This window comes from Coprococcus sp. AF19-8AC (assembly GCF_003603115.1).
GTDB classification, from domain to species: Bacteria; Bacillota; Clostridia; order Lachnospirales; family Lachnospiraceae; genus Coprococcus; species Coprococcus aceti.
This window is the reverse complement of record NZ_QTMI01000002.1, coordinates 60,172-115,575: the sequence shown is the minus strand read 5'-3', so window position 1 is coordinate 115,575 and position 55,404 is coordinate 60,172. Positions and strand designations below refer to the sequence as shown.

The window sequence follows — 55,404 nt, the reverse complement described above, 5'->3', positions numbered from 1 at the left end:
ATTCCTATTATAAAAATAGATGATTTAAAAGGAATTGAATCTATATTTAAGTAAAAATGATGAAAGCTATTTTGATATAGTTCTGAATTCGGAAAGGAGAATGGTACTATAGCAAAGAGAAAGACGCTGCCGAAGGATTTTGAGCAATTGGTAGAGGCTGGAAATGAGCAGGAAATCAAAAGTGTATTCGAAAAATGCGACATCAATGCATACGGAGGATACAATAAAGGAAATAGGTGATGATATGGAGTTAGAGAATAACGATGATAAGTTTAATATTGAAAAAACAGATACCATTGATGGCTTGGCATATGAACAAGACACCTCCAGCTTGTTACTTCTTCTTACAGACGGAATGGACTGGTCAGATATGAATCGACATTTATTGCTGTTGCAAGATAAACTCAATACCTATATCTGGTACATAGATTCAGGACAATATAAAGAAAAGTACCCAAATGTTAAAAGCGTAGAACTGCGTGTTAGTTTTTTGTTTGAGGAACCAGAGATATGCCGTAAGCTTTTAGAAAGAGCAAAGCAGGTGTTTGTCGATGTATTTGAGAATGTTGAGATGATTGTGGAGCATGGAACAAAATAGATAAACGGTGCTAAATCAGAAAAACATATGAAGGAAAATGTTGCTGTCATATCAGGAGTGTTTGGAAAAATATGGAACGGATTATAAAATTAAAAAATGTGTTCAAGAAGGGGAACTGTATGTAAAAGAAAAAGGCATCTATTCTGATAAGAGATGTGTGCCGGAGCTGGAGATTATTTCTAAGAAATATCCCGATGCAATTATAACTCTGAATAGTGCCTTTTATTACTATGGATTGACGGATACCATACCAAATTTTTATTATGTTGCGACACCGAAAAATACAAGAAAAATCAGCGATGAAAGAGTGAAGCATTTTTATGAAAACAGCGAAGCATTTGATATGGGCAAAACTACAATGAATTATGATGGTGTGGATATTGTAATTTATGATAAAGAGCGTCTTCTTGTGGAACTGATACGGAATAAAAGAAAATTTTCTTTTGATTTGTACAAAGAATTAATTGCAAGTTATAGAAAGATTGTTCATGAACTGGATATGACTTTAGTTGCAGAATATGCGTATGAATTACCAAAGTCAAACATGGTAATGGAGACACTTAGATTGGAGGTTTTATGATGATAAATATACAGAAGCTTATTGAAGAAGCAAATGAAAATGGTTATCAGGGAGATAAGGCGTCAGCGAAAGTGTGTCAGGATATTGTGTTAAAAGCGTTATCGATTGGCCCATTGAGTAGAAATGTTACGATTAGGGCCGATTAGGTTAAGAATAGACTAGAACGTCGAGAAACTTTGAAGAAGAGAGGAAAGTAGAGGGGACTTCAATGAAAAATAAAGTAAAATTTGTATCTATTTTGGGTGATTCTATAAGTACATATTCAGGATATAATCCGATTGGATATAAGGTGTTTTATGATGAGTACAACTCTTTAAGAAATGACATGACATCGGTATATGATACATGGTGGGCAAAGGTAAACCAGTTCATTAACGCCTACATTTGTGTTAATAATTCTTATTCTGGAAGTAAGGTTGCAGGTGAAAAATTCCCTAGTGGAAATTGTGATCAGCGTACATCAAATTTGCATACAGAGCAGTACACACCTGATATGATTCTAATATATTTAGGGTTTAATGATTTTGGAAACGGTGTTCATATTACAAATGATAAGTTGGGAAGCCCTTCATTTTTCTCGTCCTATTATAATATGTTGCAAAAGATAAAGATGAATTATCCGAAAAGTAGAATTATATGTGGGACATTGATGGAAAGTTATATGAAAGGCGATAATAGTTGGAAATTTCCACATAAATGGGCTGGTGTATCGATATATGAATACAATGCGGCAATAAAAATTGCTGCAGAAATTGCGGGAATTGAAGTTGCAGATCTGGCATCACAGAATTTACGTTATGAAACATTAGACGGATCACACCCTACAAAAGAGGGGCATATAACTTTGGCAAAAGCATGGATTAATTGTTTGAAAAAAACAGTATAACAGATGGAGATAAGGAGGAAAACAAATGCTGCTTATAGGATCCAGGATTCAGGAGTACCGGAAGAAAGCCGGGCTGAATCAGGAGGAATTTGCGGAAAAGATGGGAGTCAGCAGACAGGCTGTGTCCAAGTGGGAGAGGGATAAGGCGTATCCTGATTTGGACAGGCTTGTGTGTATATGTGAGATTCTGGATGTACAGGTTGGAGAACTTATATATGGAAAGGGTGATGAGCCGGAGGCGCCGGAAGAGGTGTCCGGGGATGGGACTTCAGCGAATAATGCTGTCCATCTGAAGAATCTCAGGGGAAAAGGCAGGCTTGCCAGATTGAAAATATTATTTTGCGTGATGGCAGCCATATGCGTTTTCTGTGTAATTGTGGTGGCGGTGCTGTTTGTGAGGAACGAGTGGACCAGCCATTCAGATAAGAACGGAAATGTGCGCGTGGAGAAGGTGTATCAGCAGTATACAAAAGCTGATCTGGCATATTTGGATGACAATGGCCGAAAGATCATGGATACTGTGTGGCTTGATGTACCGGGGGTACGAGATGGAGATTACATACAGTTGTACACAGGGGCGGACGGTAATGGACTGTTTCTGAATTACAAGACATCAACCATAGTTGCCGCAGCATTTGTCATGCTGGTGTTTATTATTCTTCTGACCCTCATTGGGCTTGAGATAAGAAGGATGAAGAAAGAAGATACACTTCAGATCATACTTGAGGATAAGACAGCCGATGAAAAAATGTAAAAAAATTGTCTGCGCGATCGTAATAGCATGCATACTGGCGGGAGCTGCATTTGTCGCTCTTGAGTTTATGGGCGTTATTGATCTGAACAGTGCGCAGAAGACGGAAGAAAAAAGTGAAACTGAACAGGATGGAAATAAAATAGCTGACGATGAGACAGAGCCTTGGCATATAGTGTTCAAGGGATATGCCTTCTCTGTGAATCCGGTAGGACAGGCAATCATACATGAGAGTGGCTGCCTTAATATAAGAAGCTGTGATGATTATCTGATACAGATCGATGTGGAGGATAAGACGATGGCGGATTTCTGGGACAACAGAGAGCAGCGCAAGAAAAATATTGAGGACGCAGGTTATGTGATGGAGCTGGAGCCTGAGAAGTTCGAGATACAGGGGAAGGAATATATCAGATACATAGCGAGTCTTGCAAATGAACGAGGTGCGAAGTTCGACAGATCATATTTTTATCAGCTTATATGTGATGCCGGGGAAGGGCAGCGTTTCTTTACTTCGATAAGATTTGATGAGATAGATATAGATGCGCTGAGCGGGTCGGAGAGAGCTGAGGTATATGAGAAGGCTGCCGATGAAGCTGTGGCTATTGTTGCGGGGGCCGTTCCCACAGATGAGGCAAATGATATGACAGGCTCATACTGGCAGGAGGACGAAGCTATGGAGACGGGAGTAGTGGACAGTGTCGTGAATGGAGATACTACCGTGTCATATGAAATCCCTGAAAAATACAGCCTTCAGAATGAGGATTTGTCAGGTAAGACATACTATTCAGACGGTGATAAGATCACGGTTGTGACTTCGATCGTACCGTATAGTTGGATGACAGCATCTGATATGGCAGACAGAAAGACCGGGGCCGGAATATCAAAGGTAACAGAGGAAGGTCAGTGTGAGGTAAATGGTGTGACATTTTATTACTACACATATTCGACCTTATATATAAAGGACGGCAAGAGAAATATCACATACTATTTTAATGCATATGCTGATCTGAAGGATGGGAACATATATACAGTCAGCGGATTTGCTGATGATAATCCGGATGCCATGGACAGAGACACTTATTATAGTTTCATGAACATTACGGAGAAATAAACACTATAGATTACAAAAAAGTGACGAAAACACCTATGATTTCGGTTCGCTACCCATAGTTGCCCCGTTGCAACCGATTACGGCTTGATAAAATATAGTGACATTCTTAATAATAAAGCCACTAGGTTTTAAGGAGGATTATTATATGAGGAACAAGAAAATGCTGATTGCAGGACTTATCACGGTGGTGATGGGAATTTCTATAGTTGGATGTGGAAATGATGGCAAATCCACCAGAGAGACGGAGTCAACAGAGCAGGTAACCGAAACAGAAGTGGCAACGGAGGAGGAATCTGAGGCTGAGGATACAGGTGATACTGAATCTGATGATTCATATGCAGATGAAACCGATTACAGTGATGACAGTGAGAAATCCACAGAATTTACGATGCCTGTATATGAGGATTTCACATTGGCATCGGGACTCAGCGAGAATTACGCAGATCTTGACAATAGGTCATTTGTATATAATGGAAAGAAATTCACTTTAGGTGAGTCCACCTTGAAGGATCTTATAGACGGTGGAATACCATTTGAGCAGAATTCTCTCAATAACAGTGGCAACAATGTAAATAAAAATTACGAAACTGACAGATACACAGCAGAAATCAATGACTACGTAACGATGCAGTTTATGTTTGGCAACTTTACTGACAGTGAGCGGAAGGCAGAGGATTGCGTTCTCTCATATGTAAGGTATTCACACCTTTTTGTGCCAAACCCGGATTATGATGCCAGCATGAATGCAGAGATCAGTGAGATGATGCTTGACGGCGCAAAGCAGGTGAACTTCTCATTCCCTACAACTATCACCAAGGATCAGTTGCTTGAAAAGTGCGGTGAGAATGCAGAAGTAGATGGCAAGATAGTCAAGTACAGTGTAGATTCTGAGGTTTATATGGGAAGCAGCGGCTATACATTTGAGTTTGACGATACAACAGGACAGCTCAAAGAGGTCAGAATAAGCTGGCTTCCGTAACTAAAAAGTAATCAGAATAAGAGCCAGAAGAAAAGCCGGATATCTCTATAAAATAGGGATACCCGGCTTTTGTAAACCAAATGTATGCTGTGGACAGCAGAATGAAATCCAAAGGTATTCTCAGTAATTTCTCTCTACTTACATATTATGCAGAAATGTGTGATATGGATAAAACACATATCTCACCTTACTAATAAAATATGACAAAAAAGTACATTAAGTGGTACTTGGAGTTGACAATTACCCGATTCACAATTACTATAAACCCTGTGATTTCATAGTGAAAATCTGCTCGGATGCCGTCCTGAAAAGCATCCGATCAGGGGGAAATTCGGTGAGATTCCGGTGCAACCGCCATTACTGTGTTAAGACTTGTGTCTTTCAGTCAGAATGCCCGCAGATTTTATGAGATTTCCGGCCGCGTGACGGCGTCTGACAGACACAGACAGCCGGGATATGCGGAGTACCCGGATGCGGATGACACGACAGTTCATCTGTTAGCTTTTGGGCGTGGGAAAAGCAGAATACATATTCCCTGCTTTATAACCTACAATTAAATAAAGAAAGGAAAATAGGAGATGAAACGAATCAGGACATTGATGCTTTCATTCTTATTGGCATGCGCAGTTTTAGTGGCACCATTTGCTTCAAATGCAAGCTGGGGCTATGTTCAGGCTGCCGCCGCAGAGAGTGATGGCGAAGTTGATTACAGCACTGAGTACGTTGTGCTGTCTCTTGAGGGATTTACTCTTGGTCAGGGCTTCTATATCGAGCCGGAGAGAATGTCCTACAAAGAGATCGGTGAAGTCTGGAAAGAGGAAGGCATAGACATCGACCTGTCTAAGCTTACCGTATCACAGGCTACTTACGCGTTTTTCAAGAAAGAGGGACTTGAAACAGAACCTTCAGGAACAGACAAATACAATAGTTCCGATTATTATCTTGCCAACATAAAGGGCATTGATAAGGGAGCTGCAAATGTTCCACAGGAGCTTAAGGATGCTTATCAGAAGAAGAATGGAAAGGCACTTGAGCTTAAGGACAAGACAGGAAAAGATCTTGGCCAGTTTGATTATTTCAGCATGTCTGGCTGGATGAACACAGTTGACAATATACTGGGAAATGTCGGCGCAGGAGAATATCAGGTAGATTCTGCAGCCGGAGTAGACAATACACACGTTATCCGTTGGCAGTTCACGCTCGCAGATTATGGCGCAGATCTGGGATATGGCTACAATCCGGATAAGAATACATTTGACTCTGAGTATGCATACTATGAGACTCAGGACAAGACAGAGCTCTATGTGCTCTATGCAGAGCATGCAGATGAGATAGCTAAGGACGAGGCTCTACGTGAAGAGGTTCAGGCGGTCATGACAGATCTCACTGCAACTGCAGATGAGGTTCAGGCAGTTGAGAAGAAGATCAGGGGTGACAAGAGAAATACAGTATCTGTAACCATGAATTATTCTGCTCCTTACATGACTCTGGCTGATTCAGAGGGCAATGAGATTGAAGTTGGAGAGCCTGATGGCAGCAAGTATACCCTTGAGCTTGAGCCGGGTACATACCGTCTGTCAGCATATCAGAAGAGCGGTGACGAGAAGACAGATATGGGATCTATAGATCTCGTAGTCACAGACGATCCACAGCAGTCATACAGCATATACAGCATCACAGATATAGCATGTACAGGTTATGACACTGTAGATGGCAACAAAAAATATTGGAAGGAAGACGTTGATTATACCGTCACAGGTAAGGTTATGTCTCCTGACAATGTGGACAGACATGCAGAGTTTGTAAAGACCAGGGAGGGGTCAGATGACTCCTGGGCAAAGTATGCAGGACTGTTCTACTATGCTGATATGGTGTCAGTGACATATGATCCGGTTGGAGATAGAGCAGATGACTATATCTCTAAGACTGTGTCAAACACACTTACATCCAACAGAAGCTACGGTTATTCAGTAGCTCTTGCAGCGGCAAAGACAGTAGAGTTCACAGTTCCAGAGGGAACTGAGCTCAGAGTTGGTACACTTTCAACATACTATATATATAAGGATGAGGCTGGCATCAAGATAGACAGCAAGGATGCCGGATATGACACATACAAGTATAAGCTTGGAAGTGGTATCACATATTACTACCGTGTAACTGGTGGAGAGGGAGTTACATACTGGAACTGGTTCTCCACAACCACAGATGCTGAGTACAAGGTAACAGCCGAGGATATGTACATCGGCGACAGCACATATGGCCCTGGCACAGTTGTACATGACATGTCAGCCAACAGCTCAGATGTCGCAGATATCTACATGACATCCAATGAGAAGGGCTATGTGTCAATGCAGAAGGGTGACAAGTATCACCTTGAGTGCTTCCGTAACTGGCAGGCTATAGAGGGTATCATGAATGCAAAATCAGCAGAGCCTGATTATCACTACACAGTTATCGATGAGAATGGTAACCCATCAAGTGATGTGATCAGCGTTGTACCTGGCGAGCATTCAGAGATAGCAGAGATCGAGGCAAAGTCAGAGGGAACAGCGATACTTCTCGTAACCTATGATGCAGAGATCAACAAGCCTGGTATGGGCGGTTCATTCTTCAGTGCGATCTGGCCTGAAAACACAGGTGTAGTCGTATTCACTGTAGGAAATGACGGCTCAGACATTCAGACAAATATGACATTAAATGCAGGACGCAACACAGAGACTGCTAAGACTGCTGTAGACAATCTGGATGCACAGATCGATGTTCTGTATTATCTTGAGGGAGCAGCCGGTGCAGAGTACACATTTACACCGGAGGATGGAGTGGCAGTATCAGTTCTTCATCCACAGATCACGGGAAACAAGCTTACATACAGTGGATTTACAACAGCAGATGTCAAGAAGAATGATGATGGAAGCTACACTGTAAGCGGTCTCACAGAGGGATCAAACATAATAAAGGTGACAAAGGACGGAGTTAGCACATATCAGGTAGTACGTGCAAAGGAAGTCCCGGTATCATACACATATAAGAACGCTGATGGTGACGAGATCTCAGCAGATGAACTCAGAGCCGGTGATACCATAGAGGTTTCATATGGTAAGCGTACAGAGGATGGCAAGAAGGCATACGACGGTCTGTATATTCCGGCCAACAAGCTTGCAGGAATTTACAACATGGCCGGAACTATAAAACTGTCAGATGGTGAGGGAAATGAATTCTCAGGAGCAAGCAACCAGTATGCATTTGCATCATATCCTGCTGCCCAGACAGTTACAGTCAAGATACCTCAGTATTTTGCAGGTGACGAGTACACGCTGAGCGGAGTTCTGTATGAGGGCGGATTTGGTTCGCCATACGGTTCACACAGAGAGGTCCGCCATGCAACAGGAAAGCCTGTACAGATGGCAGCAAGCGTACGTGTGGCATACCTTGGAAGTCTCCCGGATATGTCATTTAAGCTGGCAAAGACAGACTTTGTCCAGGTAAAGCTTGATGTAGTGGATGGTGCTACAAACGAAGCAGTAGAAGGATATAAGGTAAGCATAAAGGATACTGAAGGAAATGCCGTAACAGTAAAGGACGGCAGCTTCAATGGTCTTGCAGGCAGACAGTACAATTACACTATGAAGTGTGCCGGATACATGTATGCCGAGGGAACATTTGAGATCCCGGAGGATACTTCCGGCGAGATGTCACAGACCATCAGCCTCACAGCGTCAAGTGCAACTGCTTGGGATGGCGAGAGCAAGACCGAGCCCGAACAGGTTGACGGAGTATACCAGATCAGCACAGGTGCAGAGCTGTACTGGTTTGAAAATGAGGTAAATGTCAATAAGAAGGTCGACATAAATGCAGTGCTCACAGCGGATATCAACCTTGCAGGATATAGCTGGACACCAATAGGTACATCGGGTGCCATATACATGGGTTCATTTGACGGCCAGGGACATACTATCAGCAATCTGTATCAGAATGATATAGGCTACTCAGGAATATTTGGACAGGCGGGTGCAAGGATCAGCGGCCTCACAGTAGAGGGAACTATCATCATGAGCACCAAGACTGCAGCAGGAGCGGTTGTGGGATACCTGTATCAGGGAACCACAGATGCACCGGCAAGAGTAGCAGGTTGTACATCTAAAGTAAATATCACTTACACAGGCACAAATACATCAGCTTCGATAGGTGGTCTGGTAGGATACTGTAACACGAACAAAATAAGCAACACAGTGATTGAGAACTGTGTAAATCATGGAACTATTAAGGCAGAAAACGGTGGTACCGTCGGCGGAATCATAGGATCTATGAGCAGCCGAAATATCTGCGTACAGAATTCGACAAACTATGGTGACATCACAGCCAAGACAAATGTTGGTGGAATACTCGGAAGCCACAATGAATACTATCCACAGGATCCTGGATGCAAGATCATTTCATGCTACAATGCAGGAACGATCACAGGACAGACAAATACAGGCGGTATTGCAGGTGTTTTCAAGGGTAATACGTCAAATGACGCAGGCGTGGAGATCACAGACTGCTACAGCGCAGGAACTGTAAATGGCAGCGACACAGCCACAACAGGCGTATTTGCAGGCTATTCAGAGGATCTGACAATATCAGGATCTGCATATTCATGCACAGCCGCAGCAGATGAGAGCATCACAGAGGATCAGGCTTCATATGTATCGGCTGCTAATATAGAGGCAGTCAAGAAGCTCACAGTTGACACAGTTACCAAGATCAATGACGGAGAGGCCATCTTGAACGTGGCACCTGCAGCAGAGATCATGGCAAATGTTCCTCTGACAGCAGAAGATGGAGAATTTGTAGAGACATACAAGAAGGTAAGAACTGTAATTGACGGAGTTACTATCTTCAACATAGGTGTATATGACTACACAGCAAGTGCAGCCGGAATAAATGGTGCATCAAAGGATGGAGTTATCCTTGAGAACACAAAGGTTGAGGCAGCTTCAGCGGTTGACGCTGTAAAGCGTGCACTGGATAATGCCGGAATAGCCTACGATATTCAAGAGTCAGCTTATGGCCCATATATCGTATCTGTAAACGGACTTGCATCAGTTGCTGACTACTCAATGTCAGGATGGATGCTGTCATACAACGGAGACGACTTTGACAACGGTGGGCTTGGTTCACTGGATGCAAAGGATAACGACACTATCGAGCTTCACTATGAGCTCACAGGAGCAGATGTAGCAGCATCATTCTCAGGACTTCCTACATTTGAGTCCATGACAATAGATGGAACAGAGATAACATTTACCACAGAGACAGAATACGATGAGAATTGGAATTCTATCTACACATACAAGGCAAATGGAGAGGTTCTGAATGGAACAGGAACAAAGGCTGATCCATTTGAGGTCGGTGTTGTATTGCCGGAGAGCGCAGATCTTGTAAAGCTTGACATGACATACAAGACAACTGCGGATGGCCATTATGTTGTGGTTGACGGACTTTCAGCCAAGATCAACCTGACAAATGATGTTGTGTGCAGGATCACATCAAGAGGTGGAAGAACTGCATGGTACAAGATCATGGCAGTGACAGCACTCACTGAAGACAATACAAAGCTTGAGATAGCAGACGCAGAGTACACTGGAGAGGAGCTCACACCGGAAGTTACCGTATATGTAAATGACAAGAAGCTTGATCCAAGCAGCTATGAGGTTACATACAGTGATAACGTAAATGCCGGAAAGGGTACTTGTACGGTAAAGGGAACTGGTAAGTTCTCTGGTACAATTCAGGGCGAGTTCGAGATAAAGAAGTCTACAAAGACGATAACTACAGAAAAGACTGAGATCGAGGTTCTTGAAAATGCAGAGCCATTTGATCTCAAGGTTACAGGACAGGGTACACTTACATTTGCATCATCTGCACCAGAGGTGGCAGAGGTAGATCCTGAGACAGGACGTGTGACAGTCAAGGCTGTCGGTGAGACTGAGATCACAGTTTCATCTGAGGGAACAGAGAACTACGAGGCTGGACAGATCGTTATCAAGATAAAAGTCAAGGAGGTTCCTGTAGAGCCAGAGGAGCCGGATACAAAGGTTACACTCACAAAGGACAACACAGTTATAGAAGTTGCAGATGTGACATATACAGGCAAGGCACAGAAGCCTGAGGTTACAGTAACAGTTGACGGTAAGAAACTTGAGGCGGCTGATTATACAGCATCGTATGCAAATAACGTGAACGCCGGAACAGCCAAGGTAACTATAACAGGTAAGAACGATTATACAGGCAGTGTTGAGCAGACCTTCAAGATCAATAAGGCAGACCAGACAGTGACAGGCAACACATTATATGTATACAACAGATATATAACCGTTAAGGCTGCCGGTAAGGGAACTGTAACTTACTCATCAACAAACAAGAATATTGCGATAGTGAACAGCAAGTCAGGTCTTGTGAGAACCAAGAAGCCGGGCAGAGTACAGATAAAGATCACTGTCTCAGGAAACAGCAATTACAACAAGGCAAGCGGAATAGTAACTCTGATAGTTACCCCTGCAAAGTCATCAATAACAAAGCTTGCATCAAACAGCAGCAGAAGTCTTAAGGTGACCTACAAGAAGGTAAGCGGTGCTACCGGATATCAGATAACATATGCTACAAACAAGAACTTTAAGTCTGCAAAGACAAAGTATGTGAGCGCAAAGTATGGCAGTGCAACTATCAAGAATCTAGCAAAGAACAAGAGATACTATGTGAGAGTAAGAGCTTACAAGACAATAAATGGCAAGAGATACATGGGACTTGGCAGCTCAGTGAAGTCTGTCAAAGTAAAATAATTCTCAGGCCATAGAAACGCAGAGATGATCCGGAGGAAAGAGGTATGGAGAACAAGAGAGCTGGCTATACACGTGAAGAATGTTGTCAGATGCTTCTGGACGCATATATTTCACTTGGAAGATATCCGAAAAAGTCAGACTTTACACCGGAGCAGGTTGGCTGGATAAAATCCTACCTTGGGCCATGGCCGAGAGCCCTTGAGGCCTGTGGCATTCTTCCTGACCGGTCTGCGGAGCGGGCTGAGGCAAAGAAGCATAAGCGCATAGCTTCCAAGAGGAAGATGACCCAGTACAAGCTTGCGAAGCAGAACGGGAAAACTGAATAAAAAATTTTAAACCACAGGTTTATCATCAACTTGATAGAAAATTAAGGAAAATCAAGCTTTAAAGCCATTTGCAGCCTATGAAAATAACTCATAGGGGCAGAAAAGGGGCAAAATTTAAAAGACGGCCATTCAGTGTGAAAACTGAGTGGTCGTCTTTTTTTAGTTGATAATTGATATGGTGTCAACAGCTTCATTATCTTTCTGCTTCATCTTTTGAGTAACATGAATATATATTGCTTTGGTTATTTTGTCATCATGATGTCCAAGTCGACGAGATATTTGTTCTGCAGACATAACTTCAGCTAGGAGAGATGCGTGAGTGTGGCGCAGTTTGTGTGTCGTTATTTCTCTCCCAAGAGATTTAAGTGAAGCGGCCTTTAAATGATTATTATATGTTAAATAAACCATGTAGTTGCCTGTTTTTAAATTTGGTATGAAGAGGCTGCTCTTAATACCTTTTTCAAATAGAACCTCTTTTCGCCAAAGTCGTAACTTTTTGATGAGCGTGAGCAATTCAGGTTGTATATGAATGTCTCTGATCGAATCGCTTGTTTTTGCAGATGTAACATATCCTGTTGAAGGATAATAAGTTTTTGTTATGTGTATAGTGTTTATTCTTAAATCAACGTCGGCATCTTCAAGAGCAATGAGTTCACCTATACGCATCCCTGTAAGGATCATGAAATATGATGTATAGTAATCCTGCCATTGGTTGTTATCTCTAAAGTAATTAAGTAGTTTTTTGATTTCATCAGGCTCAAGGTATTCGTTACTGATATCGTATACCTCTGGTATCTCATCTGGGCTCTCCTTATGGATATAGTCAAGCTTGAACCATATATCATTGTTTGAATGATAATCGCTTTTAATTCCCCATTTCAAAGCGAATTTTAAGAATTTTATATATGTATTCACGGTGTCTATATTTTTCCCCGAAGAGAGAAGTCTATCATTTACATAACGAGGAGAGAGTTTATCAACAAGTACGTCATTACCGATTATATTTATACAGCAATTTATGTTAGTGCTTTCTGTTCTGATTGTGCTTTCTTTCCTTTTGCGCTGTCGCAATGATGCTATATAAGCATCAGCCAGCTCCTTGAGTGTTGTATCTGATTTAACCGGGGATGCAGTCAACAGCTTATCTATTTTCCCCTGTAAAATTCTGGTTGCCTTGTTCTTATTCTGCGGTGATGCCTTAGGCATCGTCACTGTGACCTTTTTAATCTTCTCTGTGAGCGGATCTGTGTACCTCTCACAATACTTTACGGTTCCATTTTTTTGTATTTCTGACCACATAATATCAACTCCTCTAAAAATAGGCATAAAAAATAAGCCTATCAAAAGTGGAAGGCTTATGGTATAATATAGTTTGCGATCACTGTTATTCATAAGCCTTCGGTTTGTGGGTAACTTCCCTCAGGTGTACCCGCACCTGGGGGATTTTTTTATAATGTGAAGATGATATTATTCATCCTCATCATCTGTCTCATCCTCTGTTGAATATTCAGAAGTATATGCTTCAGAACTTGACAGCGACTGTCTGTATTCTTCAGCAAGCATTGTTCTGTTGAACTCTGCAGTAGGGCAGATCTCATTTACAAGTTCTTCAAGTTCATCTATTGATACATTAAAGAACTCTTTTCTAAGATTTACCTTGTTTACTCGGCGATCATTAAGTCTCTTGTGAAGTTCGGTTTCAAGACCAGAAGCGTCATCAGAGAAAATAAAGCTGTGTACATCAAATTTGAACGGAACAGAAGCATCTCCAAGTTCATTAACTCTATCCTGTGGATTTATTCTTCTTGTCATTCCGACTTTGAATACATTCTCACCAAATGAACCCAAGTTGCTGATAATATAAACATTACCAGCTTTACCATTTTGCAACTTTGCTATTTCATCCTTTTTGATTGTTACATCTGCAAGCTGAGCCTGCAGTTCAAGGATACGAGCTTGCAGAGCAGCAAGGGCTTCACCCTCTGAAGCTTCCGCCTGTTCTTTGAGGGAAGATATCTGATTCTCATATTTTGACTCTTCAAGCTCCACTTTTTTACGTTCGGACTCAAGAGCCTTGCGCTCCTCTGCCTCCTGACGCATCTGTTCTTTGATTGCAAGCTGTTCTTGCTTTGCCTGTTCTTTCTTGACGTAGTAGTTATACTCTATCTTTGCGGCATTAATGAAAAGATATTCTATTTCACCTATGAACTTAGTAAGAGTTCCGGCAATTGTTTGATTACCTTCAGCTGCAATCTTTAGATACTTAGCACAGATATCTTTTATTTGTTCAATACCGTTGTCAAGCTTGTCATATTTTAAATTATACAAGACGTTCTGCATCTCAGATTCCAGCCCCTTGACAATGAGGTCATAAATCGTTTTGTTGGCTTTAGTAGTGTATCTGATAGCATATTGCTGTCTGAGAGTGTCAATGGATTTCTCATTTTCTCTGTATGCTTTTCGCAAGCTTTTTATATCCATACAATGTAATTTAAGGATAACAGATGGGGCAATGAGATTAGCATCCTCAATAACTGATTGGCTAATTCGGCATTCGTTATATGGAATGTCAGCAGTGATGAAGTTATCTAATGCATATTCAATACTGCAGTAGATCTCCTTAGCACGAGAGATCTTTCGTTCCTGGGCCACTACTGATTTTTGCAGTTTATCATCTTTTGCCTGAAGTGTAGCAATGTCTGAACGCAATTTATCTATAGTGGCAAGGTTTTCGGATATTTCGGCATTCACCTGATTAAGCTTAGCCATCGACTGCTGATGGTCATGCACTCCTAAATCCTGCATAGTCTTATTCAGGTCTTGCATTGCTTGATTCATCTGAGCATTCTGAGCCGCAAGTTGGGCATTCTGTTGAATAATTTGTTGATTGGTTTCTTTTTGTTTCTTTTCGTCCAAGGTCTTCATTATCATCAATACTATGCCGCCGATTGCTGGAAGTATAAGAAACCAGCATGCGCATAGAATAGCAATAAACCATGTACTTAAATACCATTTGTTTTCTTGTTTTTGATTCATCGAATCTCTCCCTTCATTTGTTAATTATTTTTGCAACCCATGTGCATAAGCCTCAATAGAATCTGCAGACTCCTTGTGAAAGTCATCCCGATCTATATGTCTGCAAGCATGGATATATGCCTCATTCAATTGTTCTGTTGTGAAGCGTGTATTAAGGAACACAGTATATGAACCATCTTCATTACACGTCACAGTTTCTTTTACTTTAGTTGCTTTCATATCAAGATACTGAATATATATATCATCCGTCATTGCTATCCCCTCCTTATTTGATTATTTATGCAATATATATATCAAAAACAGTGGGATGTTTTTTGCACAGCATTATTTATTATCTTTATTTTTGAGAGCCAAGAGCATACTCTGTACTATCTCTAAATCTTCGGGTTTGGCATCCCTTGCGGCATCAAAGAGAAGTGAGAGCTGTTTATTCTCAAATATCTCTTGTGCTTTCTGAGCAGTTTCTTCATCAAAATAGTAAGATGGTTTTGAATCAACTTCAACAATCAGATCCCCAGGTTCAACATGTAAATAATTTGCTATATCTATAATCGTATCGAGTTTAGGCACTCTTGCTCCAGAGCACCAGCCGGATACAGTAGATTTGTCATAACCCAATGCATTCACCATATCGGACTGAGTTTTACCATTAAGATTAAGATAATATTTTAATAATTTTGCGAATTGGTTAGTTCCCATCTCTTTCACACTCCTTTAATATTGATTATACTCATTTTGCGGAATATGGCAATGCAAAAAGTAAAAAAAGTTTGCAAAATGTATTGACAGTTTGCAAAATGCGGAGTATTATTCAAGTATGCTCAATGAAAGGAGATGATAGTTTTTGCTGCCAATTAAAATTAAATTAGCTGCCGTTAGAGTAAATGCAGAGCTTTCACAGCAGGAATTGGCTGATAAAATGGGAGTATCAAGAGCTACTATAGGCAGCTGGGAAAGCTACAATACTAAGATGTCTAAAGCAGATTTGTGTCTCTTTGCAAGCATTTGTGGATTCCCAGAGGAAAATATTTTTTTACCATATGAGTTTGCAAAATGCGGACTAAGTGGATAAGAGAAAGGAGAGAAAAGATGTTTGGTTGGATAGTGGTAGTTGTTGTTCTGATTGCAAATATATCAGCAATTGCGTGCGTACTCAAAGATAGAATGGTTACTGCTGCGGTATTGAAGGTACTGGGAGATTGCATTTCTTTAATATTCCTTTGTACTCGGTGAATACAGCATTTTTTAGTCTGTTAAATGCAATATCAAGTTCTTCAGAACATTTATCTAAAGGATAGTCCTTGTTGCCATTTTCAGCCTCAAGCATATTGAGAAAGGCAAGGTAAAAATCAGGATAAAGTGCTTGTGATTCAGGCTCCATGAGATAGATGTTACTGGTCAATAAATCTAAGAGATTACCTCTTGCCTCAGGACCAAGTTTACTGAGTTTGTTATAGAGCAGAAGTCCACGGCAATAGAACTGATAGAAAGGTATATAGAAGTTATCAAGCTGTTCTCGGCGAATTTGATACTTCTGTGTAAATAATTCCTTTATTGCTGTTAGATAGACTACAACAAATGATCCAACTACTGAAATGATTGCAACAACTATAGGTGCCATAAAATCCCTCCTTGTAAATAAATCCTTTTGTTAGAGTGATTATAACACATGGAGGAATAAAGAAAAATAAGAAAGGAGAGGCATGATAAAGAAGATAAAAGCAAAGCTCAAGGAGCCGTACTTCATGGAAGATCTTTGGTGCGATTATATCAGACCCGCAGTGATGGGACTGATAGGAGCAGCCATAGGCATAGCTACAGTAATCTTAATAAGACTGTTATGATGACGGCGCATATCACAGGAAAGGAGATGAGAGCAATGAGCAGAGCAACAGCAGGCCTGCAGGTGACAGGTATAAGTTACATAAAAGCATCACCTTATGTCAGTAAGGCTCAGATGATGCAGATGTTTAACATATCTCAGAGCACTGCAAGCCGTAGAATATCTGATCTGGATAGATATGTTCAGAATGGCAGATATGGACCATACACAATCTTGGATGGAGCTGGTGTGACATGGGTGAACTACTTAGCATTGGTTGACTATCTGAGATATAAGAAAGAGCTTGATAAGGGCTACAGAGTACCACCATTTGACCCCGGAAAAGTTGCAAAAGCTATTGGATGGGGTGAGATGACATCAGATATGAGGTAACACGAAAAAAGCACCTTTGGAATTGCAGTTCCGCCGGTGCAAATAAAAAATAACTCAAGAAAATCATAGCAGAAAAGGGGAAGAAAAGCAATGAAGAGGAAGAACTTAGACACAAAGGCTGTCAAGGCCGTGAGTCTTGTAATAATGACTATTTTATTTTTGCTGTTGGCCTACAACATCTTATTCAACGTAGAAGTGCTGCTTGCACTGCCGGCGGTAGGATTGGTGGCGTACTTGCTTGGAACCGTGTTTACGGAGCTGGGACTTTATGGCGTGCTTGAACTTATGAACAGCATTGAAGATGCCAGAGAGGAATAGAACATGGTTGAGATGAAAGTGCTTGGAAGCCACGAAGAATGGCTTAAGGCAAGAACCAAGATAGGCGGGTCTGATGCCTCGGCGATAGTAGGAATGAACCCTTGGAGAGATAATGTCAGCCTGTGGCGGGAGAAAGTCAACAATCTGCCGCCGGTGGATATATCCGATAAGGATTGTGTCCGCTATGGAGTAGCCGCAGAACCACTTCTTAGAGCCTTGTTTGCTCTGGATTATCCAGAGTTTGAGGTCATGTATGAGGAGAATAACATCTGGTTCAATGACCGCTATCCGTGGGCTCACGCAAGCCTTGATGGATGGCTTGTTGAAAAGGACACAGGATGCAAAGGAATACTGGAGATCAAAACAACAGAGATCCAGTCGGCAAGCCAGAAAAAGAAATGGGGCACACCATATGATCCGAGCTTGCCGCAGAACTATTATGCACAGATACTTCACTATTTGATGGTCACAGAGTATGACTTCGTGATGCTGGTAGGACAGCTCAATACAAGGCTCACTGATAAGAATGGAGATCCTGTGATGGTCAAGACAACAATGCATTACAGAGTGAAACGGTCAGATGATGGAGTCGAAGAGGGTATACAGAGACTTGCAGAGGATGAAAGTAAGTTCTGGGAGCAGGTACAGGCAAAGAAAGAGCCACCACTGATACTCCCAGAGATATAGGAGAGATGCAATGTATTACAACGAATGTCCACAGTGCGGTGCTTGCCTGGACCCGGGCGAACACTGTGACTGCGAGGAAGAGAGACAGCGACAGACAGCACGCATCATGGCAATGGTGCGAGAGAACAAGGAGAGTCACCAGATGGAGCTGGTGCTGAATTAGGAGGTTTACATGGAATTAAGAGTTAATGAGGTAGCGATACCAGAGAAGATTGATTTTAACTATGAGGAGCTCAAGGCTGAGCTTACATCTAAGGTCTCATTTTATGAGACGCTTGTCTACACAGATGACCAGATCAAGGACGCAAAGGCAGACAAGGCCAATCTGAACAAGCTGAAGAGAGCCCTCAATGATGAGCGCATCAGAAGAGAGAAAGAATACATGCAGCCGTTTAATGTGTTTAAGGCTCAGATCAACGAAATCATAGGCATTATAGACAAGCCTATAGCGGTGATAGATGAACAGGTCAAGGCATACGATGAGAAACGCAAGGCCGAAAAGCAGAAAGCCATTGAAGTGCTGTTCTCTCAGATAGGTTTCCAGAATTTTGTCACGTTGGAGAAGATCTGGGATCCGAAGTGGTTGAATGCTTCGGTATCAATGAAGAGTATCGAAGATCAGATGAGGTCAAAGATGTATGAGATCGGCAACGGAGTGCTTACACTCAGTCAGCTCCCGGAGTTCGGATTTGAGGCTACAGAGGTATTCAAGGAGACATTAGACATCAACAAGGCCATCTCAGAGGCTAAGAGGATGTCAGAGATTGCCAAGGCAAAGGCAGAAGCTGAGGCAAGGAGAAAGGCTGCAGAAGAGGCACGAAAAGCAGCAGAAGAGGCAAGACGAAAGGCTGAAGAAGAATGCAAGGCACAGGAGAGAGCTGCCGAGGAGCAGAGAGCCGCAATGGCACAGGCTATGACACCACCTGAGGATGCACAGCCAGCACCAGTAGAGGAATCACAGCCGGAACCACAGAAGATGGTAGTCAAGTTTGAGGTTGAACTTACAACGGATGATGCAGCAGCCTTGAGAGAGTTCTTCCAGAGCAGAAATATAACATTTAGAGCGATTAAGTAGGAGGTAACAAGATGATTAAGTCAGAAATGGGATCAGTATCAATGAGAGGAACAACACCTGTGCTTATATCAGAATTAGCACTTGCAATGAAGAGTTTAAGAGAGTCGCTTGCTAAAAGATATGGAGAGGTTGCTACAGAAGAAATGATAAGCAGAGCAATGGAAGCATCCAAAGCTGAGGGAGACATTAACGAGATTATGAGTGACCTCATAGATGATGTTTTATTTAAGATATTGCCAAAAGCCAATATAAACAAGGACAACATAAGGGAAATGCCACAGGCTCTGAAAGAGGTACTGCGCAAGATGTTAGAAGATATGATTATGCATTAGGAGGATCAAGATGATTGTATTAAATAAAGGTTCAGTACAGTTGGAAGGGTCAACAATAATGCTGATCGCTGAAATGATAACAGCCATAAGCGGAGTGCGATCTATCGTTGAAGAAGATTTTGGAACAGATGTGGCAAATCAGTTTATAGACAAGGCTGTAGAGAATGCAAAGCAGAATAACAGCAAGATTGATATTTTAGAATTGGCAACCGAGTTAGCGGAGGTAAGAGAAAATGGCAGTAAATAACAGTTTGGTAGCAAAAAGTAAAGCACAGCAGAATCTGGGAATTACAGAGTATCTTACAAAAGATGCAATCAAGAATCAGATCAACAAGGTGGTTGGTGGAAAGAATGGACAGAGGTTTATATCTGCTATCGTATCAGCATATAATACCAACCCTACACTTCAGGAGTGCACGAATCAGTCGATTCTTTCAGCTGCACTTCTCGGCGAGAGCTTACAGCTTTCACCATCCCCACAGCTCGGACACTATTACATGGTCCCATTCAACAATACAAAGACTGGTGTCAAGGAAGCTCAGTTCCAGATGGGATATAAGGGATATATTCAGCTGGCTATCCGTTCTGGTCAGTATAAGAGACTGAATGTTGTCGCAATCAAGGAAGGGGAGTTGGAATACTTCGACCCACTCAACGAGGACATCAAGGTTAATCTCATGGTAGATGACTGGGACAAGCGTGAAGAGGCTGAGACAATCGGCTACTATGCAATGTTTGAGCTTGTTAATGGATTCAGAAAGACGATGTACTGGAGCAAGGCTCAGATGCTTGCTCATGCAGACAAGTATTCACAGGCATTTTATAAGGATGCTGGAAAGATCAAGACAAAGTACGGAGAGAAGCAGAGAGTATCATATGCTGACTATGAAGCCGGTAACTATGATCCTCGTGATTCCTGGATGTATTCATCGTTCTGGTATAAGAATTTTGATGGCATGGCTTACAAGACAATGCTCCGACAGCTGATCAGCAAGTGGGGAGTAATGAGCATAGAACTCCAGAAGGCATTTGAGGGCGACATGGCAACCTTGGACGCTGAGGGACATCCTACATACGTTGAGAATGACAATGATGAGTATGTGGAAGCCACAGCAACAGAGATAAATGAACCAGAAGCACAGGCTCCACAGGCAGAGCCACAGGATACTCAGAATAATGCTCAGAATACACAGAACAGTGTTCAGGATCCACAGCCGACACCGACAGAGAATCCACAGACAGAGCCACAGCAGATGAACGCTGCAGAAGCGGCACTGTTCGGAAGTTTCAAGTAGAGTTCATGACATGCGTTAATACATCACACAGTAACGCAGAGGTTTAAGCATATATCCCTGTCACTCATTTGGGTGACAGGGAGAAAGGAGTAACAATGGCTTGGAACAGATCACGAGCTAAATACGGCAACAGGAAGGTTGTTGTAGACGGCATCACATTTGACAGCAGGCAATTTCAGCTCAGAGATATACAGAGCTGAAATTGCTTGAGAAAGCTGGCAAGATAACAGGCTTGCAGCTTCAGAGAGAATTTGAGCTTATACCAGCTCAGAGAGAACACACGAATGAGATATATGAAAAAGGACCCAACAAGGGCAGATTCAAACCGGGAAAGCTCCTAGAGCGTAAGTGCTCATACATAGCAGACTTCGTTTACTGGGATGGATTTGAAATGGTTGTTGAGGATACAAAGGGCATGAGAACAAAGGAATACATCATTAAGCGTAAGTTGATGCTTTATAAATACGGAATACGAATCAAGGAGGTGTGAGCCACATGGGAAATAAAGGGAGCTTTGTCTTTTATACCGAATATAGAGAGCATTTGTCGATGTTGCCACCGGAGCAGGTTGGTGAGTTAATGTTTGCTCTGATGGACTACCAGGAGACAGGCGAAGTTCCGGATCTCCCAAAAGGTAGTGCGCTTGCCATGTGTTTCTCTTTTATTAAGGCACGTATGGACAAGGACAACTCCAAATATGAGGAGAAATGTGAGCGTAATAAATCCAACGGCAAAAAGGGTGGTAGACCTACAAAGGAAACGGTTATTTCTGAAACCGAGGAAAACCCAAATAAACCGAATGGTTTTTCTGAAAACCGAACGGTTATTTCTGAAACCGAGGAAAACCCAACCGAACCCCAAAAAGCCGATAATGATAATGAATATGATAATGATAGTGATAATGAGGAGTATATACATACTCCTACTAAGGCACGTGCGTGCACACATGCGGAGGTGGAGAAACCACGTAAGAAGTCTGAACCGGTCAAGTATAGTGATGTTCCAGAACTGGACGAGGCTATTCATGAATACATAAAGTTTCGTAAGGGTATCAAGAGTCCCATGACCGATAGAGCAATCACATTGACTATAAACAGGCTCAACAGTCTATCACACGATAAGAATGAGCAGATAAAAATAATCAATCAGTCTATTATGCGTGGCTGGAAATCAGTATATCCGCTTGAGGATGACGGTAAGAGCCGAGGACAGCCACGGAACGTGAATCCAAATGGATTTGCAAACTTCAAACAGACAGATCATTCTGAGCAGCTTGGACAGCTTGAGAAGATGCTGGCTGATGAGCTGAATAATAAATAACACACGAAAGGAGCCGAACCTCCGGCCGGGGTAATGCTATAGCGGGTTCCTGAGAAGTGAATGAACGAAGACTTAATAACGAGAATTTTTGGAGAGGACGGCGAACTTGACAGCCCGGACGAGGGCTTAGAGGAATACAAGAAGCGCAAGAAAGAAGCCAGGGAGAAGATGATAATGCTCCAGAGCCAGCCGTATGAAGTTAAGGTGCGGCGATCCAGACTTAGAGCTGAAGAGTTCATGGAGCAGATGCGGATACGAGACAAAACGGCTCATGTGAGTGTTGGCGGTCTTGACAGTATTACATTACACGTATTCCTGAAGTCGATAGGGATCAATGTTCCAGCGGTCTCGGTTTCATCTCTGGAAGATAAGAGTATACAGCGGGTACATAAAGCTCTTGGAGTGACAATCCTGAACCCGCTCAAGACAAAAGTTGAGGTACTCAATGAAGTTGGGTTCCCGGTTATCAGCAAGAGAATAGCGGGAAAGATAGCGCTGCTTCAGAATCCGACTGAAAACAATAAGACAGTTCGACATGCAATAATCACAGGCGAATGTGGAGAGCTTGGACACTTCCAGAAGAACAGCCGCATGAAGCTGCCGCAGAAGTGGCTCAATCTATTCGGTGGATATGAGAACGAGAATGAAGGTGTCATGTATTACAAGCCGAATTTCAAGGTGTCAAATGATTGTTGCTATTGGCTGAAAGAGAAGCCATGCGATGACTGGGCTAAGGCTCATTCAAGCTATCCGTTCCTTGGCATGATGGCATCTGAGGGTGGACAGAGAGAAGAAGCTCTCACAGACCATGGATGCAATTACTATGGCAAGACAGTAATGAGATCAGCACCATTTGCACCATACCTCAGAAATGACATATTGAGACTTGCTCAGGAGATGGACACTTGGTATCACGCACATACAGATGTGTTTGCAAAGCTTTATTATGAGCAGCCATACAGTAAGGATAAGGCTGGCAACACAATACCTTACGAGCCGGTTGAAGCGATCATACCGGCTATATATGGACAAATACAGGATGATGGACACGGCAATCTCAGAACGACAGGAGCGCAGCGTACAGGTTGCAGCATGTGTGGCTTTGGAATCCATATGGAAGAACGACCACACAGGTTTGATAGACTCAGAGAGAGAAATCCAAAGGAATGGGAGTTCTACATGTATCGATGCTGCACGGATCCAGAGACTGGAGAGAAATTCGGCTGGGGAAGAGTCCTAGACTATATCGGAGTGCCATGGGAAGATGTACCGGCGGTACAGCTGAGTATATATGATTACCCGGAGGTGCTGCCATGATAAACGGAGAGCTTATCGTTGATAACTTTGCCGGAGGTGGTGGAGCATCAACAGGAATTGAGATGGCAACAGGATACAGTGTTGATATAGCTATCAACCATGACCCTGAAGCCATAAGGATGCATAAGGTCAACCATCCAAACACAAAGCACTATTGTGAGAACGTGTGGGCGGTTGACCCTGTGAAAGCCTGTGAGGGACACCCGGTAGCTCTTGCCTGGTTCTCACCAGACTGCAAGCATTTTTCAAAGGCCAAGGGTGGCAAACCAAAGGATAAGAACATCAGAGGGCTTGCATGGGTAGCTTGCAGATGGGCGGCTCTTGTGAGACCGAGAGTGATCATGCTGGAGAACGTTGAAGAGTTCAAGACATGGGGACCGCTCAACAGAGGACATCATCCGATAAGGGCAAAGCAAGGAGATACATTCAGGCAATTTGTAAAGCAGCTCAATGAGCTGGGATATGAGGTACAGTTCAGAGAACTTGTGGCGGCAGACTACGGAGCACCGACCAAGAGAAAAAGGTTCTTCATGATCGCAAGGTGTGATGGTGTACCTATCATGTGGCCAAAGCCTACACATGCACCGGCGGACAGCAAAGAGGTCAAGGAGGGACGGCTCAAGCCTTATGTTGGAGCATATACACAGCTTGATTTCAGCTTACCTTGTCCGAGTATCTTTGATACATCAGAGGAAATCAAGGAGAAGTACGGCATTCGGGCGGTGAGGCCACTTGCGCCAAAGACTATGCAGAGGATTGCAAGAGGGCTGAAGAAGTTCGTTCTGGATAATCCAGAGCCGTTCATCATTCAGTGCAATCACGGCGGCGATAGAAAGCCACAGGACATAAGAGATCCAATGCCGACGATTACAGGGAAGCACGGATATGGAGTTGTAGAACCATATATGGTTCAGATAGGTCAGACTGGATTCTCTGCAGATCGTAGCAAAGATGTGAGAGAACCACTTACAACTATTGTCAGCAAGAATGAGCACTGTCTAATAAGTCCTACACTTATTCAATATCATTCGGAGACCAATTCAGACGAGGTGCGGGGTCAAGGCATAGAGAATCCGATCATGACAGTGGACAGTTCAAACAGATATGGCCTTGTGACTTCGTTCCTTAGCAAGTTTTACAAGACAGGGATAGGACAGGATGAGAGAGAACCGCTGCATACAGTGACAACATCAGCCGGGCATTTTGGAGAGGTCAGAGCATTCTTGATTAAATACTACGGAGAGGGTACAGGGCAGGATATAGAACAGCCGCTTGATACAGTGACATCAAGAGACCGGTTCGGCCTTGTAACAATCCAAGGTGTTGAGTATCAGATAGTGGACATTGGTCTCAGAATGCTTGAGCCAAAGGAGTTATATGGGTGCCAAGGGTTCCCGGATGATTACATCATAGATCATGACAACACAGGTAAGACATATTCAAGAAGTGAACAGGTCAAGAGATGTGGAAATGCAGTCTGTCCACCTATACCGGCGGCGATGGTGAGGTCGAATCTTCCAGAGCTTTGTGTAAGAAAAAGGATGCCAAACATGAGGATAGGCGAAGAAGAGAACGGACAGTTGTGTTTTGTATAGATAGAGGAGGTATGGAATGAACGATTTGAAGATATTTGAGAATAAAGAGTTTGGAGAGATAAGAACAGTAGTAAAAGATGGTGAGCCTTGGTTTGTAGGGAAAGATGTGGCGGAGATACTAGGACATAGTAATCCACAGAGGGCTTTGAGAGATTATATTGATGATGACGACAAAGGGGTGACAAAAATTGTCACCCCTGGAGGAACTCAGACAATGGCAATAATCAATGAATCAGGTTTGTATAGCCTCATCTTATCGAGTAAACTCCCAAATGCCAAGAAGTTCAAGAAGTGGGTGACAAGTGAGGTGCTTCCATCAATTCGTAAGACAGGTGGATACCAGAAACCACTTACCTCACAGGAGATGATGCGGCTCCAACTTGGAATGATAGATGATGTATCTGACAGGGTATCAAAGCTGGAAAACACAATGACAATAGATTATAGCCAGCAGAAAACCCTTACAGATCTTATGTCATCTACAGTAGTAACATGGCTCGGTGGAAAAAATACATGCGCCTACGAAGAGTTATCAAAGAAAGTATTTGCAGAGATTGGCAGGGATTACAAAGACTATTTCAATGTAAATGCAAGGGCTAATACACCTAGTCTCAGGTTTGAGGAGGCTGTTGATTACATCAAATCATGGAAACCAAGCACAAACACTTTGAAGTTGATCAGTTCATTAAACATATGAGCAGAATAGTAGCACATTGATAATTGAATAATGATGGTTGGAATGATACAATATTAATAAATTTTATATAACTAGGGGGGGAGCTATATGGCATTTTTTATGAGTATTGTATCAGGTGTAATTTCAGGTGTTATATCATCTGTTTTTATGAATTTTTATTATTGGAACAAAAGTCCTAAAATAATTATATCAGACAAAATTGCAAAAAATGATAAAGATGAATATAGGGTAAAAATAGTGAACTTATCAAAGTTTTATGTTACAAATGTTTTTATACAAGCGCAGTTAATAACGGTATATAATGGCAACGGAGGAAATATACTAAATGCTATCAATTTAGATATTCCGTACAAAAAGATACAAATAATTGCACCTTATGATAAGAAAGATACTAATGCTACATATGCGGTTAGATTTATTTTACCTAAGGCTTTAGAAAATTTGTGGACAGAGGATGAACATACAAATTTAAAGTTATCTATATATTGCAGTAATGAACATAACAATTCTAGTAAATTATATGAACAAATTTATTATAAAAAGAATGATAGCATAAAGAAGGGTGAGTTTGAATTTGGGAAATCTACAGAAATAAAATAAATGATAAAAATACCAACCATCATTATTTAATGGTTGGTATTTTTTTGCGCAAAAATATGGATAAGGAGGAGACACATGACAGAATTTGAGATAGATGCCACGTTCAACATCATATGCCGACCGGGGCGGGTGGTGAAGATCCTCACAAAGAACGGAAAAGAGGAGAATGTCCCGGTGAGAGTTTGGAAGTGCTGGACAATCATCAAGGTATATGAGCACCATGTGCTGATGCAAAGCGAACAGGGCTACCATGAGAGCTTCAGCAACACAGACATAAGAGAGATGATCAGGAAGGGGGAAATACGATGGAGATAGTACCAGAGAGAGCAGGAGGCTGCGAAAACTGCAAATACAGAGCCATGGACGAGACACAGGAACCATGCGCACACTGTACTAAGAACGCTGTGGACAACTATGAACCGATGACAAACGGCGACTACATCCGGTCGCTCAGTGATACAGAGTTGGCACAGATTATCATGTGCCCGAGTGGGGTGGAGAGATATGACAGCAGAAGAAATATATGATTTGATCAGCTCGGCTGAAAGAAAAAACAACATGATAATAATATTCCCTAAATCAGAACTTGCTAGGGAAATTAAAAACATGTGTGATAAACAGAGAAGAGTAGCAGTTGAAATGATTCGTTTAACACCGAATATTCCGTTTGCCTTCCCATCGTGCCCTAAATGTAAAAAATCGCAGCCTGAACGTGAACCATTTCGAAGTAAATTTGACGTAATAACGTTTTGCCCAAGCTGTGGGCAAAAATTAGATTGGAGTGATGAAAAGTGAACGAAAAATTAAAGCCTTGTCCGTTTTGCGGTGGGAAATCAGAATTGGATTACGAGCGTATACCTGGTGAAAATAAAGGATTTTGGGCACAGATTATTTGTTGTAATTGTCACGGAAGAAGCGGTGGAACATGGGCGGGTTCTTATAATTAATGCCGCAGAGAGAAAAGAAGTTAAAGCATGGAACAGGAGGGCGTGTAATGAGGTTAATTAGTCAGAAAGGCTGGAGCTATATAGATGCTGAGTATGAAAATGGAACTATCGCTATACATGATGAGAGTGAAGGAACAAGAATAATATACAGTTGGGATAACAATTCAGAAGAATCTGCAATTATGGCTAAATATAGTTCTAGGGAAAAGGCAGAGAAAGTGCTGGAAGATATGATAAAACTGTATGGAAGTTACATATCGTGTGAAGGCGGTCCTGGAATCCTACAGGGTAGTGGCTATCAGCAGGCATTCTGTTTCACACCACCGAAGGTGTTCCGGTTTCCGGCAGATGATGAAGTGGAGGTGTAAGGATGGCACAGATTTCAGACGAGATCAAACAGGATCCGAACTGGGCAAGAGCAGTTGCTATCTCAAAACAGTATGCTGTAAGCACATACCCAGCTACCTGGGTGCTTAAATTCATAAACGAGTGGAACGCGGCTGTGGCAAGGCTGAGAAGATAGGAGTGTGGGAATATGGAAGAGAGAGAAGCAATAGCCAAATTAAAGGGAACAACAGATTATAGATATTCACATTATGCCTATGTGAATGATACCGGAAAGGCATTTGATATGGCGATAAAGGCACTTGAGAAACAAGGACTAGAGAAACGTAAGTCAGAGAAATCAATGAGAATTGAGGCAAAAAAACTTATTGAGGAGCATCCAACAGTCTACGATGTGGACAAGGCTGTTTCAGAGCTGCAGGACAAGTCATTTGAAAGGTACGGCAATCAGGGCATGGGCGGAGAGCTGGTGGTTAATTTTGATGATGCTGTGGAGATCGTGAAGAGAGGTGGAGTGGATGAAAGATAGATGTCTATTCAAGGCGAAAATTTGTAATGGAGAGTGGGTTGCAGGATTTTTGCATTGCAAAAATGATAAATGGTATATCAGCAATAAAGCAGGTTCGCCATTTGCATTTGAAGTGCGACCAGATACTATCTGTCAATGCACAGGCTTGAAAGATAAAAATGGCAAGTTGATTTGGGAAAATGATATTTGTAAATATTATAATCCAGAAGATAAGGATGGCGTTGGTATTATAAAAGATGATTATGTCTCTTGGATAAAAGGAATTATAGCTACAAAAGAGATGATGACTCCTTTGTTTTACCTGAGATGTAGTGACGAATGGGAAGTAATCGGAAATATATTTGATAATCCAGAATTGAGATAAAGGAGAGTGATACATAATGGCATATGCAGGCAAATGCGATAGATGCGGCGGGTTCTATGACCTGCCATTTGAACACGGAGCAGCAATAAGGGCAAGGGTGGTTGATGTGTTCGATGATGCAGTAGAAACAAAGGATTTATGTCCGGATTGCATAGAGGAACTCTGTAACTTTCTTGAAGGGGCACAGCTCAATGATCCGCTTGGAGAAAGACAGATAGGGTTTAAGACTCAGGTAGATCCATATAATCACTTGATGAACAGATTTACCCGGAAGGAGTGAGAGGATGGCAAAATCAGATAGAAAACTACACGAAGCAAGAATGGCGGGTGCTGCATGGCTGATGAATGTCATCAAGACACAGGGCATGGAATCAGCAGAAAAAGAACTCAAGACCAGAGGAGCCATGTTTGTTCCGCTTGAGGTCAACCAGAAGCAGCTTGATGAGTCAGTATATAAGATCAAGTTAAATACGATAGACACAATTCTGATTATGTCCTGTATGGTCTTACGTGATGAGTTCGATTTTGGACAGAAGAGGCTTGATAGGTTCTGTGAAAGATTTAATTCAAAGACAGAGGCTATATGTGATGGGGATATCATATGGGATGATTTGATAGAAACGTTGAAAGAAGAAACAGGCTTGGAGTTCACTATCCGGGAGAACAAGTAGGAGGTGAGGCGGTGAAAGCGAAAGAGTATTTGAAACAGGTGGAGCTTCTTGATGTGAAGATCAGGCAGAAGAAGATAGAGCTTGCAGGACTCAGGGAAGATGCAACCTGTACAGGGGCATTCGATTATTCAGCTGAGAAAGTGCAGACAAGCACTAAAGCTGATTCTATGAGCAATAAGGTGGCAAAGTATGTTGACCTTGAAAATGAGATTCATGAGGACATAGAGAGGTTCACGGAGCTCAAGCATAAGGTGATAGGACAGATACATATGCTTGATGACATAACATACATGAAGATCTTATTTAAGAAGTATATAGAATTTAAGACCTTAAAGACTATAGCAAAAGAAATTGGGTATTCATATGATCGGACAAGGCATGCTCATGGATATGCCTTGTTGGAGTTTGAAAGAGCGTGCTTAAATGAGAAAGTCGACACACTTTAGCACAAAAAAGCACACTTTAGCACAACATAGCACATTGTAAACGTGGTATACTGCAATGGTAAAATTATATTGATTCATAAGGGACATGACCGTTTGCCATTTCGGTTGTGTCCCTTTTCTTATGCCCAGTGGTTAAAATGTAAACTCCTAAATCGTAAAATGTGAAAATGCCGTTATTGATTCTCTCCCCCACTGGGCTATTTGTTTGAGGTGAGGTTTGAGGTGAGATATGAGTAAGATTAAAAGGTTTGAGGTCGTGAGACCTGAATATAGTTTTGAATACATACATCCGATACTTGGCAGGCTGGCTTTACCAATAGCCATGATAAAGGTGATGGTTAAGTGCACTAAGATATACAAATTTCAGCCAACTATAAATTGGGGTGGAGAGGTAAAGAATGTATGTAAACCGCTGTACAAGATTGTGATCCTGAAGAGAGTGAGAAAGAAACAGAAGTAATAGAGAGAAGGTGTGACATTATGGCTAAACTTACAGCTAAACAGCAGAGATTCTGTGATGAATACTTGATTGACCTTAATGCCACACAGGCAGCTATAAGGGCAGGGTATTCAAAGAGAAGTGCAAGACAGATTGCGGATTTGAACATGTCAAAACATGACATTAGAGAATATATAGACAATCGACTTGCCGAGAAAGAAAAAGCCTTAATTGCCGATCAGAATGAGGTTCTAAAGTACCTCACAGCAACCATGAGACGAGAAAAGAAAGAATGCATTGTTGTAACGACCAGTGAAGAACGTTCGATGTATGCTCCAGACGATAACGGCACAATGAGAAAACAGACAGTCAAGAAAGAGACACCACAGATCGTGGAGATACCAGCAAGGCTGTCGGATGCCAATAAGGCAGCGGAGCTCCTTGGTAAAGCATATGGCTTATATACCGATAAGGTGGAGGCTGATGTAGATATGGACCTCAACATTAACATCAACTATGGCGATGATGACGATACCGGCGGTGGTGGTGCTGATTGAATGTTGAAGTAAAAGCAAACCCCGGATTCAAAGAAGTAGACCGGAGCAAGAAGCGATATATCGTGATGAAAGGCTCTGCCGGATCAGGGAAGAGTGTTGATACGGCACAGAATTACATACTGAGGCTGATGCAGGACAAGGGCAGAAACCTTGTTGCGATGCGAAAATCCGATATTACCAACCGAGACAGTACATTTGCTGAACTGACCGGCTCTCTTTATAAGATATTTGGAGATAAGGTTGATAATTATTGGAAAATCAACAGAAGTCCTCTGGTTCTCACATGCAAAAGCAATGGAAACCAGATCATTTTCCGTGGTATGAATGATGACAGGCAGCGTGAAAAGCTGAAATCAATCACATTCCCAAGGGGAAAGCTCACGGACGTATGGCTTGAGGAAGCAACAGAGTTTACACAGGCAGATCTGGAAATTATAGATGATAGATTGCGTGGAGAGCTACCACCAGGGCAGTTTTACCAGATAAGAATGACCTTCAATCCAGTAAATAAGAATCACTGGATAAAGAAGGTCTTTTTTGATAGATACGATCCCGATGTACTGACGCATCACAGTACATACCTGGGGAATCGTTTCATCGATGCGGCATATCACCGCCGTATGGAGCGTAGAAAGGAAGTAGATCCGGAAGGTTACAAGATATATGGCTTGGGTGAATGGGGTGAGATAGGCGGCCTCATCCTGCACAACTGGGAAGTTGCTGAGGTATCTCAGAACCTTAATGACTATGACGATATAGCAATAGGACAAGACTTTGGATTCAACCATGCCAATGCCATCCTCCTTCTGGGTATCAAGGATGATGATATATACATCCTAGATGAGATATATGTGCATGAGAAAGAGACGGCGGAGATTATTCCACTGGCGATTCAACATGCTATACCAACGAATAAGACAATGTGGTGTGATTCCGCAGAACCAGACAGGATCAAAACATGGAAGGGTGCTGGTTATCGTGCAAAGGGCGTTGACAAGGGCGGTTCTGCTGGATCTGTCAAGGCTCAGATAGACTGGCTCAAAGGTGTGGTCGATAAGAATCACATTATACGACGAAGAATATATGTTGCTCCTCATTGCGTGAATACTATCAAGGAGCTACAACAGTGGAAATGGAAAAAAGATGAAAAGACAGGCGAATATCTTGATGAGCCTGTACCGGTGATGGACGATGCAATGGCAGCTCTTAGGTACGGCATTGAGGGATGGCGTAAGCCTCGTTCATGGCTGTTTTAAATTGACATGAAGGAGATGGAAGAATGCTAACCCCTGACGAGATAAAAAAATTGATAGACAGTGACCGCACATCAGAAAAGAAGCAGTTCGCCCGGACAGGCGAAAGATACTATGACGGCGATCATGACATAAATAAGTATAGATTGTTCTATTACAATGCGGACGGCGAACTGGTAGAGGACAAGACCAGAAGCAACGTGAAGATACCACATCCATTCTTCACAGAGCTGGTTGACCAATGCACTCAGTATATCCTCTCAGGGGATAAGATAGTTAAATCAAATGATCCTGAGTTGCAGAAACACATGGACAAGTATTTCAACAACAATGATGAGTTCATGTCTGAGCTTTCTGACACTATCACAGATATGCAGGTCAAAGGCTTTGCGTATATGTACGCATACAAGAATGCCAAAGATATGATGTCATTTGCCGATGCTGACAGTATCGGAGTTATTGAGGTCAGAGCCAAGGATACGGATGATGGCTGTGCATACACGATATACCACTATACGGACAGGATAGATAAGGGACACAAGACTATTGAGAGAATACAGGTCTGGGATGATAAGCAGACATATTATTATGTCCAGGTTGATAATGGGGCGGTGGTGTTAGATGATACTGAACCAATCAACCCAAAGCCTCATGTACTTTACACAAAGAATAATGGAGATAAGGCCACCTACTTTGATGGATTTGGCTATATTCCATTCTTCCGGCTGGATAACAACAAGAAGCAGTTCTCAAGCCTTAAGCCTGTAAAGCCACTCATAGATGACTATGACCTGATGGCCTCAAGCCTGTCAAACAACCTCATAGACTTTGATTCCCCACTATATGCTATCAAAGGCTTTCAGGGAGACAACCTGAATGAGCTTCAGACAAACCTCAAAACAAAGAAGATCATAGGTATAGGTGAGGATGGTGACGTAGATGTCAAGACTGTTGACGTCCCATATCAGGCACGACAGGCAAAACTGGAGCTTGATGAAAAGAATATATACAGGTTCGGCATGGGGCTGAATACTGCCGGACTCAAGGACACATCAGCAACTACGAATATAGCCATTAAGGCGGCCTACTCATTGCTTGACCTTAAGGCAAAAAAGATAGAGAAAGCTCTTAGAAAGTTCTTGAGGAAGATAGTAGAGATAGTTGTTGACGAGATAAATAAGGCTGAGAATAAGGCATACAAGGCTGAGGATGTTTATTTTGAGTTCGCTCACGAGATAATGAGCAACGCTCAGGAAAATGCACAGATAGAGCTTACAGAGGCTCAGGTAAGGCAGACAGAGATCAATACAATACTCAATGTTGCAAGCATGTTTGATGATGAGACGATTATCAAAGCTATCTGTGACTGGCTTGATATTGATTATGGCGAGATCAAGGACAAGCTGCCTAAGAATGAGGAGGAGAACACGGAAGAGGCTCAGAAGGTGCTTGATAACATCAATACAGATGTCGAGAACGGAGGTGGAGCAGATGGAAAATAAAAGATACAAGATAGATTTAGATACAAGAGCGGTGAAGATGCCGGCTGGCGAGGTCATCGGTGTATATCATGACAAAGATGTAAACCGGCTGACATTTGAAGTGCCGGCAACGTATAAGGGCATAGATCTCACTGAATATCAGATATCAATCAACTATGTGAATGAAGAAGAGCAGAAAGATGTGTATTTTATAGAGAATTATACACTCTCTGATGATGCAAGCATTATAACCTTTGATTGGCTTGTTGGTGCTACTGCATGTACAGTGCCGGGCAATGTCGGCTTCACTGTATGCTTCAAGAAGCTTGATAGTGAGGGTAACATCATCAACGAGATCAACACCAAGCTCACAAGAATGAAGGTTCTTGAGGGCTGTGAAGCAGTTGAGAGTGAGATTGAAGAGCGGTATATGACAGATCTTGCAGGGCAGCTTTACAAGGAGATGGAAGAAGTAAAAAAATCTGTCAGTGATGGCAAGTCAAAGGTCGCCAGCGCTATCACTGAAAAGGGGGTAAACACAGAGGCGACAGATACATTTGACACAATGGCAGAGCACATACGAAAAATACCAAGCGGCGGAAATTTTGGTATGATCGTCAATACATCACCTTACACACATCCTTATGGATATGCAACAAATATATATGGCGTACTGCCAACAGAAACGGAGGTTAGTTGATGGGATATACTGTACAAAGAATAAGACTGGGAAAAAAAGAGGCGGATTCAACGTTTTACAATGCGGACGTAAATGACGCAAAAATGCAGGAGATTGCGGCAGCCCTTGGCATGAAACTAAATATTGTAGAGTCTAACACTACGTGGATATTATACATGGGAGATGATGAGCACAACACAACAGGTTTTAAGTTTAGTCTTTCTGGAGCTAATCTGATTATGACAACTGTGATTCAGGGGGTTACTCCGTCCGCATCTTCATATTATTATTCGTATAACATGAGTTTGACTAGATCAGCCAATAGTGGTGCGGCTAATGCATTTTTGCATTTTGTATCATGCAAAGAAGGAGTGGTATTCGGAATTGGAATATTCAGTGAGGGATCTAACATTACTGATCTATTACATATCGTATTGCCTGCAAAAGATCTAAAAACAAATGAAGATAGAATAGTTTATATGTCATTCACTTCTGCTAGGTACATCATTTATTCTGATGTAGACGAGACATCTTATTATGCTCAGGCTTGGAGTCAGGCTAGCAACATACATGACGTGGTAAGTCTTGCTCAATATGTGTATCCTGCAGGGTATCTCGCTATTCCATCAGCATACTATATATTAGCTGGGCCAGATGTTGCATCAGGTGCTTCTGGTGAAAGTTTTATTATAAATGACCAAGAGTATTTCATTCCAGGCAATACAAGTTCAATTTGGAAAATAGCAATAGAGCTACCAAAATCAGAAGAGAGTTAACATATGAATAAAGCACAAAAGCAGGTTGCACATGCACAACTAAATAGAGAAAAGCAGGCAATCAAAGAACTCAAACAGGTATATCAGCGGGCATTGAGAGATTGTGAGCAGAAGATAAGAGAGCTTTCAGAACGAACTGATATGGAGAATCTGCAGAGCATCATCTATCAGAAACAGTATCAGGAGGCTTTGAAAGCGCAGCTTGAGGGTGTTCTGAGTAACCTGCAGTCTAACTCATATGCAACTGTGTCTGACTACCTGACGAAGTGCTACAGAGACGGATACACAGGCGTCATGTATGACCTGCAAAAGACAGGTATTCCAATCATCATGCCGATAGATCAGGCGGCAGTTGTGAGAGCTATTCAGACGGACAGCAAGCTCAGTAAGTCGCTCTACGACAAAATGGGCGAGGATGTGACATACCTCAAGAAAGCGGTCAGAGCAGAGGTATCAAGAGGCATTGCAAATGGCTCAACGTGGAATGAGGTGGCTGGTAAGCTCTCAAGACACATGGCAAATACTCCATTTCAGAAGGCTTATAACAACTCTATCCGCATTGCGAGGACTGAAGGGCATCGTATACAGGTACAGTCAGCGCTGGACGCTATGTATATTGCAAAAAGCAAAGGGGCAGATGTATTGAAACAGTGGGATGCCACTCTTGACGGAGCAACGAGAGAACATCATCAGATGCTTGATGGACAGATCCGAGAAGTCGATGAGCCCTTTGAGGTTGGTGGTCGTAAGATTAAGGCTCCTGGAATGTTTGGAGATCCGGCGGAAGACTGTAACTGTCGTTGCTGTCTCTTACAGCGTGCCAGATGGGCGCTGGATGATGAAGAACTTGAGACACTGAGGGAGCGAGCGGAATACTTCGGGTTGGATAAGACAAAGGATTTTGAAGAGTACCAGACGAAGTATTTTAAGGTGTCGTGTGAGATTGAGCATGAAAAAGAACAAAGTAAACCAAAATATATTTATAAAGATACAGTTATTCATAAAAAAATAATAGAATCTCCGGATTACAGAAGAAAATTCAATCAAATATCAGATAGTGATAGGGTTAATAGAATCGCATGGCAGCGATCAAAAGAAATGTTAACTCATCGTTCGGGAACAAGATACGAGGATATTGCATTTGTTGACTATATGACTGGAAAATCTAAAATAAATAAGGAATATCATGAGGAAAGTACAGCAAAGCCAAATAAGGCAATGATGGAAATGTTAGCCAACAGCAGGCCAAATACAATCATAGCAATCCATAATCACCCGGGAAGTGGCGTGCCAAGCTTGGCAGATTTAATGGTTTGCCAAAAACGTGCTTATAAATTTGGACTAGTCGCATGCCACGACGGGAAGATATATAAATATTCAGTGGATAAAGAGAAATTTAATGCGCCAATAGCGTCATCTGCACTTGCTCAATTAGAGATAAAGGGGTATAATGACAATGTAAGAAGCATATTTGAAGATGCTGGAGTAAAAATGGAGGTGCTGTGATGGATAAAGAGATAGAATATCAGAGAATATGCGATAAACTCGGCTTTATTCCATCGGAATTTAAAACACCTGATTTTGAAACAGAGGATGATTCTTGGGTTAACCCTTTTTCAGCTTTGACAGTTGAAGAAAACGTTTTTTTGTATGAGAATGGATATTTAAAATAAATAATTAAAACATAATATTTAGCTAATTCAGACCATGATAAAAACATGGTCTTTTTTTATGCCCAAAATCGGCTTAAGGCGATAAAACTGTGACCGATAAATAACTCCGGCAAGAGTGATAACTGCCATGTGTGGCTACGTTTAAAACCAGAAAGGATGGAACAATGGAATTAAAGGAACTGTTAGGAGATGACCTGTATAAGCAGGTACAGGCGAAGATTGACGAGAAGAACAGCACAGAGACAGATAAGCTCAAGCATGTAAGATACACAGATCTGTCCGAGGGCAAGTACGTCAGCAAGGAGAAGTATGATTCAGAACTTGAGAAGCTCAACGGACTGATCACCGGCAAAGACACGGAGATTGGCAATGCAAATAAGCTCATTGAGGAGCTTAAGAAAGCTTCCAAGGGTGACGAGGGCATGCAGCAGAAGATATCAACTTATGAGACAGAGAATGCAAGGCTTCAGAAAGAGCTTGAGGAGACTAAGGTCAACTCAGCTATCAAGGTGGCTCTGCTTGAGGCTCATGCGGTTGATACTGATTATATGACCTATAAGATCAAGACAGCCCTCAAGGAGAAGAATGAGGAGCTTAAGCTTGATGATGAAGGTCATATCAAAGGTTGGGACAATATACTCACAGACTTAAAGACACAGTTCCCGGCTCAGTTCACAGCTTCATCCGGCTCAGATGATGGCAAGAGGAACATCATTGAGAATAAGCTGCCAGATGGGAATCAGGGCAATACGAATGCAGAACCTAAGGACCTGGCAGAGGCATTGAGACAGAAATATGAAGGGAACAATACCCAGTAATAAGTAGAAAGGAATGGTGAAAACTATGACAATGACATTAGAGGAAATCAAGAAGGGTATGAGTGATAAGGTATTCTCACAGATCGTGGATATCTTCCTCAGACAGTCAACAATACTTCAGATGCTCACATTTGATGACTGTGTATCAGCATCAGGTGGTGGCTCAACAATGAAGTACAAGTATCTCAGAAAGGTACTTCCAGCAACAGCAGAGTTCAGAAAGATAGGTGGCTCATATACTGCTTCAGCGGCTACTAAGCAGGAGTGCGAGGCTAATCTTGCAATCATGGGCGGAGCAGTTCAGATGGACAGAGTGCTCAACAGGGTAGCAGGTAACTTTGACAATATGGCATATCAGATAGAGGAGCATATCAAGGCAGTGGTAAACCTCTTCCACTATACACTGATCAATGGTGATGCAACTACAACAGCATCAACTGATCACCCTGAGTTCCAGGGACTTGATTCCATGCTTGCAGGAACCACGACAGAATACGGCACAGACAAGGCTATTGATCTGTCATCTATCACAGCAATCAAGTCTAATGCTGATGAGTTCTATGAGGCACTGAGCCTTCTTGTCAAGACCACAGATGCTGATGCGGTGCTCACTAACACAGAGATGATCACCAAGATTCAGACAGTGGCTCGTATCCTTGGATACAAGACAGAGAGTGAAGAGGCATTTGGAAAGCGTGTCACCACCATCGATGGTGTTAAGCTTGTTGATATGCAGGACTATTACACTGTAAGCGGCGGCTCTGCAACTACTGGCCATGTTGTCAAGAAGGGACTTTCAAGAACCATCGCAAAGGAGAGTTCGGCAACAACCGGTCTTACAGACGTCTATGCAGTCAAATTCGATGTTAATGATGGATTCCACGGAATCAGTCTGAATGGTGGTTCTGTAATCGATCAGTATCTTCCAAACTTCAACGAGCCTGGTACAGTCAAGGATGCCGAGGTTGAGATGATCGCAGCTACAGTCCTCAAGAATACACAGCATGCAGGTGTACTCAGAAATATCAAGATTGCATAAGGAAGGATGGGTGATTGAATATGGCAACAAAGGAAACGAAGACAGCAAATCAGACAAGCGAAGTTATTGAGCCTGTAGTGGCAGAGCCAAAGACAGAGAGTGAGCCTACAGGCTGGACAGTATCTGTTAATAATAGCGCTGCTTACTGTGGAATAGGCGCTGGTGGTGTCCAGTTCGCAAACGGAAAGGCAGAGATCACATCAAAGCGTATGGCAGATTGGTTCATGGAGCATGACGGATATACTGTTATCCCTAAGAAGTAAGGCGGTGGTCATATGATCATGACTGTCGAAGAGTTGAAAAAGTATGTAGACACCGATGAGAAAGATTCAGTGCTTGAGGCTAAGCTTCAGGCACTGGAACTCCTGATCAGAAAATATACAAATAATAATTTTCAGGACAGGAACAGGCGGTTTGTGGCTGCTGTGGACGCTGTGACAGGCTTTCAGTATGCATCTGAGCTGTTCAAGGTTGGCGACACTATACAGGTGTCAGAGTCACGCTACAACGATGGCTTGTACACCATCAAAGCTGTGGATATGGACAATGGACATATAGAGGTGAATGAGGAGCTTGTAAGCGAACCGGTCGCCATGGTGACAAAGATAGTATATCCGATGGATATCAAGCTGGGAGTTGCCAACATGCTTTCATGGGACCTGAACAACAGGGATAAGGTTGGTGTGCAGTCTGAGACTATCAGTAGGCACTCTGTGACCTATTTCAATATGGATGGTGATAATTCCCTCATGGGATATCCAAAGTCACTGCTTGGCTTTTTAAAGCCATACATGAAAGCGAGGTTTTGAGATGCGAGGAATAGGCGGAAATGCAGTTGCAGATATACAGGTTAAAAGCATAACCAGAAATGAGATAGGCGAACAGGAAGTCACATGGATATCTGAAGATACCTTGACCGGATGGCTTGACCTCTCAGGCGGTGACAGTAAGTACACAACATACAATGCCAAGGTGCAGGAATCCACGCATATGTTCGTGGCTGATTATAAACAGCTCAGTGACATGATCAAGGCTGAGAACAGCCGTATGGTGGTTAATGGCCAGGTATATGACATCATGCTGATAGATGATCCGATGGGGATGCATGAGCAGCTTGAGATATATCTGAAGTATACAGGAGGGCAGTAATGGGAAATGTGGAGTTCACAGACAACAGAATAAAGGTTGAGGCAGCTCTGAATGATGCTGTTATTGCATTCTTGTACGAGGCAGCCGGAGAGGTAGAGGCACAGACTAAGAGAGCACAGACGAGAGTAGACACAGGACAGACCAAAGGAGCATGGACTCATCATGTTGATGAAGATAAGGGCGAGGCTGTTATCGGTAATCCTCTTGAGAATGCTATCTGGGAAGAGTATGGAACAGGTGAATACGCACTGAAAGGTAATGGACGCAAAAACCCATGGGTCTATAAGGATGAGCGTGGCAACTGGCACACAACTCATGGTAAAAAACCTCTCAGACCTTTACAGAAAGCCTTTGACAAGACCAAGAGCAAGATTATCAAGCGACTTGGTTCTATTCTCAATCAGACATTCAGTGAGTAAGGCGGTGATGGCATGACAGGCGAGACATTATCATATATCAACAGTGTACTCAAAGATGAGCTTGAGATTCCATATGCATTCATGGAGTGGCAGGATGATCCACCAAAGGCATACTTTGTTGGTGATTACTCCGAGGGTGATACTCCTGAAGAGGATGGGTGTCAGGAAATAACATTCATCATAGATGGATTCACACGAGGCTCGTGGTTCAGCCTGGAGAAGTACAAGCAGAAGATAGAACAGAATATTGAACGAACGGCAATCCTTGCAAGTGGTGCGGGGGTTGCCGTTTCTTATGGGAATGCGTCACCAGTGCCAACAGGGGATGCAGACCTCAAACATATACAGATCAATTTAACAATCAAGGAATATAAGAATGGAAGGTGATTATAACATGGCAGATACATTAACTTTTGAAGAGTTCAAGTCATCAGGTATCACAAGCAAGACACCGAAGAACATTGTGTTTGGTGCTGGAACTATTCACAAAGGCTTGAAGTATGACGCATCAAAGAAGGCTTGGAACTTTGCAGAGTCTCTGATTGGTGCAACATCCGGCGGCACAAAGCTGTCAATCAAACCTGAGCTCAAGGATATAGAGGTTGATGGTGAGCTTGTTAAAGTTAAGGAGTTAACAGTTAAGACAGGCGAGACAGCACAGATGGATACAAACATGGTGGAGCTGTCGCCTGAGACGATCAAAATGGCTATTATCGGACAGAATGGCACATCAACAGCGGAAGGATACGATGTGATCGAATCCAAGGCAAGAATTGAAAAGGATGATTACATTGAGAACTTCGGATACATTGGAAGATTCTTAGATGGTCGTCCTGTTATCGTGATCTTTGACAATGCGCTCTGTACATCAGGCCTTGAGATAGAGGGCAAGAACAAGGAGAACGGCACATTTGCGCTGACAATGGAGTGCTATGCGGATCTGTCACCAGCAGCTGATACACTGCCATACCACATCTATTTGCCTACCGGCACGACAACGGAGCAGGCTCAGCAGTCTATAGATTCCAGTACGGAAGTAACAGGCTAATTGACATAGAAAAATAGAAAAGGAGAGATAATCATGGAAACAACCGAGATAAAAGAGAACAAAGATATAGAAGTAGTAGAGAATGATGAAGTAGTTGAAGAGGCAGAAGTAGTTGAAGATGCCGAGGCAACAGAAGATGTGCAGGAGATCAAACCATATACGCTTAGGAATCCCAAAGCAACAGATATAGCTTCATTCCTGAAGCTGTTCAGTAAGCTGGGAGTAAAGGACTTCAAAGATTCATTCAGCGACAATGGGTTCAAAGAGCTCATTGCAAAAGAACGTGAGAAGCTTGCTGGTGATGGCGAGGATGATGAGGACACATTGAAGTTCCTTGAGAATGTGGGTATTGGTCTTACATTCGAGCTTGCAGATGTGATCCTGATAAAGCTGTCAGACTGTCAGCGTGAGGTATTTGTCTGCCTGTCACACCTGTCAGGAATGACAGTGGATGAGGTAGCAGATCTTGACCTCTCTGTGTTCACACAGATGTTATGGGATGCAGTAACTCTTCCGGGCTTTGCGGATTTTATCAAGGTTGTTTCAAGATTGTACGAGAAGATACACTAGGCTATCTCAAGTTCATGGATCTGATATTTCACAGATATGCGGATCCGTACACTCTGCTTGATACGATGATAGACAATCAGAGCTTTGATGAGTTTGTATGTACGTTTGTGCGTCTGGACGATGATGATAAGCTCTGGGATATGTATATCCATAAGTGCTGGGAGAATATATCATTTAATGACTTCAAGGCAAGGCTGTATGGCACATCAGGTGGCAGTTCACAGCCGGCCAGATCAGGGGCATTTGAAAGCAGAGACGAACTTGAAGCAACCATAAAGGATTCTATGTCAATTATAGAGAATTTCATACCATAGGGGCACACAGAACGTGTGTCTCTATTTTTTATTATCGAGGAAAGGGGGTAGACCCTTTTGGAAGTATTTAAGATACTGGGAAGAATCGCAGTATCAAATGAGGATGCGAATGAGAAAATTGAAGAGACTGGCGACAAGGCAGAGAAGACAAGCAAAAAGATGAGTTCTGTGTTTGGCAATATCGGCAAGTTTGCGCTCAAGGCAGCAAAGGTAGCTGTTGTCGCAACAACGGCTATGGCCACTGGAATAGCTGGCATTACTGCTAAGGCTGTAAGCGAGTATGCGGACTACGAGCAACTTGTTGGTGGTGTTGAGACACTGTTCAAAGACAGCTCAGATAAGGTTGTTGAGTATGCAAATAATGCATATAAGACGGCGGGACTGTCGGCGAATGATTACATGGACACTGTAACGAGCTTTTCAGCGTCATTGCTCCAAGGCTTGGGCGGCGACACAGAAAAGGCGGCTGAAACTGCCAATTTGGCCATAACAGATATGGCTGATAATGCCAACAAGATGGGCACCAGTATGGAGATGATTCAGAACGCATATCAGGGTTTTGCTAAGCAAAACTACACGATGTTAGATAACCTCAAGCTTGGCTATGGTGGTACTGCATCCGAGATGGCAAGGCTTATCAATGACTCAGGTGTACTCGGTGACACCATGACCGTTACAGCAGATAATGTCAATAGTGTATCGTTTGATAAGATGATAGAGGCTATTCATGTTGTGCAGACTAACATGGATATAACAGGCACTACCGCAAAAGAAGCAGCCACGACAATACAGGGTTCCATCGGCATGATGAAGTCCGCATGGGCTAATCTGCTCATAGGTATGGCTGACCCATCTCAGGATATGGGAGTGCTGATGAACAACCTTGTTGATTCGGCTATGGCTGTAGCAGATAATCTTGTACCAAGGATAGCCGATACACTGCCGAGGGTGGTTACAGGTATATCAAGTCTTGCACAGAAGCTGGCACCATACATACCGCCTCTTATTGAGCAGTTACTGCCATCGTTGATACAGGGAGCGACATCGTTGTTGTCTGAGGTGGTCAATAATCTGCCCGGAATACTTGAGACATTACTGCCCGGCATAGGTGGGGAATTGGGACAGTCGATATCAACCGCTCTAAATTCTATTTTTAGCACCCTGACATCGATTTTACCATCGATTCTGCAGTTGGTTGGACCTGTGCTGACAACACTGACAACACTGCTTAATCTGCTTTTACCACCGATGATGCAGATTATTCAGGCGGTTTTACCGCCACTTACGAATCTGATCAATATGCTTTTGCCGCCGGTGACTCAGATTATTCAGTCTTTACTGCCTGTTTTGATGGCTATTTTGCAGCCTATACTTGAATTGTTACAGCCGTTTTTGGATATGTTGACACCGATTATCGACTTGGTAATGCAGGTAGTCACACCGCTGACAGATCTTATCAATATGATATTACCACCACTGGTGGAATTACTTTCGATGCTGATGGAAGATTACCTAAATGTGCTGCAACCAATCCTTGAATGGTATTGTAAGATGCTTTCAGGAACGCTTAAGTCTGCTATCAAGTTGATAGTTACAGCGATCAATAACTGTAAAGAATCATTTGCTGCAGCTTGGCGGGGAATCAAGAAGGCGTGGAACGCTGCACCAGAGTTCTTTAGTGGAATATGGTCAAGTATTAAGGGCACATTCTCTGCCGTAGGCACATGGTTCAGTGATATATTTGGCAAGGCTTGGGCTGGTATAAAGAATGTATTTTCACCGATGGTGAATTTCTTTAGCTCTACATGGCAGAAGATTAAGAATATATTTAGCAAGGTTGGAACAGCAATAGCGGACGGATTATCTGGTGCTGTGACATCAGCGGTCAATGCGATACTTAGTAAAGCTACAGGGATTATCAATGGCTTTATCCGGGCAATCAATTCGGCTATATCAGTCTTGAATAAGATCCCAAAGGTATCGATATCGAGAATAGATGAGCTTGACGCTCCGCAACTTGCTGAAGGTGGTGTGCTTAAGCGTGGTCAGGTTGGTATCCTTGAGGGTAATGGAGCTGAGGCTGTAGTGCCACTTGAGAAGAATACTGGCTGGATCAAGAAGGTAGCCGAGGATATGGCAGAGGCTACAGGTGGAGCAGTGACTGGTGATTCGGAATCACTGAAGGTACTTTATAAGATACTGGAGATTATAAGACACATAGATGACAACATGTATGAGTGGATACTGACAGCTCTTACAGAGGGTGTGAGATTGAAACTTGATGGCAGAGAGTTCGGAAGGATGGTGAGAAATGCTTGAACAGCTTAGATATGTGAATCACTTAGGTGAGACTATAGAGTTCGGGAAGAAGGGTATCTTTGCCAACTCAAACGATCTCAGAAACTACGAATATACATACGATAGCAGCAGGAACCGTGCCGAAAATTTCAGAACAGGGGTGGTCTCAAAGACCATCCCTGTTGTTATATCGGCAGAAAGTAAGAAGAAGTGTATCGATCTTAAGAATAGGCTGTATGAGGTCTGTGAGAAGGATATTATAGCAGAAAAGAAGGGAAGGATCTATATAGGAGATTACTATCTTGAATGCTATGTGTTTAGTTCAACAAAGAGCAATTATCTTGATGTGGCGACATCGATGAATCTGTCACTTAAAGTAGTAACAGATGGTGGCAGATGGATGAAGGAAGATTTCCACAACTATAAGCATGTGCCAGATGAGTTTATCGAAGGTAAAGGCTATGAGTATTGTTATGAATATGATTACAACTCAATTTCTGACAATATCAGTAAGCTTGAGGTGGATGACTTCAGAAAATGTGATTTTGTACTCAGCATACATAGTGGTGCTGTTAATCCAGTCATATATATTGATAATTATTACTACAGCGTTAGGTGTGTTGTTGGCGATGGAGATAAGATTGTTATTAATTCTGCAGAGCTTACGATAACTCTTGTGAAAGCAGATGGAACACAGGAAAACATGTTCAGATACAGGGACAAGCAAAGCGATGTGTTTGAAAAGATATCCCCCGGGAATCATCGTGTGATGTGGAATGGAAGCTTTGATTTTGATTTAAGTGTAATACATGAGAGAGGTGAACCAAAATGGACATAAGGTTGATATACACTGATGCAGACAGGGTAGAACAGGGATCTCTCAAGAACTTCAATATAGATGTGGATGTTGCAAAGGATAAGGATTTCGAGGTCACTGTAGCGCAGGATAACAACATCCTGCAAGGCGGTTCTTGGTGGTATATCAACAACACTGAGTACGGCGGAATAGTTGATAATGTCGGTGTGGTGACATCCGACAGAGAAATCAAATACACTGGCCGAAATCTCAGAGGAATCTTGTGTGACAAGATCATAGAGCCTCCGGCGGGGACGGATTACAAGATTGTATCAGGTGATGCAGTTACAGTGATCAATAAGCTCATTGAAGTGGCTGGACTTAGCAGCATATACAGAATGACAGGCGAATCATGGAATGTACAATCATTTCAGTTCAACAGATATGTGAGTCTCTATGATGGCATATGTGCGCTGTTGAGCACCCAGAACAGGGTTCTCAGGCTTGCGATTAAAGATGGATATGTGACTATGAGTAGTGCGGTGCCTTACGATTATACAGAGGATAAGGATTGTATGAGATCGGATATCAACTACAATATCACACAGGTCAAGAATGGATATAATCATCTTATCTGCCTTGGTCAAGGCGAGCTCAAAGACCGTCAGGTGCTGCACTTGTACGTTGATAAGGTGGGAAATATCACTGATACGCAGACATATAAAGGTTTGGAAGAACGCACAGCAATATATGATTATAGTTCGGCAGCAAATATTGATGAGCTTAGAACAGGCGGTATAGCAAGAATACAGGAGCTTAATGTGGACAGCTTAGATATGACACTCCCAGATATGTCAATGCAGATAGGCGATATCACAGGTGGCACAGAGAAAATCACAGGAGCAACAGTAAAAAAGCAGATAACAAATATCATAGCGAAGATAGATGATAACAGCATAGACATTGAATATTCAGTGTCATAGAAGAAAGGCGGATTTTATGAAGATAATAACAGGAAAAACAGGGAAACCACATGTAACGAGTGCAGATGATAGAGCCTTGCACAGAGCAGAATGGGATGGCGATGGATTTTTGTCGGTCTCCCAGCCACCAGTGCTGGTTAATTCAACGACACTTAGAGTATATCCGTGTGACATTATGTTCCAGGGGTGCCATGCTAGGGTTACAGGTACATATGAAGATCTTACTTTCCCTAGTGGAGAAACAGGTAAAAAGCGAATTGATATGCTTGTTGCAAGATACACGCTGTCAGAGGAAGGTCTTGAGGATATGTCATTGCTGATCTTGACAGGACAGTCTGTAGAATCCTCACAGGAGCCACAGTTACCTGTGTATGAAACTGGCATAATAGCCAATAATGTAAGTGTCGCCGACATGCCGCTTTACAAAATTGTACACGATGGAATAAATGCAAGTGGGCCGGTTGCGATTGCATCAACTTTCCCTCCACTTAGTAATAAATATACAAAAGAGGAGTCGGATTTAACTACAAAGAAAATCAATCAGGCGATATCGAAAGCTGAAAAAACAGCGGCAGAGGCTACTGCAAAGGCACAGTCTACTGCAGATACCGCAGCATCACAGGCTGAGGAAGCTACAGGTAGGGCCGAGGAAGCGCAGAAAACAGCAGATACCGCAGTGTCGAAAGCGGATAAGGCGCAGGGCACGGCAGATACCGCAAAAACAGATGCTGCTAATGCGCAAAGCTATGCGGAAAAAATTGCAACAAAAAGCCTTGTTATATCTGATATAGTAGGCGCAACAGCGACTATACCAGGAACTGACGCAGGAACGACACTTCAATATGCCGTTGATGTAGAGCTTCCAATAAATACGGGTAGAATATTAGTTATTCCTAAAAATATCCCTAGTGGTGTCACATACATGGGATATGAAGCTTCTTCAATGAATCAGACTACATATTCGATAACTGTAAAAGCAAAAAATACAAACAAAGCAGATTCAAATATAAGCTTAGTCGTTGTGGGAGTTGCAAGACCTAAGAATCTTATATAGGGGGGTTGAGCATGTATATAAATTTTGAAGCAATAATTCAGGCTGGGAAGGTACTTGGAGCTCTTGCATTGATAGGAGGGATACTCATATCAATATATAAATGGTATTCCAGGCAGAATGAACAGGATGTGGAGATTAAGAAGATGAAGGAAGAACAGTGTCTGCTTACATATGGTACACTTGCATGCCTGAAAGGTCTCAAGGAACTTGGATGTAACGGGCCAGTCACAGAAGCAATCGACAAGATGGAAAAGCATTTGAATAAAGCAGCACATGATCAGGAATAGGAAGGAGATATAATCATGGATAAGTTAGCAATATTATTATTAGTTGTTGCAGTAATTTGCACATTGATCACAGTTATCACAGAGTTTACAAAAGAGGTTGGAATACTGAAGAAGATTCCAACCTCTTTTCAGGTGCTTATGACAAGTCTCATCATATGTGAGATATGCTTGTTTGTAGCATTATCATATTTCGATATTCGGCTGCTATGGTATTACCCTGTAGCTGTATTCTTTGGTGCTTTTATTATTGCATTCATCTGTACCAGAGGATGGGACTATCTGATCGAAATATTTAAGCGATTTTACAGAGGCGGAGATATGGAGAGAAAGGAGCGTGATGGTAAATGAATGGAATAGACATCAGCGCATGGCAGGGGGATGCCGGAATAGACCTCGGTAAGATAGCGTATGACTTTTGTATCGTGAAAGCGACAGAGGGAACAGACTACAAGAACAGATACTTTGCAGCGCATTGCGATAAAGTTTTGAGTAGAAAAAAACTTCTGGGAGTATACCACTATGCAAATGGCGGAGATCCACAGAAAGAAGCTGACCACTTCCTTGCGTATGTAAAGAAGTACATCGGCAAGGCGGTACTTGTTCTGGATTGGGAAGCCAAGAACAACAATCTGTTTGGTGTCAAGGATCTGGAATGGTGCTTACAGTGGTGCAGCTACGTACAGAAAAAGACAGGCATTAAGCCGCTTATCTACGTGCAGAAGAGTGCCATGGACGCAGTAAAGAAAGCTGGATATGGCCTGTGGGTCGCTCAGTACCCTGATTACGAGTGGACGGGATATCAGGAGCATCCATGGAATGAAGGTCGATACGAATGTGATATCAGACAGTACACATCCGTTGGTAAGCTCTCAGGTTACAGTGGCAGCCTTGATCTCAACAAGGCTTATATCAGTGCGGCGAGCTGGAATAAGCTGGCAGGCAAGGCTAAGAAGACATCAGCATCTACAACAAAGAAGAGCATCAACACACTGGCTAAAGAGGTGCTTGCGGGCAACTGGGGCAATGGTGCTGATCGCAAGAGCAGATTGACAAAGGCTGGATATGACTATAGCAAGGTTCAGGCAGCAGTCAACAAACTTGTCAAGGCAGCACAGATGACACAGGATAAGATCATCAATGCAGTTGCTCATGAAGTCATAGCCGGAAAGTGGGGAAATGGTCAGGAGCGTGTTGACCGCCTCAAGGCGGCAGGTTATGATCCTGATAAGATTCAGAAGAGAGTAAATGAACTCATGCAATAGCCTGATTTAGGGGCAAAAAAGGGGCAAAAAGTTGATTTGTCATGATATTGTCATGAATAATGGAAGTGTAAAAACGTAGGAATTAAGCCACTTTTGAGCATATGTGAGCATATATAAAAACATAGTGATTTTAAACCACAGGTTTACTTTTAACCTGTGGTTTATTTGTGTTATAGTATCTGTAGATTCCTTCTGACATATTTTATTATTAGTGTTCGGGATATTGACCCAGTTATAAGACTATTGGAGATATTGGTAGTCAGATAGTTTATAGCATTTACAATGGGAGGTATCATTTATGACACAGAACAATTTTCCAATGATCGACCTTTGCGCAACAGGCAAGAGGATCAAAGAAGTGAGAGAGCAGAAAGGAATCACCGTAAAAGCATTGCAGGCATTTCTCGGGTTCAATGAACCTGTATCGATCTACAAGTGGCAGAGGGGCGAATGCCTTCCTACATTTGACAACATGTATGCAATGGCCTGCCTATTCGGGGTAGGAATTGACGACCTTCTGGTGGGAAACCGCCAGGAGGTTGTTTTTGTTTGCGCGCCATGGGCGCGCTCTAACGGGTGTCATTTATCTCTGGGGACGGAGGTGGCGGGCACCTCCGTCCCCATTAAATGTTTGATTAATGTTGGTAGTATGTTACAAATATATCTATATGTAAGTATAAACCTGAGCTGATCTGGGACCGGAATAATGTGCGTGAAATGGGGGGGTTCGGTATGAAGAATGTAAGCAAGAGGCACTATATACTGACACTGATAGTGAGTTTTGTGGCGATTGTGGTACTGTCGTTGTGTACGATCATGACATTTTATAGAAAATCGGTGAATGATACCCTGTCTTTGGCGGCAGAGACAGTTAAGCAGGAGCAGGAATATGTGAATTCCTACCTGAACCGAGCCGTGGATGCGGTGGAAGTTACGAAGATCACTGTGGAGCATATGATGAGAGAAGGCCGGTCGGGGCAGGATATACTGAACTTTCTCACGAATGAATCGGATTATTATCTCCAGGATATAGATGCGGCGTTCACAGGTGTATATGGCGTTATAAACGGCGAATACCTGGATGGCATAGGCTGGGTTCCCGGCGATGATTATGTGCCTCAGGAGCGCGCATGGTATAAGGCAGCAGTGGCGGCAGACGGCCAGCCAACCCTGGGCCAGCCGTACATCGATGCGCAGACAGGAGATATTCTGATGTCAGTCAGCCAGTTACTCTACGATGGCGAGAGTGTAATATCTCTGGATGTAACACTGGATCCAATACAGTCAGAGACGGAAAATATCAAATTAAATGGTCAGGGATATGCATTCGTCTGCGACAAGTCAGGATTGGTGATAACCCACTCGGACAAGAGAGAGGTAGGCCAGAACTACACTCAGGGAGAAATGTCTGTACTCATGAAGGGGATAGCGAACAATGACGGCGAACCGTTTCAAACAGTTGTTAATGATAAGAAGGTGACAGTTTTCAGCTATTCCATAGTAGATGAATGGTATGTGGTTATGGTTATTACGAATGAGAAGCTGTACCATGGAATAAGAAAACTGATAGGCCACGATATAGGCGTTGGAATAGTTCTATACATAATTATAGTGTTCTTCTGTACCAGATCCAAGAATAGTACGGATGCGATCATGAGCCGGCTCGATGAGACAAATAACGAACTCACAGACTTGAATAATATGGTCATGCAGGCATTTGCCAAGACGATAGATGCAAAGGACAAATACACAAAAGGTCATTCTGTGCGAGTCGCCAGATACAGCCGTGAGCTGGTGAAACGGATGGGCGGCACGATCAAGGAGCAGGACGATATATATCAGATAGCACTGCTCCATGACATGGGCAAGATACGTATTCCTGACAACATAATCAACAAGCCGGGAAGACTTACAGATGAAGAATTCTCCATGATAAAGCTTCACTGTGTAAATGGATACCATATTCTCAAGAATATAAATGCATTTCCGGACCTGGCGGTGGGCGCGAAGTATCACCACGAGAGATACGATGGAACAGGATATCCAAGTGGGCTCAAGGGAGAAAATATACCAAGGTGTGCAAGGATTATAGCGGTGGCAGACAGCTATGATGCCATGACATCCAACCGAAGTTACAGATACGCCCTGCCGCAGAAGATAGTGCGCGATGAGATGGAGAAGGGCAAGGGCAGTCAGTTCGATCCGGACATTGCAGAAGTCATGCTCAGGATGATAGACGAGGATGAAGACTACCACATGAGACAAGCCGAGAAGATGGTAAGCAATATCCTTGTTGTAGATGACGAGAAGATAAATATCAGACTTATAGAGAATATCTGCAAAAATGAGCCTCTCTACAAGGTTATTGCGGCAGAGAGCGGAAAGCAGGCCATAGACATAGTGGGAAATCAGCAGATAGACCTGATATTGCTCGACATCGAGATGCCAGACATGGATGGATTCCAGACGCTGGAAGAGATACGCAAGATCACAGACGTACCGGTCATATTCGTAACAGCTTATAAGGATTATAAGCTGATAGAGAGAGCGAGACAGATGGGGGTTGAGGATTATATTACGAAGCCGTTTCTTCCAATAGTATTCCTTGAGACCTTGTACGGAGTTATCGGTTAAATACAGATGGGGGGGACGACTTTGGAAAAGAAGCTGGTGAGGGATGTGTTGGATTTAGACGTTATGGGAAAACAGGATTCAGACACATCCTGTAAAGAAGTTAACATTGACCATGAGAAGGGTCTTACATACTGCGGGGGCAGTGAAAGCTTTTTGAAGGAAATAATTTCAATGTACGCAGCTGACGACAAGCGCACAGAGATACAGAAGGCTTTTGATGAAAAAGATTGGGACGGCTACAGGATATTGATACATACGGTAAAAAGTACATCCAGAACGATCGGAGCCATGGAGCTGGGCGATGAGGCGCAGGAGCTGGAGAATGCGGTTAAAGAATTTGATGTGGATATGATCTGCAAGATGCATGAGAGTGTGATGGCTTCTTACTCGGCTGTACTTGACTGGTGCCGTGTGACAACCGCTCAGTAGGTCCGATATTTTCACAAGACGATAGAATGTAGAACATAGTGCACATATGCAATATTGCAATATGCACAAAAACAGATTACTAATACATGAATACTTGTCATTTTCCCATATAATAATACGTCATTATGATATACAATATTGTATTATTTGAAAAATGGGGGAGACCAGGCATTTGTTAAGCAGACAGATCCATCAGCCATAAAGTAGAATGATGTGATATCATTTTATTCATCGGATCCGGCTCTTTCTGGTGCGGTAAATACACATAGAGTTGTCTCGATAGAGACGGATGGTAATAATTATAGGTATATTACAAAGGGCGACGCCAATAATGTGGTGGATCGTTATGATGTGGACTCAAGAGATCTGCTTGGCAAGGTGGTGTGGTCATCACTCATACTTGGCAAGATAGTGAGACTTGTGTCCAACCCTCTTATATTTGTACCCATAATTCTTGTTCCGCTTGCCATTATACTCATAGCCAACCTAGTAAAGACTGTATCCTATGCAAGAAAGATAGCAAAGGATGAGGAGGAAGCAGCTATAAAAGAGGCGATCCAGTATATAAGAGAGAAGAATCTCAGAGAAACAGGTGACACGACAGAATCCAATGAGAATTCAGAGAGAAAGTCGGAATAGTGGGTCTATAGAAAAAAGCACACAAGATTTTGAGATCTTGTGTGCTTTTTTGATATTCGCAAAGAAAAGTGAAAATGTTCCATTCCTTTGCGAGTAAAAGCTGCTGAAGCAAGTCCTGGTATGTGTCGATAATCAAAAATTACAGCGAATTCACCCTGCCCATGAACAGGATCATTCCTGTGCTCTGATCTTCAATCACATACACAAATGGCTTGTCCACAATAAAGTTATATGTTTCCTCACTTGGCATCATTGCTGTTTCCTTGATCATGATGTCTGTCTCTGCTGCAGCCTTGGTTCCGTTCTCGTCCACGATCACCTTTGCTTTGTGGTTGACTGATGAAACGGCTATGCCATCGGCGATCTTGGAGAAGTCAGCACTCTCCGAATATGCCGACTGGATTCCCATGTTTTTCAGAATGTCGTCAAGACCGTCGATACTCTGCTCATCTGTGAATTTTGGGAGCTGGAGGGTATCGATCTCTACGTTGCTGGCATCATCCAGAGAGTCGATGAGTTTCTGTTTTTCTTCGTTGCTTAGTTTGTCAAAGAGTTCATTTATGTCTCCGTCATCGGCGGTTGGCATGAACACCTTCATGACAACATTGTCGCCGTCGTATGGAAGTGTGATTCCCTTGATCTCGCCGTTGTCCATGTATGCGAAGTGCTCACCGTAGAGATGCATCATATCAACAACGCTTTCTTTGTCGGTTCCGTAGAAGCTGCTCTGAAAAGTTTTATCCTCGGTAAAAGGAGTGTACCATTTTCCTTCGAAATAAACTGCGTTTATGAGCATCATCACTGTTCCGCCAGGAATCTCCTTTAAGATTTCAGGGATCATCTTGTTGGTGTTGTCACTCACCCAGTTGTTGACATTTTGAACAACCTTGTCTGCCTGACCATCGAAGTCGGCCTCGTAGATTTCACCGGAGTAATAATCCTTGGCAGGTGTAAGAAAGTCGGAATTTATATTGGCCGCCCAAGTCGTTCCCTTGTTCATCCATACTGAATTTGCTGTGTTGACAAATGTATTCTGAGACCAGTCTTTTGACAGATATGCCTTCATCTCATCGTTCCACTCATCAAGGTCTGTTATGCCGAGAGCGTTTTCTAGCTCATTTTTTGTTGTACCGCCGGCACCTACATCCAGCATGGACAGTGCACTTGCAATGCTGTAAGGTGAGTAAAATATGTTCTTGTCAGCTGGAAGTGCAGAATACATATTCATAGAGAATTCATTGATTCCGTTCTTTAGCTGGTCAAATGATGTTATATCCGTTTTGACCGAAGTCACAGTGATGTTGTCAGTGAGGGAAGTGACCGACGAATCAGTTTTGGTGTGACCGGGATTATTCCCCGGTGTATTTGTGCCGCAGCCGGCAAGACCTGCACACATACAGGCGCTGAGTAGTAAAGCTGTCATTCGTTTTTTCATAGTTGAAACCTCCTTATTGTAAAGCCCATCGTATCGTCCCGATGATTTATTGTAACTGGTATATCATTAACTCTCAATATATATACGAGTATCAAGAGTTTTTTTATGGTCTTTAAAAAATTTTTTTTATAAGATTCGTGAGGCAGTGAACAATGAACTTGGAAAATGTACGGATTAGATATATATTAGACACAGAGGCTTAATCAGCTTCTATAATCAGTTTTCATACGGAGGAAATACGATGGCACTTATAAATGGAGATGATAGGGTTGACAAAGGAAGAATGGTACGCCCGGCTTTTTGAGCGCCTGGGAAGGTCGAAATTTCGCAGTGGATTTCATTTGACACAGAAAGATATCGACTATATAAATGAAAAGGGGCTGGATACCATAAGACAGCATGCGCGGGATTTCATAGCACAGAGGGAAGCTCCGGCGTTCATACCAAATGACGGAAAGCAGACTCCCATGCGGGGACATCCTGTGTTTGTGGCACAGCATGCCACGGCTGCATGCTGCCGGGAATGCATACGTAAGTGGCATACATTTGCTCCGGGAGTGGAGCTTGGCCCAAGACAGCAGGAGTATCTGGTGGATGTTATCATGACCTGGATAGTGAGGGAGCTTGAAGCAGCCGGGGATAAAGGTCGGTCCGGGGATAAAATAATTTTATACCAGCGGTGTAATGACAAATAATTATATTTGTGGTAGAGTACAGTTTAGGTGGTCAAATAAAAGAAGAAAATCAGGACACACCAATAAAAAATGACTTAGGAAAAGGAACCCGGAAGGGTAGTCAGGAAAGGAAAGAATCATGTTAAGTATAGTTTTCGCTAAATACACAACACGAGAGTTTAATAGTGATGTGGCAGGGAATATTTTGCATACAGATGATAAGCTGCGTGAACATATATACTCATATGGTACAGGGCGAGAGCGTACGGAACATGATCATACAAATATGCTGACCTGAATGATCTTGGCAAATACATAACAGATCAGATAGGTTTCGATAGACTGAGATCAGCCAGATCTATCAGCATTTATAGATTGGAATCATGATGTACGAAAAAGCGTCCATCCATGTGAGTATTATAGAAGTATTCATGTGGATGGGCGTTTTTTGCGTGTTTTTGAACTCGTCTTTGTGAAGAAGAAATCTGTCACAATTGTAGCAATGCAGATGAGATGAGAATTTTGGGAGGGAAGTATTATGTGTAATGTACCAACAATTGACATGACAGGAACAGGCAGAAATATTGTGAAGCTTAGACAGAATGCAGGTTTTTCTGTAAAGGATCTGCAGGATATATTTGGATTTGCCACTCCAAATGCGATATACAAGTGGCAGAAGGGTATGGCTATGCCAACCGTAGACAACCTGATCATTCTGGCCGCCATCTTTGGTGTAACAGTGGATGATATCATTGCAGTAAACATCTGCTCGACAGTTGGAATCAGTGCGTAGCATAAAAATTTACATATTCATGTATATAAAGGCGGACAGCGGTAACTACGTTGCCCGCCTCTTT

Annotated in this window: 75 protein-coding genes and 1 riboswitch (1 of these 76 only partly in view); of the genes, 69 read left to right on the top strand and 6 right to left on the bottom strand. The window is 42.6% G+C overall.

Going from position 1 to position 55,404, the window contains the following annotated elements:
* From DWX57_RS05470 to DWX57_RS05425, 10 genes are all read left to right on the top strand, one after another.
* Positions 1 to 54, top strand: the 3' portion of a protein-coding gene (locus DWX57_RS05470) for a hypothetical protein (protein WP_117875125.1). 540 nt of this gene lie to the left of the window's left edge; the window shows 54 of its 594 coding nt (coding positions 541-594); its start codon lies beyond the left edge, outside the window; its stop codon occupies positions 52 to 54.
* A 109-nt stretch (positions 55 to 163) separates the two neighbouring features.
* Positions 164 to 598 (top strand): DUF6572 domain-containing protein, encoded by a 435-nt coding sequence (locus DWX57_RS05460; protein ID WP_117549554.1) that lies wholly within the window; start codon positions 164 to 166, stop codon positions 596 to 598.
* 61 nt (positions 599 to 659) lie between these two features.
* Positions 660 to 1,178 (top strand): type IV toxin-antitoxin system AbiEi family antitoxin domain-containing protein, encoded by a 519-nt coding sequence (locus DWX57_RS05455; protein WP_243106177.1) that lies wholly within the window; start codon positions 660 to 662, stop codon positions 1,176 to 1,178.
* A complete protein-coding gene (locus DWX57_RS14080; RefSeq protein WP_158547590.1) occupies positions 1,175 to 1,324 on the top strand; it encodes a hypothetical protein in 150 nt (49 codons plus the stop codon). Before DWX57_RS05455 ends, DWX57_RS14080 begins: the two co-directional genes overlap by 4 nt.
* A gap of 62 nt (positions 1,325 to 1,386) precedes the next feature.
* A complete protein-coding gene (locus tag DWX57_RS05450) occupies positions 1,387 to 2,064 on the top strand; it encodes a GDSL-type esterase/lipase family protein (RefSeq protein WP_117875129.1) in 678 nt (225 codons plus the stop codon).
* A 25-nt stretch (positions 2,065 to 2,089) separates the two neighbouring features.
* Positions 2,090 to 2,818: a helix-turn-helix domain-containing protein gene (locus DWX57_RS05445; protein WP_117875131.1), complete on the top strand. Its 729-nt coding sequence runs from the start codon at positions 2,090 to 2,092 to the stop codon at positions 2,816 to 2,818.
* Complete coding sequence (locus DWX57_RS05440) at positions 2,805 to 3,926, top strand: hypothetical protein (RefSeq protein ID WP_117875133.1); 1,122 nt, start codon at positions 2,805 to 2,807, stop codon at positions 3,924 to 3,926. Before DWX57_RS05445 ends, DWX57_RS05440 begins: the two co-directional genes overlap by 14 nt.
* 145 nt (positions 3,927 to 4,071) lie before the next feature.
* Complete coding sequence (locus tag DWX57_RS05435; protein ID WP_117875135.1) at positions 4,072 to 4,905, top strand: hypothetical protein; 834 nt, start codon at positions 4,072 to 4,074, stop codon at positions 4,903 to 4,905.
* Positions 4,906 to 5,178: 273 nt separating this feature from the next.
* A riboswitch (cobalamin riboswitch) is annotated at positions 5,179 to 5,321 on the top strand.
* Between the two features lie 162 nt (positions 5,322 to 5,483).
* Positions 5,484 to 11,726, top strand: coding sequence for a DUF4430 domain-containing protein (locus DWX57_RS05430; protein WP_243106176.1), 6,243 nt, complete (start codon positions 5,484 to 5,486; stop codon positions 11,724 to 11,726).
* A gap of 44 nt (positions 11,727 to 11,770) precedes the next feature.
* Entirely contained in the window at positions 11,771 to 12,052 is a 282-nt protein-coding gene (locus tag DWX57_RS05425; protein ID WP_055271920.1) for a homing endonuclease associated repeat-containing protein, read from the top strand.
* 159 nt (positions 12,053 to 12,211) lie between these two features.
* Here the strand turns inward: DWX57_RS05425 and DWX57_RS05420 are convergent, their stop codons facing one another.
* The 4 genes from DWX57_RS05420 to DWX57_RS05405 all read right to left on the bottom strand — a co-directional run bounded on the left by DWX57_RS05420 (position 12,212) and on the right by DWX57_RS05405 (position 15,787).
* On the bottom strand, positions 12,212 to 13,351 hold the full coding sequence (locus DWX57_RS05420) for a tyrosine-type recombinase/integrase (RefSeq protein ID WP_165852769.1): 1,140 nt from the start codon (positions 13,349 to 13,351) through the stop codon (positions 12,212 to 12,214).
* A gap of 168 nt (positions 13,352 to 13,519) precedes the next feature.
* Positions 13,520 to 15,088: a GIY-YIG nuclease family protein gene (locus DWX57_RS14220; protein ID WP_243106175.1), complete on the bottom strand. Its 1,569-nt coding sequence runs from the start codon at positions 15,086 to 15,088 to the stop codon at positions 13,520 to 13,522.
* 24 nt (positions 15,089 to 15,112) lie between these two features.
* A complete protein-coding gene (locus DWX57_RS05410) occupies positions 15,113 to 15,340 on the bottom strand; it encodes a hypothetical protein (RefSeq protein ID WP_120123198.1) in 228 nt (75 codons plus the stop codon).
* Positions 15,341 to 15,412: 72 nt separating this feature from the next.
* Positions 15,413 to 15,787, bottom strand: coding sequence for a helix-turn-helix domain-containing protein (locus tag DWX57_RS05405; RefSeq protein WP_120123197.1), 375 nt, complete (start codon positions 15,785 to 15,787; stop codon positions 15,413 to 15,415).
* Between the two features lie 145 nt (positions 15,788 to 15,932).
* Between DWX57_RS05405 and DWX57_RS05400 the strand changes: the two genes are divergently transcribed.
* Positions 15,933 to 16,160: a helix-turn-helix transcriptional regulator gene (locus DWX57_RS05400; protein ID WP_120123196.1), complete on the top strand. Its 228-nt coding sequence runs from the start codon at positions 15,933 to 15,935 to the stop codon at positions 16,158 to 16,160.
* A gap of 96 nt (positions 16,161 to 16,256) precedes the next feature.
* Here DWX57_RS05400 and DWX57_RS05395 read toward each other — a convergent pair whose 3' ends face one another.
* Positions 16,257 to 16,709, bottom strand: coding sequence for a hypothetical protein (locus DWX57_RS05395; protein ID WP_118649437.1), 453 nt, complete (start codon positions 16,707 to 16,709; stop codon positions 16,257 to 16,259).
* 82 nt (positions 16,710 to 16,791) lie between these two features.
* Here DWX57_RS05395 and DWX57_RS14075 point away from each other — a divergent pair, with 82 nt between their 5' ends.
* From DWX57_RS14075 to DWX57_RS05140, 56 genes are all read left to right on the top strand, one after another.
* Positions 16,792 to 16,932 (top strand): hypothetical protein, encoded by a 141-nt coding sequence (locus tag DWX57_RS14075; RefSeq protein ID WP_165852768.1) that lies wholly within the window; start codon positions 16,792 to 16,794, stop codon positions 16,930 to 16,932.
* 35 nt (positions 16,933 to 16,967) lie between these two features.
* Positions 16,968 to 17,303: a hypothetical protein gene (locus DWX57_RS05390; RefSeq protein ID WP_120123195.1), complete on the top strand. Its 336-nt coding sequence runs from the start codon at positions 16,968 to 16,970 to the stop codon at positions 17,301 to 17,303.
* Between the two features lie 90 nt (positions 17,304 to 17,393).
* Positions 17,394 to 17,621, top strand: a complete 228-nt coding sequence (locus tag DWX57_RS05385; RefSeq protein ID WP_118649434.1) for a hypothetical protein — start codon at positions 17,394 to 17,396, stop codon at positions 17,619 to 17,621.
* Positions 17,622 to 17,624: 3 nt separating this feature from the next.
* Positions 17,625 to 18,308, top strand: a complete 684-nt coding sequence (locus DWX57_RS05380; protein ID WP_120123194.1) for a YqaJ viral recombinase family protein — start codon at positions 17,625 to 17,627, stop codon at positions 18,306 to 18,308.
* A 5-nt stretch (positions 18,309 to 18,313) separates the two neighbouring features.
* Entirely contained in the window at positions 18,314 to 18,466 is a 153-nt protein-coding gene (locus tag DWX57_RS14070; RefSeq protein ID WP_165852767.1) for a hypothetical protein, read from the top strand.
* 14 nt (positions 18,467 to 18,480) lie between these two features.
* Positions 18,481 to 19,383 (top strand): DUF1351 domain-containing protein, encoded by a 903-nt coding sequence (locus DWX57_RS05375; protein ID WP_120123193.1) that lies wholly within the window; start codon positions 18,481 to 18,483, stop codon positions 19,381 to 19,383.
* 11 nt (positions 19,384 to 19,394) lie between these two features.
* Positions 19,395 to 19,715 (top strand): hypothetical protein, encoded by a 321-nt coding sequence (locus DWX57_RS05370; protein ID WP_120000255.1) that lies wholly within the window; start codon positions 19,395 to 19,397, stop codon positions 19,713 to 19,715.
* Between the two features lie 10 nt (positions 19,716 to 19,725).
* Complete coding sequence (locus DWX57_RS05365; RefSeq protein WP_120123192.1) at positions 19,726 to 19,962, top strand: hypothetical protein; 237 nt, start codon at positions 19,726 to 19,728, stop codon at positions 19,960 to 19,962.
* A complete protein-coding gene (locus DWX57_RS05360) occupies positions 19,949 to 21,010 on the top strand; it encodes a recombinase RecT (protein WP_120123191.1) in 1,062 nt (353 codons plus the stop codon). The genes DWX57_RS05365 and DWX57_RS05360 overlap by 14 nt, the downstream gene beginning before the upstream one ends.
* A 95-nt stretch (positions 21,011 to 21,105) precedes the next feature.
* A complete protein-coding gene (locus DWX57_RS14380) occupies positions 21,106 to 21,210 on the top strand; it encodes a DUF1064 domain-containing protein (RefSeq protein ID WP_243106174.1) in 105 nt (34 codons plus the stop codon).
* Positions 21,211 to 21,212: 2 nt separating this feature from the next.
* Complete coding sequence (locus tag DWX57_RS05355) at positions 21,213 to 21,500, top strand: DUF1064 domain-containing protein (protein WP_243106173.1); 288 nt, start codon at positions 21,213 to 21,215, stop codon at positions 21,498 to 21,500.
* 5 nt (positions 21,501 to 21,505) lie between these two features.
* Positions 21,506 to 22,330 carry a DUF6291 domain-containing protein gene (locus DWX57_RS05350; RefSeq protein ID WP_120123190.1) on the top strand — a complete coding sequence of 275 codons (825 nt, stop codon included), beginning with the start codon at positions 21,506 to 21,508 and terminating at the stop codon, positions 22,328 to 22,330.
* A gap of 60 nt (positions 22,331 to 22,390) precedes the next feature.
* On the top strand, positions 22,391 to 23,647 hold the full coding sequence (locus DWX57_RS05345; protein ID WP_330514434.1) for a hypothetical protein: 1,257 nt from the start codon (positions 22,391 to 22,393) through the stop codon (positions 23,645 to 23,647).
* On the top strand, positions 23,644 to 25,242 hold the full coding sequence (locus DWX57_RS05340) for a DNA cytosine methyltransferase (protein ID WP_120123189.1): 1,599 nt from the start codon (positions 23,644 to 23,646) through the stop codon (positions 25,240 to 25,242). Before DWX57_RS05345 ends, DWX57_RS05340 begins: the two co-directional genes overlap by 4 nt.
* A 16-nt stretch (positions 25,243 to 25,258) precedes the next feature.
* Positions 25,259 to 25,939, top strand: a complete 681-nt coding sequence (locus DWX57_RS05335; protein ID WP_120123188.1) for a BRO family protein — start codon at positions 25,259 to 25,261, stop codon at positions 25,937 to 25,939.
* 87 nt (positions 25,940 to 26,026) lie between these two features.
* Complete coding sequence (locus DWX57_RS05330) at positions 26,027 to 26,539, top strand: hypothetical protein (RefSeq protein ID WP_120000271.1); 513 nt, start codon at positions 26,027 to 26,029, stop codon at positions 26,537 to 26,539.
* A 75-nt stretch (positions 26,540 to 26,614) separates the two neighbouring features.
* Entirely contained in the window at positions 26,615 to 26,854 is a 240-nt protein-coding gene (locus DWX57_RS05325) for a hypothetical protein (RefSeq protein ID WP_120123187.1), read from the top strand.
* Entirely contained in the window at positions 26,845 to 27,066 is a 222-nt protein-coding gene (locus DWX57_RS05320) for a hypothetical protein (protein WP_120123186.1), read from the top strand. The genes DWX57_RS05325 and DWX57_RS05320 overlap by 10 nt, the downstream gene beginning before the upstream one ends.
* Positions 27,044 to 27,334: a hypothetical protein gene (locus tag DWX57_RS05315; protein ID WP_120123185.1), complete on the top strand. Its 291-nt coding sequence runs from the start codon at positions 27,044 to 27,046 to the stop codon at positions 27,332 to 27,334. Before DWX57_RS05320 ends, DWX57_RS05315 begins: the two co-directional genes overlap by 23 nt.
* Positions 27,331 to 27,486, top strand: a complete 156-nt coding sequence (locus DWX57_RS14800) for a Lar family restriction alleviation protein (RefSeq protein ID WP_207666507.1) — start codon at positions 27,331 to 27,333, stop codon at positions 27,484 to 27,486. Before DWX57_RS05315 ends, DWX57_RS14800 begins: the two co-directional genes overlap by 4 nt.
* A 47-nt stretch (positions 27,487 to 27,533) precedes the next feature.
* Entirely contained in the window at positions 27,534 to 27,854 is a 321-nt protein-coding gene (locus DWX57_RS05305) for a hypothetical protein (RefSeq protein ID WP_120123184.1), read from the top strand.
* A 2-nt stretch (positions 27,855 to 27,856) separates the two neighbouring features.
* Positions 27,857 to 28,009 (top strand): hypothetical protein, encoded by a 153-nt coding sequence (locus DWX57_RS14065; protein WP_158576517.1) that lies wholly within the window; start codon positions 27,857 to 27,859, stop codon positions 28,007 to 28,009.
* Between the two features lie 12 nt (positions 28,010 to 28,021).
* Entirely contained in the window at positions 28,022 to 28,360 is a 339-nt protein-coding gene (locus tag DWX57_RS05300; RefSeq protein WP_120123183.1) for a hypothetical protein, read from the top strand.
* Positions 28,350 to 28,724, top strand: a complete 375-nt coding sequence (locus DWX57_RS05295; protein ID WP_120123182.1) for a YopX family protein — start codon at positions 28,350 to 28,352, stop codon at positions 28,722 to 28,724. The genes DWX57_RS05300 and DWX57_RS05295 overlap by 11 nt, the downstream gene beginning before the upstream one ends.
* A 16-nt stretch (positions 28,725 to 28,740) precedes the next feature.
* Positions 28,741 to 29,004: a hypothetical protein gene (locus DWX57_RS05290; protein WP_120123181.1), complete on the top strand. Its 264-nt coding sequence runs from the start codon at positions 28,741 to 28,743 to the stop codon at positions 29,002 to 29,004.
* Positions 29,005 to 29,008: 4 nt separating this feature from the next.
* Positions 29,009 to 29,395, top strand: a complete 387-nt coding sequence (locus DWX57_RS05285) for a hypothetical protein (RefSeq protein ID WP_120123180.1) — start codon at positions 29,009 to 29,011, stop codon at positions 29,393 to 29,395.
* A gap of 11 nt (positions 29,396 to 29,406) precedes the next feature.
* Complete coding sequence (locus DWX57_RS05280) at positions 29,407 to 29,841, top strand: hypothetical protein (RefSeq protein WP_120123179.1); 435 nt, start codon at positions 29,407 to 29,409, stop codon at positions 29,839 to 29,841.
* Positions 29,842 to 30,070: 229 nt separating this feature from the next.
* Positions 30,071 to 30,301, top strand: coding sequence for a hypothetical protein (locus tag DWX57_RS05275; protein ID WP_120123178.1), 231 nt, complete (start codon positions 30,071 to 30,073; stop codon positions 30,299 to 30,301).
* Positions 30,302 to 30,321: 20 nt separating this feature from the next.
* Positions 30,322 to 30,837, top strand: a complete 516-nt coding sequence (locus DWX57_RS05270; protein ID WP_120123177.1) for a terminase small subunit — start codon at positions 30,322 to 30,324, stop codon at positions 30,835 to 30,837.
* Positions 30,834 to 32,093: a PBSX family phage terminase large subunit gene (locus DWX57_RS05265; RefSeq protein ID WP_120123176.1), complete on the top strand. Its 1,260-nt coding sequence runs from the start codon at positions 30,834 to 30,836 to the stop codon at positions 32,091 to 32,093. The genes DWX57_RS05270 and DWX57_RS05265 overlap by 4 nt, the downstream gene beginning before the upstream one ends.
* Positions 32,094 to 32,116: 23 nt before the next feature.
* Positions 32,117 to 33,592, top strand: a complete 1,476-nt coding sequence (locus DWX57_RS05260; RefSeq protein ID WP_120123175.1) for a phage portal protein — start codon at positions 32,117 to 32,119, stop codon at positions 33,590 to 33,592.
* On the top strand, positions 33,582 to 34,271 hold the full coding sequence (locus tag DWX57_RS05255; protein WP_120123174.1) for a hypothetical protein: 690 nt from the start codon (positions 33,582 to 33,584) through the stop codon (positions 34,269 to 34,271). Before DWX57_RS05260 ends, DWX57_RS05255 begins: the two co-directional genes overlap by 11 nt.
* Positions 34,271 to 35,026, top strand: a complete 756-nt coding sequence (locus tag DWX57_RS05250; protein ID WP_120123173.1) for a hypothetical protein — start codon at positions 34,271 to 34,273, stop codon at positions 35,024 to 35,026. Before DWX57_RS05255 ends, DWX57_RS05250 begins: the two co-directional genes overlap by 1 nt.
* A 3-nt stretch (positions 35,027 to 35,029) precedes the next feature.
* Positions 35,030 to 36,532: a phage minor head protein gene (locus DWX57_RS05245; protein ID WP_120123172.1), complete on the top strand. Its 1,503-nt coding sequence runs from the start codon at positions 35,030 to 35,032 to the stop codon at positions 36,530 to 36,532.
* Complete coding sequence (locus tag DWX57_RS14060) at positions 36,532 to 36,699, top strand: hypothetical protein (protein ID WP_158576516.1); 168 nt, start codon at positions 36,532 to 36,534, stop codon at positions 36,697 to 36,699. The genes DWX57_RS05245 and DWX57_RS14060 overlap by 1 nt, the downstream gene beginning before the upstream one ends.
* 164 nt (positions 36,700 to 36,863) lie before the next feature.
* Positions 36,864 to 37,517 carry a phage scaffolding protein gene (locus DWX57_RS05240; protein WP_120123171.1) on the top strand — a complete coding sequence of 218 codons (654 nt, stop codon included), beginning with the start codon at positions 36,864 to 36,866 and terminating at the stop codon, positions 37,515 to 37,517.
* A 25-nt stretch (positions 37,518 to 37,542) separates the two neighbouring features.
* A complete protein-coding gene (locus DWX57_RS05235; RefSeq protein ID WP_120000292.1) occupies positions 37,543 to 38,556 on the top strand; it encodes a major capsid protein in 1,014 nt (337 codons plus the stop codon).
* A 20-nt stretch (positions 38,557 to 38,576) separates the two neighbouring features.
* Positions 38,577 to 38,819: a hypothetical protein gene (locus tag DWX57_RS05230; protein ID WP_133300875.1), complete on the top strand. Its 243-nt coding sequence runs from the start codon at positions 38,577 to 38,579 to the stop codon at positions 38,817 to 38,819.
* Positions 38,820 to 38,831: 12 nt separating this feature from the next.
* Entirely contained in the window at positions 38,832 to 39,365 is a 534-nt protein-coding gene (locus tag DWX57_RS05225) for a phage gp6-like head-tail connector protein (RefSeq protein WP_120123169.1), read from the top strand.
* Position 39,366: 1 nt separating this feature from the next.
* Positions 39,367 to 39,705 (top strand): phage head completion protein, encoded by a 339-nt coding sequence (locus DWX57_RS05220; RefSeq protein WP_118649406.1) that lies wholly within the window; start codon positions 39,367 to 39,369, stop codon positions 39,703 to 39,705.
* Positions 39,705 to 40,124, top strand: coding sequence for an HK97 gp10 family phage protein (locus tag DWX57_RS05215; protein WP_120123168.1), 420 nt, complete (start codon positions 39,705 to 39,707; stop codon positions 40,122 to 40,124). The genes DWX57_RS05220 and DWX57_RS05215 overlap by 1 nt, the downstream gene beginning before the upstream one ends.
* A gap of 12 nt (positions 40,125 to 40,136) precedes the next feature.
* The gene (locus DWX57_RS05210) at positions 40,137 to 40,511 is read left to right on the top strand and encodes a hypothetical protein (RefSeq protein WP_118649404.1); all 375 of its coding nucleotides are present in this window, start codon (positions 40,137 to 40,139) and stop codon (positions 40,509 to 40,511) included.
* A gap of 7 nt (positions 40,512 to 40,518) precedes the next feature.
* Entirely contained in the window at positions 40,519 to 41,172 is a 654-nt protein-coding gene (locus DWX57_RS05205; protein ID WP_133300874.1) for a hypothetical protein, read from the top strand.
* 33 nt (positions 41,173 to 41,205) lie between these two features.
* Positions 41,206 to 41,742 (top strand): hypothetical protein, encoded by a 537-nt coding sequence (locus DWX57_RS05200; RefSeq protein WP_120123166.1) that lies wholly within the window; start codon positions 41,206 to 41,208, stop codon positions 41,740 to 41,742.
* A gap of 14 nt (positions 41,743 to 41,756) precedes the next feature.
* Positions 41,757 to 42,056, top strand: coding sequence for a hypothetical protein (locus DWX57_RS05195; RefSeq protein ID WP_120123165.1), 300 nt, complete (start codon positions 41,757 to 41,759; stop codon positions 42,054 to 42,056).
* Positions 42,057 to 42,113: 57 nt separating this feature from the next.
* Complete coding sequence (locus DWX57_RS05190; RefSeq protein WP_120123164.1) at positions 42,114 to 44,375, top strand: phage tail protein; 2,262 nt, start codon at positions 42,114 to 42,116, stop codon at positions 44,373 to 44,375.
* Positions 44,368 to 45,192 (top strand): hypothetical protein, encoded by an 825-nt coding sequence (locus DWX57_RS05185; RefSeq protein WP_120123163.1) that lies wholly within the window; start codon positions 44,368 to 44,370, stop codon positions 45,190 to 45,192. Before DWX57_RS05190 ends, DWX57_RS05185 begins: the two co-directional genes overlap by 8 nt.
* A complete protein-coding gene (locus DWX57_RS05180; RefSeq protein ID WP_118649398.1) occupies positions 45,183 to 46,133 on the top strand; it encodes a hypothetical protein in 951 nt (316 codons plus the stop codon). Before DWX57_RS05185 ends, DWX57_RS05180 begins: the two co-directional genes overlap by 10 nt.
* A 16-nt stretch (positions 46,134 to 46,149) precedes the next feature.
* Positions 46,150 to 47,187: a hypothetical protein gene (locus tag DWX57_RS05175; protein WP_118649397.1), complete on the top strand. Its 1,038-nt coding sequence runs from the start codon at positions 46,150 to 46,152 to the stop codon at positions 47,185 to 47,187.
* 11 nt (positions 47,188 to 47,198) lie between these two features.
* Positions 47,199 to 47,474, top strand: coding sequence for a branched-chain amino acid ABC transporter permease (locus DWX57_RS05170; protein WP_118649396.1), 276 nt, complete (start codon positions 47,199 to 47,201; stop codon positions 47,472 to 47,474).
* A 15-nt stretch (positions 47,475 to 47,489) separates the two neighbouring features.
* Positions 47,490 to 47,822, top strand: coding sequence for a hypothetical protein (locus DWX57_RS05165; RefSeq protein ID WP_118649395.1), 333 nt, complete (start codon positions 47,490 to 47,492; stop codon positions 47,820 to 47,822).
* The gene (locus DWX57_RS05160; RefSeq protein WP_118649394.1) at positions 47,819 to 48,736 is read left to right on the top strand and encodes a GH25 family lysozyme; all 918 of its coding nucleotides are present in this window, start codon (positions 47,819 to 47,821) and stop codon (positions 48,734 to 48,736) included. Before DWX57_RS05165 ends, DWX57_RS05160 begins: the two co-directional genes overlap by 4 nt.
* Before the next feature lie 298 nt (positions 48,737 to 49,034).
* Positions 49,035 to 49,427, top strand: a complete 393-nt coding sequence (locus DWX57_RS05155) for a helix-turn-helix domain-containing protein (protein WP_243106172.1) — start codon at positions 49,035 to 49,037, stop codon at positions 49,425 to 49,427.
* A gap of 41 nt (positions 49,428 to 49,468) precedes the next feature.
* Positions 49,469 to 51,370 (top strand): HD domain-containing phosphohydrolase, encoded by a 1,902-nt coding sequence (locus tag DWX57_RS05150; protein WP_120123162.1) that lies wholly within the window; start codon positions 49,469 to 49,471, stop codon positions 51,368 to 51,370.
* A 21-nt stretch (positions 51,371 to 51,391) separates the two neighbouring features.
* Positions 51,392 to 51,799: an Hpt domain-containing protein gene (locus DWX57_RS05145; protein WP_158547589.1), complete on the top strand. Its 408-nt coding sequence runs from the start codon at positions 51,392 to 51,394 to the stop codon at positions 51,797 to 51,799.
* Between the two features lie 213 nt (positions 51,800 to 52,012).
* A complete protein-coding gene (locus DWX57_RS05140; RefSeq protein WP_117549536.1) occupies positions 52,013 to 52,438 on the top strand; it encodes a hypothetical protein in 426 nt (141 codons plus the stop codon).
* Positions 52,439 to 52,577: 139 nt separating this feature from the next.
* Here the strand turns inward: DWX57_RS05140 and DWX57_RS05135 are convergent, their stop codons facing one another.
* On the bottom strand, positions 52,578 to 53,873 hold the full coding sequence (locus tag DWX57_RS05135) for a serpin family protein (protein ID WP_117549534.1): 1,296 nt from the start codon (positions 53,871 to 53,873) through the stop codon (positions 52,578 to 52,580).
* Positions 53,874 to 54,142: 269 nt separating this feature from the next.
* On the opposite strand from DWX57_RS05135, the gene DWX57_RS05130 reads away from it, so the two are divergent.
* Both DWX57_RS05130 and DWX57_RS05125 read left to right on the top strand, forming a co-directional pair.
* On the top strand, positions 54,143 to 54,568 hold the full coding sequence (locus tag DWX57_RS05130) for a DUF4186 domain-containing protein (RefSeq protein WP_117550526.1): 426 nt from the start codon (positions 54,143 to 54,145) through the stop codon (positions 54,566 to 54,568).
* Between the two features lie 517 nt (positions 54,569 to 55,085).
* Complete coding sequence (locus DWX57_RS05125) at positions 55,086 to 55,340, top strand: helix-turn-helix domain-containing protein (RefSeq protein ID WP_015534224.1); 255 nt, start codon at positions 55,086 to 55,088, stop codon at positions 55,338 to 55,340.
* The last annotated feature ends 64 nt before the right edge of the window (positions 55,341 to 55,404 follow it).

What these genes read in the sequence shown, in the direction of transcription:
- DWX57_RS05340 (WP_120123189.1), top strand. Translation starts at nt 23,644, where the DNA reads ATGATAAACGGAGAGCTTATCGTTGATAACTTTGCCGGAGGTGGTGGA.
- DWX57_RS05180 (WP_118649398.1), top strand. Translation starts at nt 45,183, where the DNA reads ATGGACATAAGGTTGATATACACTGATGCAGACAGGGTAGAACAGGGA.
- DWX57_RS05450 (WP_117875129.1), top strand. Translation starts at nt 1,387, where the DNA reads ATGAAAAATAAAGTAAAATTTGTATCTATTTTGGGTGATTCTATAAGT.
- DWX57_RS05390 (WP_120123195.1), top strand. Translation starts at nt 16,968, where the DNA reads ATGAGCAGAGCAACAGCAGGCCTGCAGGTGACAGGTATAAGTTACATA.
- DWX57_RS05350 (WP_120123190.1), top strand. Translation starts at nt 21,506, where the DNA reads ATGGGAAATAAAGGGAGCTTTGTCTTTTATACCGAATATAGAGAGCAT.
- DWX57_RS05375 (WP_120123193.1), top strand. Translation starts at nt 18,481, where the DNA reads ATGGAATTAAGAGTTAATGAGGTAGCGATACCAGAGAAGATTGATTTT.
- DWX57_RS05200 (WP_120123166.1), top strand. Translation starts at nt 41,206, where the DNA reads ATGGAAACAACCGAGATAAAAGAGAACAAAGATATAGAAGTAGTAGAG.
- DWX57_RS05285 (WP_120123180.1), top strand. Translation starts at nt 29,009, where the DNA reads ATGGCAAAATCAGATAGAAAACTACACGAAGCAAGAATGGCGGGTGCT.
- DWX57_RS05435 (WP_117875135.1), top strand. Translation starts at nt 4,072, where the DNA reads ATGAGGAACAAGAAAATGCTGATTGCAGGACTTATCACGGTGGTGATG.
- DWX57_RS05185 (WP_120123163.1), top strand. Translation starts at nt 44,368, where the DNA reads ATGCTTGAACAGCTTAGATATGTGAATCACTTAGGTGAGACTATAGAG.
- DWX57_RS05345 (WP_330514434.1), top strand. Translation starts at nt 22,391, where the DNA reads ATGAACGAAGACTTAATAACGAGAATTTTTGGAGAGGACGGCGAACTT.
- DWX57_RS05175 (WP_118649397.1), top strand. Translation starts at nt 46,150, where the DNA reads ATGAAGATAATAACAGGAAAAACAGGGAAACCACATGTAACGAGTGCA.
- DWX57_RS05230 (WP_133300875.1), top strand. Translation starts at nt 38,577, where the DNA reads ATGGCAACAAAGGAAACGAAGACAGCAAATCAGACAAGCGAAGTTATT.
- DWX57_RS05430 (WP_243106176.1), top strand. Translation starts at nt 5,484, where the DNA reads ATGAAACGAATCAGGACATTGATGCTTTCATTCTTATTGGCATGCGCA.
- DWX57_RS14060 (WP_158576516.1), top strand. Translation starts at nt 36,532, where the DNA reads ATGGATAAAGAGATAGAATATCAGAGAATATGCGATAAACTCGGCTTT.
- DWX57_RS05425 (WP_055271920.1), top strand. Translation starts at nt 11,771, where the DNA reads ATGGAGAACAAGAGAGCTGGCTATACACGTGAAGAATGTTGTCAGATG.
- DWX57_RS05300 (WP_120123183.1), top strand. Translation starts at nt 28,022, where the DNA reads ATGGAAGAGAGAGAAGCAATAGCCAAATTAAAGGGAACAACAGATTAT.
- DWX57_RS05235 (WP_120000292.1), top strand. Translation starts at nt 37,543, where the DNA reads ATGACAATGACATTAGAGGAAATCAAGAAGGGTATGAGTGATAAGGTA.
- DWX57_RS05445 (WP_117875131.1), top strand. Translation starts at nt 2,090, where the DNA reads ATGCTGCTTATAGGATCCAGGATTCAGGAGTACCGGAAGAAAGCCGGG.
- DWX57_RS05440 (WP_117875133.1), top strand. Translation starts at nt 2,805, where the DNA reads ATGAAAAAATGTAAAAAAATTGTCTGCGCGATCGTAATAGCATGCATA.
- DWX57_RS05165 (WP_118649395.1), top strand. Translation starts at nt 47,490, where the DNA reads ATGGATAAGTTAGCAATATTATTATTAGTTGTTGCAGTAATTTGCACA.
- DWX57_RS05360 (WP_120123191.1), top strand. Translation starts at nt 19,949, where the DNA reads ATGGCAGTAAATAACAGTTTGGTAGCAAAAAGTAAAGCACAGCAGAAT.
- DWX57_RS05320 (WP_120123186.1), top strand. Translation starts at nt 26,845, where the DNA reads ATGGAGATAGTACCAGAGAGAGCAGGAGGCTGCGAAAACTGCAAATAC.
- DWX57_RS05260 (WP_120123175.1), top strand. Translation starts at nt 32,117, where the DNA reads ATGCTAACCCCTGACGAGATAAAAAAATTGATAGACAGTGACCGCACA.
- DWX57_RS05460 (WP_117549554.1), top strand. Translation starts at nt 164, where the DNA reads ATGAGCAGGAAATCAAAAGTGTATTCGAAAAATGCGACATCAATGCAT.
- DWX57_RS05255 (WP_120123174.1), top strand. Translation starts at nt 33,582, where the DNA reads ATGGAAAATAAAAGATACAAGATAGATTTAGATACAAGAGCGGTGAAG.
- DWX57_RS05205 (WP_133300874.1), top strand. Translation starts at nt 40,519, where the DNA reads ATGGCAGATACATTAACTTTTGAAGAGTTCAAGTCATCAGGTATCACA.
- DWX57_RS05170 (WP_118649396.1), top strand. Translation starts at nt 47,199, where the DNA reads ATGTATATAAATTTTGAAGCAATAATTCAGGCTGGGAAGGTACTTGGA.
- DWX57_RS05225 (WP_120123169.1), top strand. Translation starts at nt 38,832, where the DNA reads ATGATCATGACTGTCGAAGAGTTGAAAAAGTATGTAGACACCGATGAG.
- DWX57_RS05250 (WP_120123173.1), top strand. Translation starts at nt 34,271, where the DNA reads ATGGGATATACTGTACAAAGAATAAGACTGGGAAAAAAAGAGGCGGAT.
- DWX57_RS05275 (WP_120123178.1), top strand. Translation starts at nt 30,071, where the DNA reads ATGAGTAAGATTAAAAGGTTTGAGGTCGTGAGACCTGAATATAGTTTT.
- DWX57_RS05160 (WP_118649394.1), top strand. Translation starts at nt 47,819, where the DNA reads ATGAATGGAATAGACATCAGCGCATGGCAGGGGGATGCCGGAATAGAC.
- DWX57_RS05305 (WP_120123184.1), top strand. Translation starts at nt 27,534, where the DNA reads ATGAGGTTAATTAGTCAGAAAGGCTGGAGCTATATAGATGCTGAGTAT.
- DWX57_RS05335 (WP_120123188.1), top strand. Translation starts at nt 25,259, where the DNA reads ATGAACGATTTGAAGATATTTGAGAATAAAGAGTTTGGAGAGATAAGA.
- DWX57_RS14220 (WP_243106175.1), bottom strand. Translation starts at nt 15,088, where the DNA reads ATGAATCAAAAACAAGAAAACAAATGGTATTTAAGTACATGGTTTATT.
- DWX57_RS05325 (WP_120123187.1), top strand. Translation starts at nt 26,615, where the DNA reads ATGACAGAATTTGAGATAGATGCCACGTTCAACATCATATGCCGACCG.
- DWX57_RS14080 (WP_158547590.1), top strand. Translation starts at nt 1,175, where the DNA reads ATGATGATAAATATACAGAAGCTTATTGAAGAAGCAAATGAAAATGGT.
- DWX57_RS05220 (WP_118649406.1), top strand. Translation starts at nt 39,367, where the DNA reads ATGCGAGGAATAGGCGGAAATGCAGTTGCAGATATACAGGTTAAAAGC.
- DWX57_RS05210 (WP_118649404.1), top strand. Translation starts at nt 40,137, where the DNA reads ATGACAGGCGAGACATTATCATATATCAACAGTGTACTCAAAGATGAG.
- DWX57_RS05155 (WP_243106172.1), top strand. Translation starts at nt 49,035, where the DNA reads ATGACACAGAACAATTTTCCAATGATCGACCTTTGCGCAACAGGCAAG.
- DWX57_RS05365 (WP_120123192.1), top strand. Translation starts at nt 19,726, where the DNA reads ATGATTGTATTAAATAAAGGTTCAGTACAGTTGGAAGGGTCAACAATA.
- DWX57_RS14070 (WP_165852767.1), top strand. Translation starts at nt 18,314, where the DNA reads ATGCAATGTATTACAACGAATGTCCACAGTGCGGTGCTTGCCTGGACC.
- DWX57_RS14380 (WP_243106174.1), top strand. Translation starts at nt 21,106, where the DNA reads ATGGCTTGGAACAGATCACGAGCTAAATACGGCAACAGGAAGGTTGTT.
- DWX57_RS05245 (WP_120123172.1), top strand. Translation starts at nt 35,030, where the DNA reads ATGAATAAAGCACAAAAGCAGGTTGCACATGCACAACTAAATAGAGAA.
- DWX57_RS14065 (WP_158576517.1), top strand. Translation starts at nt 27,857, where the DNA reads ATGGCACAGATTTCAGACGAGATCAAACAGGATCCGAACTGGGCAAGA.
- DWX57_RS05315 (WP_120123185.1), top strand. Translation starts at nt 27,044, where the DNA reads ATGACAGCAGAAGAAATATATGATTTGATCAGCTCGGCTGAAAGAAAA.
- DWX57_RS05240 (WP_120123171.1), top strand. Translation starts at nt 36,864, where the DNA reads ATGGAATTAAAGGAACTGTTAGGAGATGACCTGTATAAGCAGGTACAG.
- DWX57_RS05295 (WP_120123182.1), top strand. Translation starts at nt 28,350, where the DNA reads ATGAAAGATAGATGTCTATTCAAGGCGAAAATTTGTAATGGAGAGTGG.
- DWX57_RS14075 (WP_165852768.1), top strand. Translation starts at nt 16,792, where the DNA reads ATGATAAAGAAGATAAAAGCAAAGCTCAAGGAGCCGTACTTCATGGAA.
- DWX57_RS05270 (WP_120123177.1), top strand. Translation starts at nt 30,322, where the DNA reads ATGGCTAAACTTACAGCTAAACAGCAGAGATTCTGTGATGAATACTTG.
- DWX57_RS05135 (WP_117549534.1), bottom strand. Translation starts at nt 53,873, where the DNA reads ATGAAAAAACGAATGACAGCTTTACTACTCAGCGCCTGTATGTGTGCA.
- DWX57_RS05330 (WP_120000271.1), top strand. Translation starts at nt 26,027, where the DNA reads ATGGCATTTTTTATGAGTATTGTATCAGGTGTAATTTCAGGTGTTATA.
- DWX57_RS05405 (WP_120123197.1), bottom strand. Translation starts at nt 15,787, where the DNA reads ATGGGAACTAACCAATTCGCAAAATTATTAAAATATTATCTTAATCTT.
- DWX57_RS05385 (WP_118649434.1), top strand. Translation starts at nt 17,394, where the DNA reads ATGAAGAGGAAGAACTTAGACACAAAGGCTGTCAAGGCCGTGAGTCTT.
- DWX57_RS05150 (WP_120123162.1), top strand. Translation starts at nt 49,469, where the DNA reads ATGAAGAATGTAAGCAAGAGGCACTATATACTGACACTGATAGTGAGT.
- DWX57_RS05420 (WP_165852769.1), bottom strand. Translation starts at nt 13,351, where the DNA reads ATGTGGTCAGAAATACAAAAAAATGGAACCGTAAAGTATTGTGAGAGG.
- DWX57_RS05195 (WP_120123165.1), top strand. Translation starts at nt 41,757, where the DNA reads ATGGATCTGATATTTCACAGATATGCGGATCCGTACACTCTGCTTGAT.
- DWX57_RS05215 (WP_120123168.1), top strand. Translation starts at nt 39,705, where the DNA reads ATGGGAAATGTGGAGTTCACAGACAACAGAATAAAGGTTGAGGCAGCT.
- DWX57_RS05410 (WP_120123198.1), bottom strand. Translation starts at nt 15,340, where the DNA reads ATGACGGATGATATATATATTCAGTATCTTGATATGAAAGCAACTAAA.
- DWX57_RS05370 (WP_120000255.1), top strand. Translation starts at nt 19,395, where the DNA reads ATGATTAAGTCAGAAATGGGATCAGTATCAATGAGAGGAACAACACCT.
- DWX57_RS05380 (WP_120123194.1), top strand. Translation starts at nt 17,625, where the DNA reads ATGGTTGAGATGAAAGTGCTTGGAAGCCACGAAGAATGGCTTAAGGCA.
- DWX57_RS05125 (WP_015534224.1), top strand. Translation starts at nt 55,086, where the DNA reads ATGTGTAATGTACCAACAATTGACATGACAGGAACAGGCAGAAATATT.
- DWX57_RS05290 (WP_120123181.1), top strand. Translation starts at nt 28,741, where the DNA reads ATGGCATATGCAGGCAAATGCGATAGATGCGGCGGGTTCTATGACCTG.
- DWX57_RS05395 (WP_118649437.1), bottom strand. Translation starts at nt 16,709, where the DNA reads ATGGCACCTATAGTTGTTGCAATCATTTCAGTAGTTGGATCATTTGTT.